Source organism: Sorangium sp. So ce131, from assembly GCF_051519095.1.
Taxonomy (GTDB): Bacteria; Myxococcota_A; Polyangia; order Polyangiales; family Polyangiaceae; genus Sorangium.
Map to the genome: position 1 here is coordinate 115,343 of NZ_CP150455.1, position 57,671 is coordinate 173,013.

At 71.5% G+C, this 57,671-nt stretch carries 38 protein-coding genes and 1 pseudogene (1 of these 39 cut by a window edge); 15 read left to right on the plus strand and 24 right to left on the minus strand.

From position 1 onward, the window contains the following. Positions 1-3, minus strand: the start of a protein-coding gene (locus WMF43_RS00440) for an OmpA family protein (protein ID WP_437676565.1). Its footprint begins 1,818 nt before the window's first position; the window shows 3 of its 1,821 coding nt (coding positions 1-3); its start codon is at positions 1-3; the stop codon falls past the left edge of the window. 355 nt (positions 4-358) lie between these two features. Between WMF43_RS00440 and WMF43_RS00445 the strand changes: the two genes are divergently transcribed. Then, positions 359-967, plus strand: coding sequence for a superoxide dismutase (locus WMF43_RS00445; RefSeq protein ID WP_437676567.1), 609 nt, complete (start codon positions 359-361; stop codon positions 965-967). A 112-nt stretch (positions 968-1,079) separates the two neighbouring features. Beyond that, positions 1,080-1,835 carry a GNAT family N-acetyltransferase gene (locus WMF43_RS00450; protein WP_437676569.1) on the plus strand — a complete coding sequence of 252 codons (756 nt, stop codon included), beginning with the start codon at positions 1,080-1,082 and terminating at the stop codon, positions 1,833-1,835. A 33-nt stretch (positions 1,836-1,868) separates the two neighbouring features. Here WMF43_RS00450 and WMF43_RS00455 read toward each other — a convergent pair whose 3' ends face one another. Both WMF43_RS00455 and WMF43_RS00460 read right to left on the minus strand, forming a co-directional pair. Further along, the gene (locus WMF43_RS00455) at positions 1,869-3,209 is read right to left on the minus strand and encodes an acetylglutamate kinase (RefSeq protein ID WP_437676571.1); all 1,341 of its coding nucleotides are present in this window, start codon (positions 3,207-3,209) and stop codon (positions 1,869-1,871) included. A 5-nt stretch (positions 3,210-3,214) separates the two neighbouring features. Continuing rightward, positions 3,215-4,216: an N-acetylornithine carbamoyltransferase gene (locus tag WMF43_RS00460; RefSeq protein WP_437676573.1), complete on the minus strand. Its 1,002-nt coding sequence runs from the start codon at positions 4,214-4,216 to the stop codon at positions 3,215-3,217. 705 nt (positions 4,217-4,921) lie between these two features. Here WMF43_RS00460 and WMF43_RS00465 point away from each other — a divergent pair. Then, positions 4,922-5,233, plus strand: coding sequence for a hypothetical protein (locus WMF43_RS00465; protein ID WP_437676575.1), 312 nt, complete (start codon positions 4,922-4,924; stop codon positions 5,231-5,233). 46 nt (positions 5,234-5,279) lie between these two features. Here the strand turns inward: WMF43_RS00465 and WMF43_RS00470 are convergent, their stop codons facing one another. Together WMF43_RS00470 and WMF43_RS00475 are read right to left on the minus strand one after the other, a co-directional pair. After that, positions 5,280-6,104 carry a GNAT family N-acetyltransferase gene (locus WMF43_RS00470; RefSeq protein ID WP_437676576.1) on the minus strand — a complete coding sequence of 275 codons (825 nt, stop codon included), beginning with the start codon at positions 6,102-6,104 and terminating at the stop codon, positions 5,280-5,282. A 90-nt stretch (positions 6,105-6,194) separates the two neighbouring features. Further along, on the minus strand, positions 6,195-7,028 hold the full coding sequence (locus WMF43_RS00475; protein ID WP_437676578.1) for a hypothetical protein: 834 nt from the start codon (positions 7,026-7,028) through the stop codon (positions 6,195-6,197). Positions 7,029-7,306: 278 nt separating this feature from the next. Between WMF43_RS00475 and WMF43_RS00480 the strand changes: the two genes are divergently transcribed. Next, a complete protein-coding gene (locus WMF43_RS00480) occupies positions 7,307-8,479 on the plus strand; it encodes a PAS domain S-box protein (protein WP_437676580.1) in 1,173 nt (390 codons plus the stop codon). Between the two features lie 69 nt (positions 8,480-8,548). On the opposite strand, the gene WMF43_RS00485 is transcribed toward WMF43_RS00480, so the two are convergent. Together WMF43_RS00485 and WMF43_RS00490 are read right to left on the minus strand one after the other, a co-directional pair. Further along, positions 8,549-9,184, minus strand: coding sequence for a Uma2 family endonuclease (locus tag WMF43_RS00485; protein ID WP_437676582.1), 636 nt, complete (start codon positions 9,182-9,184; stop codon positions 8,549-8,551). Positions 9,185-9,235: 51 nt separating this feature from the next. Continuing rightward, complete coding sequence (locus WMF43_RS00490) at positions 9,236-13,105, minus strand: UvrD-helicase domain-containing protein (protein WP_437676583.1); 3,870 nt, start codon at positions 13,103-13,105, stop codon at positions 9,236-9,238. Between the two features lie 366 nt (positions 13,106-13,471). Here WMF43_RS00490 and WMF43_RS00495 point away from each other — a divergent pair, with 366 nt between their 5' ends. From WMF43_RS00495 to WMF43_RS00510, 4 genes are read left to right on the plus strand one after another with little or no spacing between them, the layout of a single operon-like run. Beyond that, positions 13,472-14,431, plus strand: a complete 960-nt coding sequence (locus tag WMF43_RS00495; protein WP_437676585.1) for a UbiA family prenyltransferase — start codon at positions 13,472-13,474, stop codon at positions 14,429-14,431. Then, complete coding sequence (locus tag WMF43_RS00500) at positions 14,428-15,189, plus strand: ferrochelatase (RefSeq protein WP_437676587.1); 762 nt, start codon at positions 14,428-14,430, stop codon at positions 15,187-15,189. The genes WMF43_RS00495 and WMF43_RS00500 overlap by 4 nt, the downstream gene beginning before the upstream one ends. A 19-nt stretch (positions 15,190-15,208) precedes the next feature. Further along, a complete protein-coding gene (locus tag WMF43_RS00505) occupies positions 15,209-16,123 on the plus strand; it encodes a prenyltransferase (protein WP_437676589.1) in 915 nt (304 codons plus the stop codon). Positions 16,124-16,136: 13 nt separating this feature from the next. Further along, positions 16,137-16,850, plus strand: a complete 714-nt coding sequence (locus WMF43_RS00510; RefSeq protein WP_437676590.1) for a lycopene cyclase domain-containing protein — start codon at positions 16,137-16,139, stop codon at positions 16,848-16,850. 128 nt (positions 16,851-16,978) lie between these two features. On the opposite strand, the gene WMF43_RS00515 is transcribed toward WMF43_RS00510, so the two are convergent. The 4 genes from WMF43_RS00515 to WMF43_RS00530 form a co-directional block, all read right to left on the minus strand. Next, the gene (locus tag WMF43_RS00515) at positions 16,979-17,959 is read right to left on the minus strand and encodes a fibro-slime domain-containing protein (protein WP_437676592.1); all 981 of its coding nucleotides are present in this window, start codon (positions 17,957-17,959) and stop codon (positions 16,979-16,981) included. A 471-nt stretch (positions 17,960-18,430) separates the two neighbouring features. Next, positions 18,431-19,801 (minus strand): phenylacetate--CoA ligase family protein, encoded by a 1,371-nt coding sequence (locus WMF43_RS00520; RefSeq protein WP_437676594.1) that lies wholly within the window; start codon positions 19,799-19,801, stop codon positions 18,431-18,433. A gap of 554 nt (positions 19,802-20,355) precedes the next feature. Further along, a complete protein-coding gene (locus tag WMF43_RS00525) occupies positions 20,356-22,095 on the minus strand; it encodes a hypothetical protein (protein WP_437676596.1) in 1,740 nt (579 codons plus the stop codon). Between the two features lie 472 nt (positions 22,096-22,567). Further along, the gene (locus WMF43_RS00530; protein ID WP_437676598.1) at positions 22,568-25,351 is read right to left on the minus strand and encodes a glycoside hydrolase family 3 protein; all 2,784 of its coding nucleotides are present in this window, start codon (positions 25,349-25,351) and stop codon (positions 22,568-22,570) included. Between the two features lie 192 nt (positions 25,352-25,543). On the opposite strand from WMF43_RS00530, the gene WMF43_RS00535 reads away from it, so the two are divergent. Beyond that, positions 25,544-26,707: a hypothetical protein gene (locus WMF43_RS00535; RefSeq protein ID WP_437676600.1), complete on the plus strand. Its 1,164-nt coding sequence runs from the start codon at positions 25,544-25,546 to the stop codon at positions 26,705-26,707. Positions 26,708-26,802: 95 nt separating this feature from the next. On the opposite strand, the pseudogene WMF43_RS00540 reads toward WMF43_RS00535, so the two are convergent. Further along, positions 26,803-27,030, minus strand: a pseudogene (locus WMF43_RS00540) (putative immunity protein); the annotation flags it as partial. Positions 27,031-27,212: 182 nt separating this feature from the next. Between WMF43_RS00540 and WMF43_RS00545 the strand changes: the two are divergent. Both WMF43_RS00545 and WMF43_RS00550 read left to right on the plus strand, forming a co-directional pair. Beyond that, the gene (locus tag WMF43_RS00545; RefSeq protein WP_437676602.1) at positions 27,213-29,954 is read left to right on the plus strand and encodes a YncE family protein; all 2,742 of its coding nucleotides are present in this window, start codon (positions 27,213-27,215) and stop codon (positions 29,952-29,954) included. A 234-nt stretch (positions 29,955-30,188) separates the two neighbouring features. Next, the gene (locus WMF43_RS00550; RefSeq protein ID WP_437676604.1) at positions 30,189-31,097 is read left to right on the plus strand and encodes an SCE4755 family polysaccharide monooxygenase-like protein; all 909 of its coding nucleotides are present in this window, start codon (positions 30,189-30,191) and stop codon (positions 31,095-31,097) included. A gap of 72 nt (positions 31,098-31,169) precedes the next feature. Here WMF43_RS00550 and WMF43_RS00555 read toward each other — a convergent pair whose 3' ends face one another. Beyond that, a complete protein-coding gene (locus tag WMF43_RS00555) occupies positions 31,170-32,120 on the minus strand; it encodes a LysR family transcriptional regulator (protein ID WP_437684251.1) in 951 nt (316 codons plus the stop codon). 127 nt (positions 32,121-32,247) lie between these two features. On the opposite strand from WMF43_RS00555, the gene WMF43_RS00560 reads away from it, so the two are divergent. After that, positions 32,248-33,096 (plus strand): oxidoreductase, encoded by an 849-nt coding sequence (locus WMF43_RS00560; protein ID WP_437676606.1) that lies wholly within the window; start codon positions 32,248-32,250, stop codon positions 33,094-33,096. A 116-nt stretch (positions 33,097-33,212) separates the two neighbouring features. Here the strand turns inward: WMF43_RS00560 and WMF43_RS00565 are convergent, their stop codons facing one another. From WMF43_RS00565 to WMF43_RS00585, 5 genes are all read right to left on the minus strand, one after another. After that, positions 33,213-34,373: a hypothetical protein gene (locus WMF43_RS00565; RefSeq protein WP_437676608.1), complete on the minus strand. Its 1,161-nt coding sequence runs from the start codon at positions 34,371-34,373 to the stop codon at positions 33,213-33,215. Between the two features lie 437 nt (positions 34,374-34,810). Beyond that, on the minus strand, positions 34,811-36,448 hold the full coding sequence (locus WMF43_RS00570; protein WP_437676610.1) for a CocE/NonD family hydrolase: 1,638 nt from the start codon (positions 36,446-36,448) through the stop codon (positions 34,811-34,813). Positions 36,449-36,801: 353 nt separating this feature from the next. Beyond that, entirely contained in the window at positions 36,802-39,876 is a 3,075-nt protein-coding gene (locus tag WMF43_RS00575) for a PAS domain-containing hybrid sensor histidine kinase/response regulator (protein ID WP_437676612.1), read from the minus strand. Between the two features lie 526 nt (positions 39,877-40,402). Beyond that, positions 40,403-42,193: a S8 family serine peptidase gene (locus WMF43_RS00580; RefSeq protein WP_437676614.1), complete on the minus strand. Its 1,791-nt coding sequence runs from the start codon at positions 42,191-42,193 to the stop codon at positions 40,403-40,405. A gap of 688 nt (positions 42,194-42,881) precedes the next feature. Continuing rightward, the gene (locus tag WMF43_RS00585) at positions 42,882-44,135 is read right to left on the minus strand and encodes a hypothetical protein (RefSeq protein WP_437676616.1); all 1,254 of its coding nucleotides are present in this window, start codon (positions 44,133-44,135) and stop codon (positions 42,882-42,884) included. A 344-nt stretch (positions 44,136-44,479) separates the two neighbouring features. Here WMF43_RS00585 and WMF43_RS00590 point away from each other — a divergent pair, with 344 nt between their 5' ends. Both WMF43_RS00590 and WMF43_RS00595 read left to right on the plus strand, forming a co-directional pair. After that, a complete protein-coding gene (locus tag WMF43_RS00590; protein ID WP_437676617.1) occupies positions 44,480-45,229 on the plus strand; it encodes an RNA polymerase sigma factor in 750 nt (249 codons plus the stop codon). Beyond that, entirely contained in the window at positions 45,226-47,658 is a 2,433-nt protein-coding gene (locus WMF43_RS00595; protein ID WP_437676619.1) for a serine/threonine-protein kinase, read from the plus strand. The genes WMF43_RS00590 and WMF43_RS00595 overlap by 4 nt, the downstream gene beginning before the upstream one ends. 71 nt (positions 47,659-47,729) lie before the next feature. Here the strand turns inward: WMF43_RS00595 and WMF43_RS00600 are convergent, their stop codons facing one another. From WMF43_RS00600 to leuC, 6 genes are all read right to left on the minus strand, one after another. Continuing rightward, the gene (locus WMF43_RS00600; RefSeq protein ID WP_437676621.1) at positions 47,730-48,269 is read right to left on the minus strand and encodes a cupin domain-containing protein; all 540 of its coding nucleotides are present in this window, start codon (positions 48,267-48,269) and stop codon (positions 47,730-47,732) included. A 245-nt stretch (positions 48,270-48,514) separates the two neighbouring features. After that, complete coding sequence (locus tag WMF43_RS00605; protein WP_437676623.1) at positions 48,515-51,331, minus strand: FG-GAP-like repeat-containing protein; 2,817 nt, start codon at positions 51,329-51,331, stop codon at positions 48,515-48,517. Between the two features lie 284 nt (positions 51,332-51,615). Then, positions 51,616-53,523 carry a PAS domain-containing sensor histidine kinase gene (locus WMF43_RS00610; protein WP_437676624.1) on the minus strand — a complete coding sequence of 636 codons (1,908 nt, stop codon included), beginning with the start codon at positions 53,521-53,523 and terminating at the stop codon, positions 51,616-51,618. Positions 53,524-53,536: 13 nt separating this feature from the next. Next, positions 53,537-54,331, minus strand: a complete 795-nt coding sequence (locus WMF43_RS00615) for an alpha/beta fold hydrolase (RefSeq protein WP_437676626.1) — start codon at positions 54,329-54,331, stop codon at positions 53,537-53,539. Positions 54,332-54,529: 198 nt separating this feature from the next. After that, the gene (gene leuD / locus WMF43_RS00620; protein ID WP_437676628.1) at positions 54,530-55,144 is read right to left on the minus strand and encodes a 3-isopropylmalate dehydratase small subunit; all 615 of its coding nucleotides are present in this window, start codon (positions 55,142-55,144) and stop codon (positions 54,530-54,532) included. 28 nt (positions 55,145-55,172) lie between these two features. Beyond that, positions 55,173-56,582, minus strand: a complete 1,410-nt coding sequence (leuC, locus tag WMF43_RS00625; RefSeq protein WP_437676629.1) for a 3-isopropylmalate dehydratase large subunit — start codon at positions 56,580-56,582, stop codon at positions 55,173-55,175. Positions 56,583-56,747: 165 nt separating this feature from the next. Here leuC and WMF43_RS00630 point away from each other — a divergent pair, with 165 nt between their 5' ends. Further along, positions 56,748-57,659, plus strand: a complete 912-nt coding sequence (locus tag WMF43_RS00630) for a LysR family transcriptional regulator (RefSeq protein WP_437676631.1) — start codon at positions 56,748-56,750, stop codon at positions 57,657-57,659. Positions 57,660-57,671: the final 12 nt, after the last annotated feature.

Consider the following 57,671-nt stretch of genomic DNA (forward strand, 5'->3'; position numbering starts at 1 on the left):
CATGAACGAGGTCGCCTCCTTGCGCGAAGGAACAGCAAGCGCGGGAAGTATCGACCGAAACCGTCGCGGCGTTCAACGTTTCACGATGTTTCGGCGGTTCGCCGGGGCGGCGCGCTCGGGCGAGAGGGGCGCCGCGTCGGCCCGACCCCGGCGGCGGCCCGGCGTTTCCGTCCCTTCGGCCTCTCGGTGGACCGGGGCGGGTGTACGGAGTTTCCCGTAACCGGGTCAGGCGCGGTGGCGTCGCGTGGCTCGGGCGTGACGTCCCGCACGCCAGGGTTGCGACCGGACAGCGGCAGCGGTAGAGCGGCCATCTCACCCCGCGGCACGCGCTGCTCGCGGAACTCGTTTAGGAGGGACCATGGCCCGCGAACCCAAGAACTTCGACAACCTGCTCGGCGGCAACGCCAAGGGCTTGAGTGATCTGCAGCTCAAGGCGCATTTCACGCTGTACCAAGGGTATGTGAAGAAGCTCAACGAGATCTGGGAGCAGCTCGGCAAGGCGGATCGCAGCGCGCCGAACTACTCCTACAACGCGTACAGCGAGCTCAAGCGTCGCGAGCCTGTCGCGTTCAACGGGACGGTGCTGCACGAGCTCTACTTCGAGAACCTGGGCAACGGCTCCACGCAGCCGAGCGCGGAGTCGAAGCGGATCATCGAGGCGTCGTTCGGCAGCTTCGACAGCTGGCTGGCCGACACGAAGGCGGCGCTCCTCAGCGCGCACGGCTGGACGGTGCTCGTGTACGACTACCAGGAGAAGAAGCTCTTCAACAACCTCATCCGGACCGAGCACGACGTGGGTCTGTTCGCCAACACGCATATCATGATCGCCATCGACGCCTGGGAGCACGCGTACTTCGCGGACTACCAGACGAAGAAGGCGGATTACGTGGCCAACACGCTCTCCGGCCTGAACTGGGACGTCATCAACGCGCGCCTCCAGCAGATCGGCCCGCAGTCCGCTACCTGATCCTTCAGTAACACGGCGGGGGCACGCGTTTTGTCCCACGGCGGGGGCACGCGCCCCCGCCGCCCCACCGCACTGGCCTCTCCGCCGCGGTCCTGTAGACTGCGCGCGACCGATGACCAAGCCCGCGAGCTCACCTGCAGCTGAGGACGAGAGGCTGATCCATGTGCGCCGGATCCACCGGCGCGATCTCAACCGCGTTTGGGAGTTCCTCAAGAAGGTGTTCCGCGACGTCAACCGGGAGACGGTCGAGTACCAGCGCCCCCGCTCGAAGAAGCGGTTCCTGGAGGTCTACGAGGAAGAGGGGGTCGAGCAGCTCCTCTTCGAGGTCCGCGAGGGGAGCGGGCAAGAGATCGCCGGCTACGCGGAGTGCGCGTTCGAGATCACCGGGACGGACAACTGGATGAACGAGCGGTACTTCGCGAAGCACGACATGCGCCCGCTCTTCGTCGAGGAGCTCGCGGTGCACCCGGACTACCAGGGCCGCGGCGTCGGGGCCTTCATGCTGGAGCAGCTCGAGCACCTCGCGCGGATCCGCGGCTGCACCCACCTCGTCCTGGAGGTGGCCGAGAACAACATCGGCGCCCTGAAGTTCTATCGAAAGCGCAGCTTCTACCGGCTCGACGCGGCCATCTTCATGGCGAAGAAGGTCGCCGTGGACTCGGAGCTCCTGCCGCCCCGGGCGCTCAAGCGGCCGCGCCCCCAGGACGCGCCCGGCGCGCCCGCGAAGCCGAAACGCGCGGCGCGGCGCTCGTCCAAGGCGCGGGGCGCAGAGCGGAGGGCGACCTCCGCGCCTCCGCCGCCGGCCGCCGCGCTCGACGCGGAGCCCGGCACCCCCGCGGAGCCGGGAGAAGAGGGCGAGCAGGGCTGAGCCCGGGCGCGGTGGCGCCCGGCGCGGCGCAGGTCAGAGGTCGGCGGTGCCGTGCTGGCGCAGGGTCGCCGGCAGCGAGAGCGCGTGGTCGATGCAGGCCCGGATGTCGTCGAAGCTCGGCATGCCGTACCAGAACACCGTCCATTGCTCGTTGCGGTAGCTGCCCTCGGCCTGCTGGAAGTACCAGGGGTTGATCTCGTTGCCGTTCCGGGCGCGCCAGAAGAGCCGGGGGTTCTCGTTCTTCATGCGCGTCCAGAGCGAGCCGCCGATCCCCACGCCCTGCGCCTCCGTGGTCACCGCGAACTTGTCGAGGTACGGGATCGAGGGCGGCTTGCCGTTCTTTCCGAGCGTGAGGATCGCGGTCGCGCGGTACGAGGCGGACAGGTAGATGCGGTAGAACTCCTTCTTCTCGAAGTAGCTCTCGTCGAGCTTGCGCTGGAAGCACGCCTCGAGCAGGTCGCGCAGCCGGGGCCTGTCGATGCCGTCCAGCGTGTCGTGCCGGAGGATGCGCTCGCCGCGCCGGACGAGCGTGCCTGACCCGGTGTGCGTGAAGAGCTCCTTGGCCAGGTGATCCGGCGAGGTGATCGAGACCGAGGAGGTCGCCGGCAGGCCGTCGAGCAGGAGCTTGATCTCCTGGAGCTTGAGCCGCATGCCGCCCTCGAGCCACGGCTGGGTCACGAGCCCCGCGTAGTCCTCCTCGAGGTTGATGGCCGAGATGATGCGCCCGTGCTCGTCGAGCAGGCCGCCCGTGCTCGTGAGGAAGATCATCTTGAACGGCTGCGTCGCCAGCGCGAGCTCGCGCGCGGCCACGTCGGCGTTGATGTTGACGATCTGCCCGCCCGAGGTCTCGCCGAGGCAGGCGAGGATCGGCAGGTGGCCGGCGCGGATGCTCGACCTCACCGCGTCGAGGTGCACGCGCTCCACCTTGCCGACGAGCCCGAGGCGCCCCTCGTCGACGAGCGACGCCTCGAACACGCCCGCCGTGATCGGCCGCGTGCGCGTGCCCATCTCCTCGAGCGCCTCGACGAGCCGCAGGTTCTCGCGGAGGAAGACGCGGCGCGCGATCTCCAGGATGCGCGGCGTCGTGACGCGCAGGCCGTTGACGCGCTCGGTCGGGATCCCCGCCTCGGCGAGGGCCCGATCGAGCTGCGGGCCGGCGCCGTGGATGACGATGGGGTAGAGGCCGACCTGGTTCAGGAAGACGAGCGAGGTCGCGAGCGCCTCGAGGTCCTCGTCGAGGATGGCGCCGCCGACCTTGATGACGGCGAACTTCTGCTGATCGACGCCCGCGTACTGCTTGAGGTACTGCTCGACCTCCTTGCGGCTGCCGAGGTTCCTGAGCAGGCGGACGATGACGTCGTGTGTCGGGCCCATTGCGGTCATCCCCCGTTGATCAGCGCGTCCATCACGGCCTTCTGGACGTGGAGCCGGTTCTCGGCCTCGTCGATGACCAGGGAGCGAGGGGAGTCGAGCACGGCGTCGGTGACCTTGACGTTGCGGCGCACCGGGAGGCAATGGGAGAAGAGCGCGCCCGGGGTGAGCGCCATCTTCTGCTCGTCGACGATGAAGTGCTTGTGCCGGTCGCGGATGGGCTTCTCCTGCTCCCAGCGCCCGAAGTAGGGAATCGCCCCCCAGCTCTTCGCGTACACGATGTCGGCGCCGCGGTAGGCGGACTCGATGTCGTACGTGATCGAGAGCTTGCGCCCGTTCTCGGCGGCGCTCTTGCGGGCGGCGTCGAGGTAGCGATCGTCGAGGTGGTACTCCTCATTGGGGCAGAGCACGGTGACGTCCATGCCGAGCTTGGAGGCGATGAGGACGGCCGAGTTGGCGACCGCGGTGTTGAGCGGGCGCGGGTGGTACGTCCACGTGAGCAGGAGCTTCTTGCCGTCGAGGCGGCCGAGGCGCTCCTTCATCGTGAGCGCGAGCGCGAGCTCCTGGCACGGGTGGGTGATGGTCTCGAGGTTGATGACGGGCACGGTGGCGTGGCGCGCGAAGCCCTGCAGCACCTTGTCCTTGCGGTCGTCCTCCCAGCGCTGGAACTTGGGGAACGCGCGCACGCCGATGAGGTCGGCGTAACGCGAGAGCACGCGGGCGACCTCCTGGATGTGCTCCTCGGGCTCGCCGTCCATCACGGCGCCCTCCTCGAACTCGATCGGCCAGGCGCCCTTGCCGGGCTCCAGGACGACGGCGTGGCCGCCGAGCTCCTGGATGCCGACCTCGAACGACGTGCGCGTCCGCAGCGACGGATTGAAGAACACGAGCGCGAGGGTGCGGTCCTTGAGGCGCGGCTCGACAGGATGCCGCTTGAAGCGCTGCGCGCGCTCGAGGAGGCCCTCGATCTCGGCGCGGGTGTAGTCCATGGTGGTCAAGAAGTGCCGCATCGGATGCCTCCTCGCTGTTGAACGAGCATGGAGCGGGCGCGCACGCATTGGAGCAATCCTGGAGGGGATGTCAACGATGGGGGCGCGGGATCCGAGGGGCACGCGCCGGCGGGGGGCGCTGCGCGGCAGGGCGCGGGCGGGCGCTGGCCATCCGCCGAGGCGGGGACTCGGGAGCTTGCGCTGAAGACACCGCCCGGCATGTCTCCCTTCGGGCCTCGGCAGCTGAGACGTTATGGTGCGCGCCACACAAGGCGCGCCTGAGGCGCGGAGCCGTGAGAGACCTTATGGCACCTCGGTCGGTGCTCGCGCGCCCGCCCGCGCCCTGCCGCGCAGCGCCCCCCGCCGGCGCTTCGGTCGGCGCACGCAAGGGAGAGCGCGTCGGAGGGGAGAGCGCGTCGGAGCGGAGAGCGCGTCGGAGGCGCGTTGCGGGGGTGTGGCAGAGGGGATGAGGCGGAAGGAGAGCAGCCCGGGACGGACGAGCGGACTCTGGGGAATGTCAGGTTTGCAAGGGAGGGGATTGCAAGATCGGAAGGGGTACAGGGGGTGCTCTAGGGAGAAGCCGCGAAATTGAGACGGGAGGGGCTTGGCCTGCATCCTGCTAAAGGGGTAGGTCAGAGCGCCCGTGACGGTACCCCCCCCACCGTCGAATGGGCGCTCTTTTTTTTTGTCTCCTGCTTCGAGGCGGGGCGTGCGAGCGATCGTCGAATGACGCTGGTCGTGATCCTCACGGTGCGCTGCGAGGCAATCGAGGCGTTCCGCGCATTCGAACGGAAGGCGGCCGCGGTGATGGCCCGGTACGGCGGGGCCATCGAGCGGACCGTGGTGACAGCACCCGATGACGCCGGGAACCATCTGAAAGAGGTTCACCTCGTCACCTTTCCGGACGAACAGGCCTTCTCGGCATATCGCCGAGACGCCGAGCTCGAGGCGGTGGCGCACCTGCGACGAGCGTCGGTCGTCCAGACGGAGATTTTGATCGGGGAAGAGGGGCCGGACTACCACGCCGCGGCGGGATGAAAGGCGCCGCGGGGACATGGTCGGACGGCAGGCAGGGGCGTCCGCGTCAGGCTTGCTCGGGGGGCTCCGCGATGCACGCGGTGGCGACGCGGCGGAAGCCGACCCGCTCGTAAACGCGCGCGACGTCGTCGTTCTGCGCGGACAGGAACACCGTGCGATTGCCCGCGTCGAGGGCGTGCCGCGCCAGCACCGCGGTGACCGCGGCGGCGAGGCCTCGCCGACGGGCGGCGGGCAGCGTTCCGACGCCGACGATCTCGGCGATCTCCTGCGCATGCTGATAACTGCCCACGCAGAGCGGACCGGGGAGCGCGGCGGCGCGGCCCCGCGCCGCCGCGTGCACCATCGTCCCGTCGACCAACGACGTATGCCACGAGGTCGTATGGCCGGCCGGGAGCGCGGCCGCGGTGGCGTCCCGCTCGGCCGGGCCCGCGGGGCCCGCCGCGGTGTCGAGCGCGCCGAAGGCGACGTACGCCACCGCCTGCACCGCGAGGAGATCAGGATCGTCAGGGGTGACGAGCGCTAGGGAGACGTCCGCCGGCACCGCCACGTGGACAGGCTCGCCGAAGAGCACGAGCAGCGGGCAACGCCGGACATGCAGGCCGGCCGCCTCGGCGGCGGCGTCGAGCCCGGGCGTGGTCTCCAGCACCCACTCGAACGACTCCGGGAAAGAGAGCTCCCGCTGCCGCGCGCGCATCGCCGCCACGTCCTCGACCGAGACGGGGTCGGCATGACCGAGGGTGGGGCGGGCATAGTACGGCCAGCCGTCGCAGCGGCGCACGAAGAGCGTCAGCGGTCCATGCGCCTCGGCGTCGGCGCGCCGGCGGGGAACGGCATCGTAGAACCGCTCGATGGCGGCGAGGAGGGCGCTCACAGGGGCGCGATTGTGTCATCGGCCGGGCCTGAACGTCGAGGGCACGCGCAGCGCGCGAGCGACCCGGGCGCCGCGAGCCAGAGGAACGGATCAGTACGTGAGCGAGACGGCCTTGCAGCCGAGGCCGAAGGCGTGGATGAAGGAGGCCTCGGCGATGACACGGACGAGGTTCCCGACCTGGCGCTCACCGCAGCGGGTGTCGTCGAACGCCGTGCCGCCTTGGCCGCCGACCGTCTCGAGGAGCGTGACGAGGCCGACCTCGACCGCATAAGCGCCAGGCGCTCCGGTCACGAGGAGCGGCGCGCAGCGCAAGGTGAGCTGGTCCAGGTAGCTGCCAGCGCGGCCGCTGAAGCCCACCACCACCTCATTTTCCGGGCAAATGCTCTCCCACGGGACCTCGCCGGCGTCGCCCCGCACGGGGGTGAGGTCGCCGGGCATCGTGGTGATCGTGGGCGGGTCGGTCCCGGCGACGGCCAGGTGGCCACAGAGCGCCTGGATCTGGCCAAGGATGAACGAGTCTGGATTGCCGACCAGACCTTGAAAGCCGAGGATGACCTGCCCGTCCGGACACACGTCCATGAGCGGGGCGCCCGCCGCCGTGTCGCCGTGGAGCTCGGTGAGCGTCTGATCCGCGAGGGCGACGCCGCTCGGCGCCTCACAGGAATCGACCCCGCACGCCGCGTCGCCGCCGCCGCCGCCACTGCCGCCTCCGCCGGCGGCCTCCGGCGCGGCGCCGCCTCGCCCCCCCGCGCCTCCGCTGTCGAACGTGAGGCTTCCAACGCCCGAGATCGCATTACATCCGGCGAGGAAGAGCGCGGCGAGGAGCGCGGAGGAAGCCAGGGAGCAGCGCGTCACGGTGGCGACGAGAAGGTACTCGATCGCGGGCCGGATCGACAGGGACTGAACCCCGGCGCATCCGACCATGGATGCCGGTGAGGGGCGCGCGCGTACCCGGGCCGACCGGACCTCGCCAGCGCCGCCGCAGATCCGCCCCGGTGCTATTGACTTCACACCCCGATTTCGGAGAGAAGCAAACGGAAGACGCGTCGGTGAAGTCGACCTCGCTTTAAAGCAGCGATCGCTCGCTCCGGCCAGGCGGCCCGCGAGAGCGACTCATCGGTATGCGGACGGAGACGGGCGCCAAGGGGCGGGCGGCCGCGGCGAGGAGCGCGCGCTGCGCCTGCACAAGGGAGGACACGGTGGTGAGCAATGAGAAGCTGTTCCAGGTCTCGGCAGGGCTCCTGGCCACCGCGGATGCGAGCGGCCGCTTCCATGAGCTGAGCCCGGCCTGGGAGCGGACGCTCGGCTGGTCCCTCGACGAGCTGAGGGCCAAGCCGTTCATCGAGTTCGTCCACCCGGGCGACCGCGAGGCCACGCTCGCGGAGGCGGCGGAGCTCTTCCAGGGGCACACGACGACCCGGTTCGACAACCGCTATCAGTGCAAGGACGGCTCGTACCGGTGGCTCGGCTGGGCCGCCAGCGTCGACATGAGCGACGCCCCCTCGGAGCGCCGCATCTACGCCACGGCGCTCGACGTGACGAGCGATCGAGAGCGGCTGTCGCAGCTCTCGGACACGGCGCAGCTGGTCGCGGTGTACGAGAGGCTGTTCCATGTCTCGGTGGGCCTCCTCGTCACCCTGGACGCAAACGGGTATTTCCGCCACGCCAACCCGGCCTGGGAGCGGACGCTCGGCTGGTCGCCCGAGGAGATGACCGCGAGGCCGTTCATCGACTTCGTCCACCCCGACGACCGCGAGGCGACGCTCGCCGAGGCCACCGCCCTGTTCCAGGGCCGCATGACCATCCGCTTCGACAACCGCTATCGGTGCAAGGACGGCTCTTACAAATGGCTCGCGTGGACCGCGTACATGGACCCGACCGAGGATCCATCGAGCCGCCTCGTCTACGGCACCGCCCACGACGTCACGTCCTACAGGGATCTGCTCGATCAGCATGAGCGGACGCTCGCGCGGCTGCGCGACACCATGCAGGCGATGTCGACGCCGCTCATGCCGATCACCGATCGCATCGTGGTCATGCCGCTCGTGGGGCAGATGGACTCGGAGCGGATAAGTCAGGTGATGTCGGTCGCGCTCGAGGGGGTTCAGTCCACCCAGGTTCAGATCGTCATCCTCGACGTGACGGGGCTCAGGGACATCGACACGAAGGTCGCCTCCGCGCTCGTCGACACGGCGAAGGCGCTGCAGCTGCTCGGCGCGAAGACCGTCCTGACCGGCATCCGGCCGGCGGTGGCGCAGACGCTCGTCGGGCTCGGGCTCGATCTGGCGGGCATCATCACGAAGGGCACCCTCCAGAGCGCCATCGCCTTCGCGCTGCACAGCGACCAGCGCTCGGCCGCGCTCCTCTCCAAGTAAACGCCGCCGGGGCCACGGCGGCGGAGCCTCCCGCGGCGGCGCCGGCGCCGGCGCCGACGCGCGCCTGGCTCACGCTTCGTCGCGCTCGGCCTCCGCCGCCTGGTCGTCGTCCTCGTCGTCCAGCAGCGGCGCCACATCGAGCCACAACGCGTCCAGGTCGAGCTCCAGCCCCTCCAGACCCGCGATGCGCAGCATCCCCTCCGAGGCGGGGAGCACCTGCACGTAATGCCCGTCGGGCCCGAGCTGGCAGATCTCGACGAGCTGCGCGTCGGGATCCACCAGCCAGTACCAGCGCACCCCGAACCGCGCGTACTCGATCGCCTTCTCCATCCGATCGCGCCGCACGTCGCGCGGCCGCCGCGACAGCACCTCCACCACCACGGTCGGCGGGATCCGGGAGAGCGCGTCTCGCCCGCGCAGGCGTGTGCCCGGGGCGTACATGCACACGTCGGGTTTGCGCCCGCGCCGCGCTGACACGCCGAGCTTGTGCTCCGAGCCGAACACCCAGCCCCCGCGCGGCCGAGCCCACCTGCGGAGCACCTCGATGAGCCAGCTCACCACCGCCTCGTGCAGCGTCGTCGGCACCTCTTCCTCCACGAGCCGGCCGTCCAGGAGCTCGCCCGGCTCGTCCTCATCCATGTCGGCCCACTGCTCGAGTGTCATCGGCTCAGGGTGGAGGATCTCCGCGGTCGCTCTCGAACCCATGCCAGCCATCGTACCACCGGCGGGCGGCCCCGCGACGCTCCCTGGCGCCCCTCACACCCGGAGCACCACGCCCCGCGCCCGCTCGCCGGTCGCCTCCGCGATCGCCTCCACGTAGAGCCGCACCTGCGCCTCCTGCGCCGCGTGCGCGGTCCCCGCGTCCGAGCCGGTCTTGAAGTCGACCACGGTCCAGATGCCCACGTCGCCCACGCTCTCGCGGAACGAGAGGTCCACGACGCCCTCGACGAGGGTCCCGTCCGGGAGCCGCAGGAGCAGCGGCGTCTCCCGCTCGCACGCGCCGCGGGCCGCGCTCTCCGCCGCGCGCCGGAGCAGCGGGTGATCGAGCGCCGCGAGCGCCGCCGCGACGGCCGCGTCGACCTCCTCGGCCGGCGCCGCGAGCAGCCGCGCTTGCGCCGACGCGACCTCACGCACCTCGTCCTCGCCGGCCCGCAGGTCCACCTCGGCCAGCACCGCGTGCACGAGGGTCCCGAACCGCCTCCCGAACGGCCGGCCCTCGCGCGCGACCGCCGTCTGCTCGAACGAGATCACCGGCAGCGCGTCCGACCGCCCGCCCCGCGCCGCGGCGCCCTGGCCTCGCCCCGCGCCGCCCTCGGCGCCCTCGGCCGCCCCTGCCGCCTCGGCGGCCGCCCCCGCGGCCTCGGCGGCCGCGCCCGCGGCCTCGGCGGCCGCCGCCGCAGCGGCCGCTGCCGCCGCCTCGTGGCTCAGCTGCGTCGCCGTCTTCACGCGCACCGCCGCCACCGCGCCGTCCCGGATCGCCCGCTCCCGCGCCTCCCGCCACGCCTCGTGCCCCTGCAGCCCGTCCCGCGCGAGCCCCTGCAGCCCGCGCTCACCCGCAGCGGCAGCCGTCACCGCGCCGCCCGCGCCGCCCGCGCCGCCCGCGTCCGCCTGCAGGATCCGCTGCTGCCTCAGCCCCGCCTCCGGCTCGCGATCGAGGTCGAGCGCGGCCGGATCCCACCAGACGACGCGGTGCGCCCCCACCATGGGCGCGTGCACCCCGGGCGCGACCGCGTCCCGCTCGTCCGCCTCGCACCGCGCCGGGCGATCCAGCACGGTGTCGGTGCCGAACGGCGGGCAGCCGAGATCGTCCCCGGGCCGCGCGTTCCGCCGCTCGCGCGGCGCCGGATAGAGCACCGGGTGCAGCACGTCGAGCCAGCCGTCGCTCGAGCCGTCGCCCGGGCGCGCGTCGCCCACCGCGGGCACCACGAGCAGATCGCGCGCCCGCGTCGCGGCCACGTACGCGAGCCGCACCGCCTCCTCGCGGTCGCGGCGCAGCACCTCGTCGCGCCGCTCCCAGAGCTCCGCGGGCACGCAGCCGGCGATCGGCTCGGCCCACAGGTTGAGCTCGGGATCCACGTGCCGCGACGGCTGCTGGTGCACCGCCGGCGACGCCGGATCCGCCAGGATCACCACCGGGAACTCGAGCCCCTTCGCCCGGTGCACCGTCATGATCCGGACCCCCTCCGTCCCCTCCTCGACGACCGGCGCCTCGGCGACCTCGCCCCGCTCGGCGTCCGCCTCGAGCCGCTCGACGAAGGCCCGGAACGACGTCGCGCCGCCCGCCTCGAAGCGCCGCCCGAGGTCCATCACCCGCAGCACGTTCGCGAGCGCCTGCTCCCCCGTCGGCCAGATCGCGATGCCCGCGTGCGCGCGCGTCTCGTCGAGCAGCCCGCCGATGGTGTCCGCGAGCGGCCGCCGGTTGCGCTCGCGGTGCAGGCGCCCCAGCACCGCGAGCGCCTCGGCCACCTCCCGGAGCGGCCGCGCCCCGCCCGCCATCGCGGCGTCGAGCGCCCCGTCGTCCGGCTGAAAGAGCGGGTGCAGCCGCTGGAACCGGTCGCGGTAGAGCAGGAGCGCGTCGTCCGTCAGCGCGAAGAGCGGCCCGCGCAGCGCCGCGTACACGCTGAGCTCGTCGTCGGGCCACTCGATGGCCGAGAGGGCGCTCCGCACCGCCATCACCTCCTCGCGATCGTGGAACGACCGCCCGCCCACGAGCACGTGCGGGATCCGCCGCGCCTCGAGCGCCCGCACGTACGCGCGCGTCGCGTCCTCGCCGAACGTCTGGAAGCGCTTGAACAGGAGGCAGATGTGCCGCGCCTCGAGCGGCACCCGCTCCCTCGGGCGCTCGCGCTCCGTCACCGTCCAGCGCCGCTCGCCCGACGCCGAGCCCCGGCCCGCGTGGATGAGGTGGTGCACGAAGGCGCCCACCGCGTCCGGGATCGACTGCCGCACCCGGAAATCGGAGATCTTCCCGAAGTCGCCGTAGGGCCGCGGCACCGGCAGCGCGATCACCGTCGGCTGACCCACCGGGTCGTCCCGGAACCGCTCGAGCGCGACGTACCGCGCCTGGCTCGCCGCGCGCGCGCGCGGGCGCTCGTCGGCGCGCTCGTCGCCGCCGCCCTGCGCCGGCGCGCCGGGGCGCTCGTCGACGCCGCCCTGCGCCGGCGCGCCGGGGCGCTCGTCGCCGCCCTGCATGAGCGGCGCGAACGCGCCGTTGACGGCCTCCTGGATGGACGGGGCGCTGCGGAAGCTCGTCGACAGGTACAGCACGCTCGCGCCGCACGCGACGAGGCGGGCCTTCGTCGCCTCGTAGAGCGCCACCTCGGCGCGGCGGAAGCGGTAGATCGACTGCTTCGGATCGCCGACCACGAAGAGCTTGCCGGGCAGCGGGCGCGCCTTCATCCAGTCGGTCTCGGCCGGGTCGTCGGCCGCCAGCAGGAGCAGGATCTCCGCCTGGAGCGGGTCGGTGTCCTGGAACTCGTCGACGAAGAGGTGCGAGAAGCGGAGGTTGAGCTCCTCGCGCACGCCGCGGATCGAGCGGAGGAGGTTCCGCGCGCAGAGCAGCAGGTCGAGGAAGTCGAGCTTTCCGGCGCGCGCCTTGAGCGCGTCGTACGCCTCGATCGGCGGCCGGAGCTCGCGCGAGAGGCAGGCCGCGAGGTCGGCGCTCGCGGCGGTGAGGACCGCGTCGAGCTCGGCCTTCACCCGGTCGCGGAGCGCGAGCACCTCGGCGCGCGAGAGCTCCGCGCCGAAGCTCTTGCCGGCGCCCTTCCAGCGCCACTCCTTCCAGCGCGCGAGCTCGGCGAGCTCGGCCTCGAGCCCGTCGTGATCGCGCCCGCCGGTCACCTCCTCGCGCCGGCGGAGCTCGGCGAGGTACCGGTCCAGGTTCCGCAGGCTCTGCGCGAGGTAGTCGTCCTCGCGGTCGGCCTCGGCGGCGAGGTCGGCGAGGGACGCGAGGCGGTCGAGGATCTCGTCGAGGGCGCTCTCGCGGTCGAACGGGTCGCGGCGCCAGGGCCGGGTGAAGTCGCGGTGCTCGGCGAGCTTGTACGCCGCGCTCCGCAGCAGGTCGCGCGGGCCCTGCGCGCCGTCGCGCGGGCGCCGGCGGAGGATGCGGCGCACGCCCTCGGGCGGGTCGTTCAGCGTGCGCTGGAACCACGCGTCGAAGGCCTGGTCGAAGAGCGCCTCGGCGTGGTCCGCGGCCGCGACCTGGAAGAGCGGGTCGACGCGCGCCTCCACGGGCCACTCGCGCAGGAGGTCGGCGCAGAAGGAGTGGATCGTCCCGATCCGGGCCGCCTCCAGGTGCGCGAGCGCGTCGTCGAGCCGCGCGCGCTCGGCCGGCCCGGCGCCCGGATCGCTGCGCGCCCGCTCGATCTCGGCCCGCAGGCGCAGCTTCATCTCGCCCGCGGCCTTCTCGGTGAAGGTCACCGCGACGATGCGGTCGAGCGTCCCGCCGCCCTCCTCGGGCCCCTTCCGCAGCACGGCGACGATCCGCGACACGAGCGCGGTCGTCTTGCCCGTGCCCGCGGCCGCCTCGACGACGAGCGTCGTCCGGAGATCCTCGCGGATGCGGCGCCGGGCCGGCTCGTCCGCGAGCTCCCGCGCGCCGCGCGCCCGGCCCGGATCGGCGGTCACCGGCGCCCCCGCGTGGGGCCGCCGCGCCGCGCGACGCCGCGCGGCGCGATCGCGCCGGCGGGGCCCGGGGAGGTGAGGAGGACGTACGGCACGAGGTGGCGGGTCGAGGCTGCGGAGGGGGTAAGGTGGCCCAGATCGGCGGCGAAGGAAACGTCGCACCGCGCGCGCGAGCCGGCAGAGGCCCGGCGCGCCGCGGCGGACCCTTTCCGCCGGAGCGCCCTGCTCTGCCGGCTCCCGCGCGCGGTGCGACGTTTCCTGTGCGCCATTCCCCTGGGTTGCGCAGGGCGGCGCCGCCGTTCCGTTCCGGAGCGACGTCATCGGGTCCGAAGGCGAGGCTTCTTGTGCTAGCAGCAGGGGACCTGAGCCATGCGCGTCGAGTCGATGAGCCCTGGAGCGCGGTGGTGGTACGCGCTCAAGCCCGCGAGCTGGCCGAAGGTGCTCGTCCCCGCCCTGTGCGGCCAGGCCGTGGGCGCGGCCGCCGCCGGTCGGCTGTCCGCGGGCGCGCTCGCCTTCGGCGCGGCGTGGATGCTGGCCGACGTCGCCTTCGTCGTGCTCCTCAACGACTGGGGCGACCGCGACGTCGACGCCCTCAAGCGCCGGATGTTCCCGCACGGCTGCTCGCCCAAGACCATCCCCGACGGCATCCTTCCGGCCGGGGCCCTCCTCCTCGCCGGCCTCGGCGCCGGCGCCGCCGCGCTGCTCGCGGCGTGGGGCGCGGGCCGCGCGCTCGACCGACCGCTCCTGCTCCCGCTCGCCGTGCTCGCCCTGGCCGTCTTCGCCGCCTACACCCTGCCGCCGCTCCGGCTCAACTACCGGGGCGGCGGCGAGCTGCTCGAGATGCTCGGCGTCGGCGGCGTGCTCCCCGTGCTGCACGCCTACGCCCAGTGCGGCGCGGTCGTGCCCGCGTGGCTCTGCGCGCTCTTGCCGGGGCTGCTCCTGCTCTCGCTCTCGAGCGCCCTGGCGAGCGGCCTGTCCGACGAGGAGAGCGACCGCGCCGGCGGCAAGCGCACGCTGACCACCACGCTCGGCAACGCGGCCACGCGCCGGGCCGCGGAGGCCCTGCTCGGCCTCGGCGCGGCCCTCTGGCCCGCGGCGTCGGCGCTCGCCGATCGCGCCCCGCCGGCCTGGTCGGTCGCGCCGGCGGCCGCGATCGCGCTCGGGTTCCGGGCGCGGCTCGTCAGGAAGAGCCCCGCCGCGGTCACGAACGCCTTCGCCGCCCAGGCCGTCTACAAGGCCGACCTCCACCGCGCGATCTGGTGGGGGATGGCCGCCCTGTCCGCGGCGGTGCTCGCCGCCGGGCTCACCGGCAAGGGGGCGCCGCGATGACCCAGGTCCCGTCCACCCCCGCGCTCCCCGCGGAGGAGCGCGACGCGCTCGCGCGCCTCACGCCGCTGCTCGGCGCGCGGGCCTCGGTCGCACCGGACCGGCCGTGCGCGCCCACCCCGCTCGCGCTCGTCGAGCAGGTGATGGACGGCAGCGGCGGCAGCGGGGACGAGGGCCGCGCCCGCGCCCGCGCCCTCGCCCGCGGCCTCGGCGAGGTGATCCGCGCCGTCGCCGACAACTTCCCCGACAACATCTTCTGGGACCTCGACTACCTGACGTTGTGCCTCTGGCAGGCCGGCAGCGCGCCCGCGACCCTGGACTTCGCGCGCCGGGTGGTGTCGCTCTGCCTGGGCTTCGGCAACAAGTCGAAGCTCCGCTTCCGTTACGCGCACGACTTCCTGTACGGCTACGACTGGGCCCGCTGGGTGATGCGCAAGCCGGAGGAGCGCGCGGGCGTCGGCCCGTTCGACCTCGCGTTCTTCGACTACCTCGACGGCCGGCAGCAGGCGCTCTGCGAGCTCGTGGCGAGCAACGACCGCAAGTACTCGCAGCTGAACGGCCGGGAGTTCCGCAACCCCTTCTCGTTCATCCGCGAGCCGCCCGAGGAGAGGCAGCTGCACTGCCTGCTCGCCCAGGTCGATCTCATCCCGCTCAAGGCCTGGCGCCTCGACGGCGAGCGCCGCTGGGACCTGCCGTTCACCGACCTGCGCGCCAGGCTGGCGGAGCGCCTCGGCCTCGCCCAGGCAGGCGACGGCCGATGACGGCCCGAGGCGACGGCCGATGACGGCCGGCCCGGGGTCGCTGCGCGCCTGGCTCAAGGCGTCGCGGCTGGCCTCGCAGCCCTCCATCGCGCTCCCGCTGCTGTTCGGCCAGCTCGTCGCGGCGCGGCCCTCCGGCCGCCGGGCCGCGCTCGACCTCGGGGCGCTCGCCGCGGTCCACCTCTTCGGCCTGCTCGACCAGCTCTTCATCGTCTACGCGAACGACGTCGCCGACCAGGAGACCGACCGCCGCAACCGCACGGCCACCCCGTTCTCGGGCGGCTCGCGCGTGCTGGTCGAGGGCCGCCTGTCCCCGCGCGCCCTCGCCGCCGCGGCCGTCGCCTGCGCGGCGGGGCTCGTGGCCGTCTCGGCCGGGCTCGCGGCCGCGCGCGGCGCGCCGCTGCTCGTGCCGCTCGCGCTGCTCGCGCTCCTGCTCCTCTGGGCCTACAGCTACCCGCCGCTCCGGCTCTCCTACCGCGGCGGCGGGGAGCTGCTCCAGATGGTCGGCGTCGGCGCGGTGCTGCCGCTCTACGGCTACCTCGCGCAGGGCGGCGCCCCGGCCCATTTCCCCTGGGCGCTGCTCGTGTTCCTGCTGCCGAGCCACCTCGGCTGCGCGATCGCCACCGCGCTCCCCGACGAGCCCTCCGACCGCGAGAGCGGCAAGCGGACGTTCCCGGTGCGGGTGGGCGGCGAGCGCGCGGCCGTCGTCATCGCCCTGCTGAACGGCCTCTCGCTCCTGCTCGCGCCGATCGGCCTCGGCGCGCTCGGCCTCCGCCCGGGCGCGGCCCTGTTCGTGCCGGCGGCGGCGACGCTCGTCGTGCTGCTGGCCCGCCCCGCGCCGCCCGGCTCCCGCCTCGTCCTCGTCCGGGTCGCGGCCGCGGCGACCTCGACGCTGTCGCTGGTCGGCGCGGCGATCCTCGGCCTCGCGGCGCGCTGAGCGGGCCGGCGCCATGACCCACGATTTCCTGGTCCTCGCGCTCCTCTTCCTCCTGCCCGGCGCGGTCGTCTGGCGCGTGCGCCCGGATCTGCGTCCGCTGATGAAGCGCACGGCGCTCGCCTCGCTGCCGTTCGCGCTCACCGAGCGGCTGTTCTATCCGGCGTACTGGACCCCGAAGTTCCTCTTCGACCTCGCCGAGCACCTCGGGTTCGGCGTCGAGGACGTGCTGTTCCTCGTCGGGCTCAGCTCCTTCTCGTGCACCGCCTATGCCGTGGTGTTCCGCCGGACGCCGGTGCCGTGCGGCGGCGCCCCGCGCGGCGCCCCGTGGCGGCGCGCGGCGGCGGCCATCACGTCCGCGCTCGCGGCGGCGGTCGCGCTGCTCGCGGCCGGCGTGCCGGTCCTCTACGCCGCGGTGGCGGCGATGCTGGCGGTCTCCGGCGTGCTCCTCGCGGCGCGGCCGGATCTCATCGCGCCGAGCCTGCTCGGCGCGCTCCTGTCCGCGGCGATGTACCTCGTCCTGTGCCTCGCCTTCGCGGCGCTCGTGCCCGGCGTGTTCGAGCGCACGTGGCGGCCCAGCGTGCTGCTCCCGGGCAGGGCGCTGCTCGGCGTGCCGGCCGACGAGATCCTCTACGGGCTCGGCGCGGGCCTCTCCGCCACGGTGTTCCCGGCGTGGGCCTTCGGGCTCCGGTACACGAAGGGACCCCCCGCCGGGCCGCCGGCGCGCTGAGGCGGGGCCGCGCGCTCGCGGCCCGCGGCCCGCCTCGGCGCCCCGCATCGCCCGCGCGCGGAGGCGTCGGCCGCCGCCGGCGCGCGCTATTAGTAAATACTATTTACATTGCGGATAAACGAGGAGGTTCACCGCGGGACCACGTCGCAGAAGAAGTCGACGGCGGTCCTCAGCTCGAAGGCCGACTCGCTGCCGCCGCGCTTCGCGACGAAGACGTCGAGCGGGTACATCTTGCCCGGCTCCAGCTTGACGTTGCGTCCGGCGGCCCAGTCTTCGATGTCGATTCCCGGCTCGATCCCTGGCGTGCGCGCGTCGCGACCGTCGCTGGCGAGCACCTGGATCCTGTTGATGAACACCCAGACGTTGTCGTTCGCCTGGACCAGCAGGGTGTCCCCGCGGCGGTACCTGAAGCTCGAGTGGAGCTCGTACGTGAAGCCGCGCGTGTCGCTGAGGTCCTGGACGTTCTCGTCCGCGGGGTCGCTGGGGGAGAAGTGTTTGCTGCCGAGCGTGCCGAGTCTGCCCTGCTCCGTCTCGACGAGGTGGAAATCGGGAACGTACTGGAAGGCGTCGTTGGCTCCTTGCACGTCACGGAACCACAACGTGAAGTCCTCGAGGCTGACCCCGTGGCCCGCCGCCGGGTCCGCGTTGTAGACCGGCCTACCGGAGTGATCCAGCTCGGGCTTGAGGAGATACTTCAGGCCATTGGCGCCGGGGCTCTCCGGGGCCGGGGGCATGCCCGGGGTCGTGTGGGACCTGAAGCGGCGCACCCTCCCCGACAGGTTCTTCGCGCACTGCGCTTCCCAGTCTTCCTCCGACGCCACGCCGCCGGTGTTGCCGGTCCCACCGGCGACACCGGCGGCGGGTTTGGTCTCGGGGGGACCTTCGCCGCCGCCGCCGGCGCCTTCGCTGTCGCCGCCGCCGCCAGCCCCGTTGTCCTCGGGCGTCGCGTCGCTCTCCACGGGGGGGTCGGTCGCGTCCTCCCCGCTGACGATGACGGCGTTCTCGAGCGGGCACCCGGCGAGGACGAGCGCCGACCACGCGAGGAGCAGGGCACCTGCGGGTCGCGTGTACGCCGGGCAGGGGGATGTCGTCGGCCGGGGCAAGGTCATCGAGAGCGCCTCCTCCCCCGTGGATGCCGCCAGGCGTGCTGGTCCTTCGCGGAATCGTCCTCGACGGCGTGGTTCTTCGCGGCGCCGTGTGGTCAGGTGTCGCTCCTGCGCCCGCGCGGAGGTCCGGCGACAGCCGCCGCGCACCCGCTGAAACCTGCGCGAAACTTGGCTCCGCCCACCAGGCGTCCGGCGAACGTTGGCCGGGCTCCTGCGTTGCCTCGCGGCGGCGCCGCGCGGGCGGACTAGCTCCGTGCCTCACGAGGCTGTCGAGGGAGCCCGAGAGATTTCAACGCAAAGGCGCAAACCAGAATTTTCTCTGTATTTTTGCGTCTTTGCGCCTTTGCGCCTTTGCGTTGAATCTCTCTTCTCTCGCGTCGATCCCTGCCAAGACGTCTGACAGACCGAACTAGCCTGGTTACCTCGGGGCTCCGCGCTGCCGGCGCGAGCGGCGCGAGCGGCCTCGCGATCGGCTCACGCCGCCTCGCCGCCGAACGCGATGGGCACCTCGGAGACGGTGACGCGGAACTTGCCGCCCCGGGTGACCGGGATCTCATCGACGACCTGGATCTGGAGGTTCGCCCGGTCGCCGAGCAATCGGCGGATCTCGCGCTCGATGATCTGCGACGTCTCCGGCCGGTAGTTCTCGCCCGGCATGATCTTGATCGTGAGCGCCCGCGTCTTGTCCTGGTGGATCTGGTAGCGCGCCACCGTCGGGTGGTCCTTGAAGAGGTGCGGAAAGAACTCGCCCGCGAGGACCTGCCCGTCCGGCCCGACGATCATGTCGAGCACCCGCCCCTCGACCGCGGCGAGCAGCGGCAGCCCGCGGCCGCACGAGCAGGGCGCCTCGGCGGCGACCGCGATGTCCTCGTTCTTGTAGCGGAGCAGCGGCATCGACCGGCACACGAGGTCGCTCACGATCACCTCGCCGGGCTCGCCGGGCCTCGCGGGCCGCCCGCCCGCGTCGAGCTCGACGAACACGTTCTCCAGGTTGAGGTGCTTGCCCTGGTGGCGCTCGCACTCCGCGCCGATGAGCATCACCTCCCGGCAGCCGTAGCGGTCGAAGACCGGCGCCTCGAACGCCCGCTCGATGGTCTCCCGCTGGTGGCTGAAGAGCCGCTCGGCGGTGGCCACGATGCCCCGCGGCGAGGGCAGCTTGCGCCCCGTCTCGAGCGCGTAACGCGCCGTGAAATAGAGCGGGCTCGTGTACCCGATGACGAGGTTCGGCCGGTAGCGGACGATCTCCTTCACCACCGACGCGAGCCGCGCCTCCGCGAGGTCCCACGCGCTCACCATCTTCTTTCGCAGCACGGCCTCGTGCAGCGCGCGCTTCGCTTGCTTCCAGCGGGGCTCCGCCGCCGTCGGGGTGCCCCAGATGTGGAGCTCCTTCTCCCCGATCCGCCCGCCCGCCCAGCCGTCGGCGCGCATGGCCGCCGCGAACCGGCGCTCGTACGTTTCGTGGTCGTAGTAAAATTGCACCGGCGCGCCGGTCGACCCGCCGGTGCCGCTCTTGTAGAGCTTGCCCTTCCACCCCGTGGCGATCATCTCGCTGCCGTGCGCGCGGATTTCCGCCTTGGTCAGGACGGGGAAACGCACGAGATCCTCGGGCGCGTGGACGTCCTTCGCGCGCACCCCGTGCTCGGCGAAGCGGCGCCCGTAGTAGGGCACGTGCTGCTCGGCGAACTGGAGGGCCTCGAGCATCTTTCGCCAGTTGAGCTCCCGGAGCTCCTGCTCAGGCCGCCACTGCGAACGCTCCAGCTCCTTGAGGTAGGTCAACGTCGACCGCCCTCGGAGACGGTTTTCGTAGAACGGGAACAGGACCTCGCGAAAGAGCATTCCGTACATGATTACGGGCATCCTCTCGAATCTGCGGGGGGAGTCAAGTTGCGCTTTCACGTAATCGCTCCGGATCGCCTGGTCCTCCAGCGATCCAGGGAGTTGTGATCCGCCCTGGATGATCGCGGAGACGGCCTTGATCGCGCTCGACGGAGGACGTCGCGCCCGGACGGCGCCCTCTGCCGTGGACCTCGGTTTCCGCGGGAGCGTGGGGCCGAGGTCAAGCGCAGGTGATGAGGGGTGATGATTTCACCGCCGCGCGGGGAGCGCTCGCGAGCGACTCGCTGTCTCGTGCGCCTCCCATTCACGGACAGGGGGACACGGAGAGGCCTTCGGCGCGGAGCGTGGAGCTCGATCCGCGGCTCGGGCAGCGCCCGCGCGGCGCGCGCCGCGCGGACGTCATCGCCTTGTGATTGCGGGGTTGAAGACGAGCGCGCCCCGCGCCGCTCGCCGCCTGGAGGGCGGCGGCGGCGCGGGGCAGGGCGATCAGGCGTCCGGCTCGCAGGCGCGCCCGGAAGGCCTGGGCGCGCCGTGAGGCCGAGCCGTCAGGGCGGGCTCCCGGCTCACGGGAGCATCAGGACGCACTCGATCCGGCAGGTCGGGGCGGAGCCGCCGCCGCTCGTGGTGCTCACTTCCTCGCAGATGGTGCGCTCGATGGAGCCGGGCGGGCACGGCTCCTCGACGGGCACGCACTCGCGCCAGCAGCCGCCGACGGCCGGATCCGCGTCGTAGTAGCCGCCGCCGGAGGAGCTGCTGCTGACCGCGCCGCTGCACACGGTCTGCTCGACGGTGCCCGGCGGGCAGTAGGGCTCGACGGGCACGCACTCGGTCCAGCAGGAATCGGTGGTGTGCGGGTAGTCGTCGCCGCCGTAGCCGCCGCCGGAAGAGCTGCTGCTCTCGCCGCACACGGTCTGCTCGACGGTGCCCGGCGGGCAGTAGGGCTCGACGGGCACGCACTCGGTGAAGCAACCGCCGCCCGGGGTGGTGCTGCCGCCGTAACCGGTGCCGGTGGTGCCGCTGTCATAGCAGGTCGTCTGCTCGACGGTGCCCGGCGGGCAGTAGGGCTGCACGGGGATGCACTCGGTCCAGCAGCCGCCGCCGGGGTAGGGCATGCCGTCGTAGCCGCCGCCGGTGCTGACGCTGGAGCTGCTGCTCCAGCCGCCGCTGCCGCCCTCGCCCCAGCCGCCGCTGCCGCCGCTGCCGCCCGAGCCGACGGTGACGCTGGAGCCGCCCTCGCAGACGGTCTGCGGGATCGTGTCCGGCGGGCAGTAGGGCTGGATGGGCACGCACTCGGTCCAGCAGCTGCCCCAGCCGCCCGCGCTGCCGCCGTAACCGGTGCCGCTGCTGCCGCCCATGCCGCCGGCGCCGCCCGAACCGACGGCGACGCTGGAGCCGCCGTCGCAGAAGGTCTGCGGGATCGTGTCCGGTGGGCAGGTGGGCTCGACGGGGAGGCACTCGGTCCAGCAGCTGCCCGAGCCGCCCGTGCCGCCGGTGCCCCAGCCGGTGCCGCTGCTGCCGCCCGCGCCGCCCCAGCCGGTGCCGCTGCTGGGCACGTCCGCGGGGGTGGCGCCCCGATCGAAGCCGCTGCTGCCCGCGCCCGTGCCGCCGGTGCCCCAGCCGGTGCCGCTGCTGTCGCCCGCGCCCGCGCCGCCGGCGCCCCAGCCGGTGCCGCTGCTGCCCTCCCAGCCGCCGCTGCCGCCCGCGCCGCCCGAGCCGGCGACGCCGACGCTGACCGTCGTGCTCTCATCGCAGACGGTGTGCGGGATCGTGTTCGGCGGGCAGTAGGGCCCCACCGGCACGCACTCGGTCCAGCACTCCTCGTAGTGCTCCGAGGTCCCGGGCATGCCCGTGCCGACGCTGACGGCGCTGCCGCCGCTGCAGACCCGCTGCTCGATCGTGCCCGGCGGGCAGAACGGCGGCGGCGTGCACTCGGTCCAGCACTTCGGATCGACCGGCAGCGGCATCCCGGGGCCGGCCGCGCCCGCGCCGACGGAGGAGGTGGCGACGGTCGTGCTGCCGTCCTCGCAGAGGACGTGCTGCCCCCACCCGGGCGGACACACGCTGTCAGGCACACACTGCTGCTCGCACATCTCGCCGACCTCGCACGGCGAGCAGACCGTCTCCCAGTGGAAGCCAGGCCCGCAGTCGGGCTCGGGCGGCGGCGACGGCTCCTCCACGCCGCCACAGCCCTGGCCCTTGGCGCCGGTGAGCACCACGAGCGCGGAGAGCGCGACGAGCCCCTGAAGCGATGAACGAGCGACCGAAGAGCGAGAGACGAGCGAGGAGAAGAGCGTGAAACGCATGGGAAGACTCCGTCCTGCGTGCCTGGGCCGACACGCGATCAAGAAACGATGCTCTGCGCCGCACCTGCGGAGCGCTGCTGCTCCGCGGCTGCTCAGCGCCACTCGGAGAGCTCGTCCGGAGATAAAGCACCGGATATGCCACGCCCGTCCGCCCGCCCGGATGGCGCCCCCGGGGGCTCCCAGGCGGCCTCCCGGCGCGCCCGGGCCGCACGTCTCCGCGCGTTTTCCGGCGCGATCCCCGCGGCGCCCGACCGCCGCGGTACGGCGCCGCGGCACGCGGCAGGGCCACACTGTGACCGTGAGCGATGAATCCGTGCCACACTGAGCCAGGTGCGCCACGTTGCCCAGGTGGCGCACAACTTGTTGGAATGGCAGCGGAAATTTTCGAGGGTGCCGGTCTACGGCGTCGCGTCTGGCCTGCCGTAGGGGGGCGTCGTGGGAGGTGAGGCGACGGCCGACGCTGCCCTGAGGCTCAGAAGGTGCAGGTCGGCGTGGGGCCGGCGGTGAAGGGCTCCCAGCGGACGTCCTCGATCGCCACGTCCATCGGCGATTCCGAGTAGATGAGGAAGGGCGTGTTGACGTTGGTGATGTCGAGCCCGCTGTCCGTCAGGCACTTCAGCGGGATGGAGACCTCGTGCCACTCCCCGTCCGCGATGGAGGTCAGCGTGCTCGCGATGTTGATGTCGCCGAGGCAGGGATACACGCAGTGGGCCGACAGCGTGACCAGCGTGCCCTCGGGCGGAGCATCGACGCGCGCCCGGAAGACGATCGAGGTCTCCGAGTTGTAGTAGGGCGACAGATCGACCCCGGGCATGCCCGCCGAGACCTGCGCGTAGATCTGGCCCGTCGCGCTCCAGGTCACCTGCTTGGCGCTGCCCTGGATCTCGCCGTCGACCGTGCTCACGCTGACCTCGCCGTCGGGCAGGGTGGCGCCCATGCCCACGTCGATGCCGCCCCAGTTCGAGGGGCCGCCGATGCGCAGCACGTAATCGCCCTTCTCGTCGCCATCCATGAAGATCTCGAGCGGCTCGCTCGTGGTGCCGGCCGTCCCCGGGTCCGGGGCCGCGCAGCCGTGGCCCGTGGAGACCTCGGGCAGATCGTCGCCGAGCACGTCGGCGTCGGTGGTCAGGAGGCCATAACCGTACGGGAAGAGCGGCTGCTCGTCGTCTCCCTTGTTGATGGGCGCCTGGCAGTCGGCCGAGGGCCACGAGAACGACAGCTTGCCCTGGAACTCGTAATCGCCGAAGAGCACGTCGGCGACGCCGCCGCCCTCGCTGCCCGGCAGCCAGGCCGCGACGAACGCGTCCGACCGGTTGATCTCCTTGTTGGTGTGGAGCGGGCGGCCCGACACGAACACCGTGACGATGGGCAGGCTCGGCGCCTGGGCGCGGATGACGTCGATGACGGCGAGGTCCTCGGGGTGGAGGTTTGCGTGCTCGAGCGTCTCGAACTTGCCGATGTCGCCCTGGCCCTCGGCGTAGGGCGTCTCGCCGATGACCACGATCGCGGCGTCGAAGGTGTCGGCCGCGGCGGTGCCGTCGGGGCTCAGGGTCGCGGAGCCGTCCATCCCGGCGCCCGTGATCGCCTCGTCGATGCCGGCGTAGATGGACTGCGCGTTCGGGAAATCGGCGTTGGTGTTGCCGGTGCCCTGCCAGGTGAGCGTCCAGCCGCCGGACTGGTTCTGGATGTTGTCCGCGGTCTTGCCGGCCACGAGGACGTTCATCGACTTGCTGAGCGGCAGGACGCCGCCCTTGTTCTTGAGCAGGACGAGCGACTTGCGCACGGCCTCGCGCGCCACGGCCCGGTGCTCCGGCGCGGCGAGGAGCGCGGCGTCGCCGGCGGCCGACCGGGTCGAGGGGGCGCCCTTGTTCGCCCTGGGGCCGAGGAGGCCGGCCCGCATCTTCACGCGCAGGATCCGGGTCACCGCGTCGTCGATGCGGGCCATCGGGATCTCGCCGCCCTGCACCTCTGCGATGGTGTTCTCGATGAACGCCATCCAGTCATTGGGCACCATGATCATGTCCACCCCGGCGTTGATCGCCGCGGCGCACTGCGTGTTGTTGCAACCCGGGAGCTGGCCGTGCCCGTTCCAGTCGCCGATGACGAAGCCGGTGAAGCCGAGCTGGCCCTTGAGGATGTCGGTGAGCAGGTACCGATTGCCGTGCATCTTGTCGCCGTTCCAGCTGCTGAACGACGCCATCACGGTCTGCGCGCCCGCCTCGAGCGCGGAGAGGTAGCCCTGGGCGTGGATGTCGCGCAGATCCTCCTCGGAGCAGACGGTGTTGCCCTGGTCCTTGCCCTGCTCGGTCCCGCCGTCGCCCATGAAGTGCTTGGCGGTCGCGACCACGTGCGTGTCGCTGAACAGGTCCGCGCCGTCCGCCGGGCGGCCCTGCAGGCCCCGGACCATCCGGCCCGCGTAGCGCCTCACGATCTCCGGATCCTCGGAGTAGCCCTCGTAGGAGCGGCCCCACCGGTCGTCCCGCACCACGGCGAGCGTGGGGGCGAAGGCCCAGTCGAGCCCGGTGACGGCGACCTCGGCGGCGGTGATGGCGCCGATCTCCTCGATGAGATCGGGATCGTTCATGGCGCCGAGCCCGATGTTCTGCGGGAACAGCGTCGCGCCGATCACGTTGTTGTGGCCGTGCACCGCGTCCACGCCCCAGAGGACGGGGATGCCGAGGTGCTCGCCGGGCGCGCCGCTCGTGTCGGTGGAGGCCGTGTAATAGGCGTCCGCGAGGGCGACCCAGTCGGCCGCGGTCGCGTCCTTGGAGCGGCCCGGCCAGGACCCGCCGCCGTTCAGCACCGAACCGATGTGGTACTCCCGGACCTGGTCCGGCGTGATCGCCAGGATCTCGGGCTGGACCATCTGGCCGACCTTCTGCGCCGGGCTCATCCGCGCGAGCAGCTCGGCGATGGCGTCCTCGATCTCGGGGTCGAGCGGGATCTCGCTCGTCACCGTCGGCCATTCGACCGACGCGGGCGCGCCGCCGGTGCCGCCGCCGCCGCCGGTGCCGCCGCCGCCGCCGGTGCCGCCGCCGCCGGCACCGCCGCCGCCGCCGCCGCCGGTGCCGGTGGTCGCGCCCGCGCCGTCGCCGCCGTCGCCGCCGCCGCCGGTCCCGGTCGTGGCGCCGCCGCCCGACCCGCCCGACCCTGTCGGGTCAGTCAGGGGATTTATGGACTCGTCCCCGCAGGCGGGGACAGGGATGGTCAGGGCTGCGAGCAGCAGCCATTTTGCGTTTCGATTCCAATGCTTCATGCCAGCGCCGGAGCATCGTCCCGGCGCAGTGGGGCGTCAATCTCAACCTCTCGCAGGCTGTGGCGTGAAGGCGGCCCCTTCGCACGAGCGGCTTGACACGGGCGACCATCCCCGGCTGTTCTACGCTCTGTGCGACGAGGGAAGGCGGCGCGAGATCGGCCCGTAGAAGGGCTGAACCAGGAGAGCGCACCTGTGTCGAACGCGTCCTCGGTATACAAGCGGCGGGCGGCGAGCGCCGCGGTTCCTGTGTGGAAGTCTCGGACATCGCCGGCGATCTTCACGCTGGTGCTGATCGCTGTCTGCTCGGCCGCGCGGCCGAGCGCCGCGACCCCTCCATGCGAGCATCATCCGGAGGCGAAGTTCAGTCGATTTTCAGAGATCCCCGCCGTTCTGCAGGTGCCGCCCTCACCAGCCCGCCTGTGCGACGTCGAGCCGAGGCTCCACGCGACAGCCGTCGTCGAGCACGGGAGCGCCTCGTTCAACTGTGAGCAGTCACGCTGCAAGCTCGATGTTCCTGCCGATCTCGACGCCGCGGCGGTGTATCTGTTCCGCGACGAGGCCGGGCAGGTGCTGTTCGCCAGGCGGGGCGACCAGATGAAGTGGGGCAATTACCCGAAGCCGGCGCCGGAGACACGGCACGTCACCGTTCAGCGGCTGCGGCTGGGGCCGTCGACTGCGCTCATCGAGCGCCCCGAGCTGTTCATCCATGGTCGTCGCTGCTTTTCGCTTCCGCCCGATCAGCGCCTGGAGCCCGATGGCGTCTACCTGGTAACACACGTCGCTGAGCTGCCCATCGTCGTCATCGCCTCGCTTCCCGAGCCGGCAAACAGGCCCGTCGCGCCGGCCTTCATGATCCAGCGCGACCAGATTTCCAATCCCTGCGACGATCACGGGCTGCTCTGGTTCGTCCCGAGGGAGCGCGGACCGAACGCGTGGGTCGTCTGGAATGTCTACGCACAGGACGGCGAGACGCGCATCGTCGGTCCGATCCTCGGGCCCGTGCCCTGGGTGTATGGCAGCGAGCGTCCACGCGGGACGCCCGAATGGGCGCTCGAGCTCGGGCGTGAGTACGTCCTCTCGGCTCGAGCGCTCGATCTATCAGGCAACCTCTCGGACGAGCAGCGGCTCTCGTTCACGATGGAACGGACCGGTCGGAGCATGTACACTCGGCTCCGTGCCATCAGCGGCGGGGCGAGGGCGCTCGCCGCGGTCATCATGGCCTGGACGGTGCTGGCAGCGATCTGGCTCGTCGTGAAAGCCGCGCGTGCCGAGCGCGCCCCGACCCGGGTTGACCCATCGCGTTCCAACCCGGCTCACGACCCGCCCTCCGGACCCCGGCCACCCGACCCAGGCTGATCCACCACGACCGCGGCCCGCAGCCGGTTGAGCCCGGAGACGGCGCGCCGTCCCTCGCGCGATGGCGCGCCCCGGTCCGTGGCAGCGCCGTCGGCTCAGTCGACGAACACGTCCCAACAGAGTGCGTTTCGCAGTTTTTGGTCGTCAAGAACGAGGTCTCGTATCTCGTCGGGCAGTTGTTCCCACTGCCACTGGCGTTCGGCTCGCGCGGCCGCGTCCCCTTGGCCCGATGGCGCGGCTTCCCTGGCAGCCCTGATGGCGTACGCCGCAGCCCCTAACTCATGGGCGGCTACATGCGCCACGGCCACCGCCTGACCCGCGGAACACCGTCGCAGTCACCACCGTGAGCTGCCGGCGCCGACGTGAGGCCGACACGCGCTCGCGCGCCTCGTCGCGGCGAGCTCGACGCCTCATCGACGCGCTTGACACCGGCGGTCCAGTTTTGCGATCCTACCGTTGGTGCGCTGTGTCCTCCCTGGCGCTCCAGATCCTTGGTAGGTGTATCATGATATCCGTCTCGCGGCGCCTGGCGGCGCCGATGATCATCGCTTCGCTCTCCTTGTCCTCCGTCGTCACGACCACCCGAGCGCAGGCCGCCTCGTACGCGCTCTTCGAGAGCGGTCAAGCTCGTCCTCTCGCGCTCTCCGACGACGGGAAGCACCTCTACGCGGTCAACACCCCCGACAATCGCCTCGAGGTGTTCCGCGTCGGGCCATCCGGGCTCGTGCATCAGAGCTCCGTCACGGTAGGGCTCGAGCCCGTCGCCGTCTCCGTCTCGGGGAGCGGCGATGTCTGGGTCGTCAATCACCTCTCGGACAGCGTCAGCGTCGTCGACGTCTCCTCTGCCTCCTCTCCGCGCGTCACGCGCACCCTGCTCGTCGGGGATGAGCCGCGGGACATCGTGTTTGGCGGTCCGGCGCGCAGCCGCGCCTTCATCACGACGGCGCACCGGGGGCAGAACGCCCCGTACGATCCCCAGCTCGCGACGCCCGGCGTCGGCCGCGCCGACGTCTGGGTCTACGACGCGGCGAACCTCGGGGCGAGCTCGCTCGGCGGCGTCCCCCTCACGATCCTCTCGCTGTTCTCCGACACGCCGCGGGCGCTCGCGGTGAACCCGGACGGGACGCGCGTCTATGCGGCCGGCTTCCACAGCGGCAACCGGACCACCGCCCTGCACCGGGACATCGTCGCGCTCGGCGGCGGGCCGCCGCCGCCGTTCACCGACCACCTCGGGACGACGCAGCCGGCGACCGCCCTGATCGTGAAGTTCGATGGAACGAGCTGGGTCGACAGCGTCGGACAGACCTGGGACCCGTACGTGAACTACTCTCTCCCCGACAAGGACGTGTTCGTCATCGACGCGACGAGCAACCCGCCGGCGCAGCTGCCCGGCGCGGCCGGTTACTACACCGGCGTCGGGACGATCCTCTACAACATGATCGTCAACCCCGCGAACGGCCGCGTCTACGTGACGAACACCGAGGCGATGAACCTCGATCGCTTCGAAGGGCCGGGGATCTTCACCGGGTCGAGCGCGCGCGGCCACCTCCACGAGAGCCGGATCACGGTGCTGGATCAGGGCAGCGCCGCGCCGCGGCACCTGAACAAGCACATCGACTACAGCGCCTGCTGCGCGCCGATCCCCAACGCGGAGAACGACAGGAGCCTCGCGCTGCCCCTCGGCATGGCGATCACGAGCGACGGGGCCACGCTGTACGTCGCCGCGCTCGGGTCCAGCAAGATCGGCGTGTTCAGCACCGCCCAGCTGGAGAACGACACCTTCTCTCCGAGCGCGGCGAGCCACATCGTCCTCGACGACGGCGGCGAGCCGGTCGGCCCGACGGGCCTCGCGCTCGACGAGGGGCGAGGGCGGCTCTACGCGCTCACGCGGTTCGACAACTCCATCGCGGTGGTCGACACGGCGACGCGGGCCGTGACCGCGCGTGTCCCGATGCACAACCCCGAGCCGCCGAGCGTCGTCGCCGGCCGCCCCTTCCTGTACGACGCGCGGTTCAGCTCGAGCAACGGCGAGGCGTCGTGCGCGAGCTGCCACGTCTTCGGGGATTTCGACAGCCTGGCCTGGGATCTCGGCAACCCCGACACCACCACCGTCCCGAACCCCGGGCCCGTGGCCGAGGATCTCATGCTGTTCTCGCCGCCGATGAACGACTTCATGGCCCTCAAAGGGCCGATGACCACCCAGAGCCTCCGCGGCATGGCGAACCACGGGCCGATGCACTGGCGCGGCGATCGCACCGGCGGCTACAACGAGCCCAGCGCGCAGCCGGACGAGGGCACCTTCGACGAGCGGGAGGCGTTCAGGCAGTTCCAGGCCGGGTTCGTCGGTCTGCTCGGCCGGAGCGGGCCCATCCCGGCCCCGGACATGGAGGCGTTCGCGGATTTCGCGCTGAAGATCATGTACCCGCCGAATCCAATCCGGAACCTCGACAACTCGCTCACGCCGGACCAGCAAGCCGGCCGAGACCACTTCCTCGCGGACGGCACGGATCTCAGCGGATCGTGCGTGGGGTGCCACGTGATCGACCCCGACGCCAACGCAGGGTTCGGCGAGCCGCTGCCCGGCTTCTTCGGGACCGACGGCCGGTACGTCCGCAACGAGGTGCCCCAGGTCATGAAGACCCCGCACCTCCGCAACCTGTACCAGAAGGTCGGCATGTTCGGCATGGTCCCGACTCCCTTCATCTATCCGGGAGACAACGACTTCATGGGCGACCAGGTGCGCGGCTTCGGGTTCCTCAACGACGGGGCCATGGACACCATCTTCCGCTTCATGAGCGTGATGGGCTTCGACAACGTCTTCAGCCCGGGCGGCTTCGACGACAGCCCCGGCGGGAACGGCGAAGCGCGGCGCCGGCAGGTCGAGCAGTACATCATGGCGTTCGAGAGCAACCTGGCGCCCATCGTCGGGCAGCAGGTCACGGTGACGCAGCACAACGTCGCGGCGGCGACCCCGCGCCTCGACCTCTTCCTCGATCGGGCGGACGAAGGCGAGTGCGACGTCATCGCGAAGGCGCGTGTCGGAAGCCACGAGATCGGCTTTCTCTACGTCGGATCGAGCCAGTTCATCGCGGACCGACAGGCGCTCGGCGGCACCACGAAGTCGACCCTGCTGTTCTTCGCGCAGCTCCCTCACCACGAGATGACGTTCACCAGCGTCCCGCCTGGCAGCGGCGCGCGCATCGGGATCGACCGCGACGAGGACGGCATCCTCGACGGCGACGAGTGAGCGGCACGCTGCCAGCGGCATGGGCTACGTGGTCCTGCACGTCCTCGGCGCCAGGCCGCGACAGCCCGGGCGGACGCCGGCGGCGCCGGTGAACGCCGCGGCGCCGCCGGAGGCAGGCCTGCCTCGCTGCCCCCGCGCCGGCCTGCGAGAGGGACCAGCGAGCCGACTTGGGCGCTGACCGCAAGACCACCTCCTGATAAAGAGAGGCCAATGCAAACCTCTCGAACCAGACGTATGACACCGTGGCGCGTGCCCGCGGCGATGCTGGCCGCGGCGGCCGCCGGCGCGCTCCATCCGGCTGTGGCGCATGCCCACTTCTCCCTGCTCGAGCCCGCCTGCTACTCGGAGCAGAACAACCTCGGCGACCCGCAGAAGAGCGCGCCCTGCGGTCAGGCCGACCCCGGGAATCCGGCCCAGCCGACCGGCGAGGTGACCACGTTCGTCCAGGGTCAGACGATCACGCTGACCATTGACGAGACAATATTCCACCCGGGCCACTACCGCGTGTCGATCGCGCCCAATCCGGACGCGCTCCCCCCCGATCCGGTGGTGACCCCGGGCTCCACCCCGTGCGGCTCCACGGTAATCGAGACCGCGCCCGCGCTGCCCCTCGTGGCGGATGGCCTGCTCGTCCACACGACGGCGTTCTCCGAACCACAATCCGTGCAGATCGCGCTCCCCCCCGACTTCACCTGCACGAACTGCACGCTGCAGGTCAGCGAGTTCATGTCGAACCACGCGATCAACAACCCTGGTGGCTGTTTCTATCATCACTGCGCGACCATCACGATCGTCCCGCGCGACGGTGAGGGCGCGGGCGGCGCGGGCGGCGCCGGCGGCGGCCCGGACGACGGCGCCGCTGTATCCACCAGCAGCAGCAGCGGCGCCGGCGCGGGCGCGGGCGGCACCGACGACGGCGGCGCCACGACGGCGGGCAGCGGCGGCGGCGAGGCGGACGAAGGCGATTCCTCCTTGTCGTCCGGATGCGGATGCCGTGCCGGCGCCGCGGGCCCGGCCACCGCCGCGTACATGGCGATCCTGCTCTCGCTCGGGCTCCTGCGCTGGCGCCGCCGTGCGAAGCTCGCTGCACGTCGCGACGCTCGTGCTCCAGAGCATACATCGCGCAGATCGACCACGAAGTGACCAGCTCCGGCGCCGGGAGCGGCGGCGTGGAGTCGCCGTTGCGGCCTCACCGAGCAGCGGGTGGGTTCGAGCTCACGCGGAGACCCCACCACCGGAGGCGCCGGTCCGACCTGAACGACGTTTGGCCTTCTGCCCGCGAGCGCTCGTGACGCTCTCGATCAGCGCGCGAAGCTTCGGCTGCTCCTGCGTGCGCGCCGGAAAGTACAGGTAGATGCCGGGGCCCTTCGTGATGAACGCCTCGAGCACGCGCTCCAGCCGTCCCTCGGAGAGGTCGCGCTCGATGGCCTGGTCGGGGACGTACGCGAGGCCCGACCCCGCGCACGCGAGCGCGACCATGAGCGCGATGTCGTCGACGACGATGCCGCCGGGAACATCGACCGTGATCGTCTTGCCTCGACGCTCGAGCTCCCAGCGATAGACGGTGCCGCTCGCGATGAGGCGCTGGCGGATGGCGCGATGGTGGACGAGGTCCTCCGGCGCGCGCGGTCGCCCCGCCTTCTCGAGGTAGGCCGGCGAGCCGACGATCGACCACGACGAGTGGCTCGTGATCGGAACCCGCACCATGTCCTTCTCGACCGCGTCGCCGAGCCGGATGCCCGCGTCGAAGCCGGCTGCCACGAGGTCGACGAAGGCATCGTCGAGCGAAACCTCGATGGACAGCTCCGGGTACACCTCCCGCATCTGCGCCACGAGCGGGGCGAGGAGCCACGCGCCGCTCATGCGCGGCGCGGTGATGCGGAGGTTCCCCGAGGGACGCCCGCGGTAGTCCCCGAGCGCGGCGAGCGCGCCTTCGACGTCGGCGATCGCGGGCTGCAGGCGCTGAAAGAGGCTCGCGCCCGGCTCCGTGAGCGCGACGCGCCTCGTGGTCCGCTGAAACAGCACGACGCCGTACCGTCGCTCGAGGAGCTTGATCTTCTGGCTCACGGCGGTGGGGGTGACGCCGAGCGCGGCGGCGGCGGCGGTGAAGCTCTTGCAGCGGCCCACGGCGAGGAACGTCGTGAGCCCGTCGAGCGCGTCGATCATGCCCGCGATTATGAACCGCAGGTTCATAAAGCATCAAGCGTTCTGCGCATTTTCTTCATGACCGGGATGCTGCATCTTCCTTCGTGTGAGGGGGGCCTAGCCCCCGGACCACGAAGAGGAGATCCCCATGAAAACGAGCGAGAACAAGCGTGTGTGGTTCATCACGGGCGCGTCGCGCGGAATCGGCGCGGAGATCGCGAGCGCGGCGCTCGCCGCCGGCGATCGGGTGGTCGCCACCGCGCGCGATCCGAGGAGCATCACGGACCGCTTCGGGCAGCCTGAGGCGCTCCTCCCCCTCGCGCTGGACGTGACGGACGAGGCGTCCGTCGCCGCCGCGGTCGAGGCTGCCGTCGCGCGGTTCGGCCGGATCGATGTGCTGGTGAACAACGCCGGCTACGGCGTCGTCGGCGCGATCGAGGAGACCCAGGGCGACGAGGTGCGGCGCGTCTTCGAGACGAACGTGTTCGGCCTCCTCGCGGTAACGCGCGCCGTGCTTCCGCAGCTCCGGAATCAGCGCGCGGGTCTGATCTTGAACCTCTCGTCGGTGGGCGGCTACCAGTCGGGGCCCGGGTTCGGCATTTACTGCTCGACGAAGTTCGCCGTCGAGGCGATCTCGGAGGCGCTGCACGCGGAGCTCGCGCCGCTCGGCATCGCGGTGACGGTCCTCGAGCCGGGCTACTTCCGAACGGAGTTCCTTGAGGCGAAGTCCGTCGTGGCGACGGGGAAGGTCATCGCCGATTACGCGGAGACCGCGGGCAAGGTCCGGAGCTACGCGAAGGAGGTCAGCCTTCAGCAGCCTGGCGACCCGGCGCGGCTCGCCCGCGTGGTCGTCGAGCTCGCCCGCGCGAAGAACCCGCCGCTCCGTCTTCCGCTCGGCACCGACGCCATCGCCGCGATCGAGGCGAAGAACACGTTCGTGGCGCAGGAGCTCGCCGCGTGGCGCGCCGTCTCGGCGTCGACGGACTTTCCGAGGTGAAGCCCGCGCCGTGGGCGTCCACGGAAGCGGGGGAGGACCGGAGGCCTCCTCGGGACAGCAGGACAGGTGATCTGGCACCCTGCTCGGCGTTGTGAGGGCACGCCTCAGCGCAGCGTCTACGGAAATTCGCGCACCTTGACCGCGCGTGTCGTGCCCGGGTAGGCGTCGTTGTAGTGCTCCACCCCATACAGCAGGATCTCGCCGTCGGGATCCACATAGATCCCGGCCCCTGCATCGAAGGCACAGTAGCGCTTGTTGCCCGTGGCCGAGCTGCTGCAGGACATGTGTCGGCTGGCCACCTCGGTGAAGCTGGGCACGAAGCTCGCGCTGAGGTCCACACGCCACAGGTCGACCCAGTCCTCGTCAAACCATTTGTTCCTGTGCGTGCCAGCGACAAAGAGCTGCCCGTCGCACTGGGTCACGAGCTGCAGGCCCTGGTACTCCGCGCCGCCGAAGGGCGTCGAGGCGCTCGCCTGAGATACCCAGGTGGAGCTCGAGCTGCCGAAGTAGGGCATCGCCGCCTCCGAGGACACGAACACCTCGACGTCGTCCGAGTTATGGCCAAAGACGAGCGCGAGGTAGCGGCCAGAGGAGAGCAGCGTGAGGCTCACCGCTCCCGCGTTGACCGTCTGACCTCGCGTTCGCAAGACCAGCGGGCTCCACTGGGGGTTCAAGGGATCCGACAACCTGGCGATGCGAAAGCCCGCCGTCGCCCCGTCGTCGTTCTTCTCGAAAGGCACGATGGCGTACTCGCCGTTCACCTGGAGGCCGCCCGAGTGATCGTACGGCATCCCCGAGTCGTCGGGCTGGTAGCGCACGATCGCGTCGCTGCAGGACGGGAGCCGGGATGGATAAGCATTCCGACCCAGCAGCCACGGGTTGTTGCTCAGCGATCCGAGGCGCACGACCTCGAAGCCCGGGCGCGCGCCCCCCTGAACCGAGGTCGTCACCAGGAGATAGTTGTAGTCACGCGCGAGCCGCTGGATGCCCTGGTGATGAATGAGCCCGGTGCCCGTCGTGGGCGCAGACGTGCTGCAGGCGTCGCTGCCGCTGCGGTAGGCCATGACATAGCTCGGGTCGTAGAGCGCGTTGATGCTGCTGGCGGCGTCGTTCACGCAGCGGTTCGTATAGGGGTTCGCGTGGTCCGTGTGGGCCCAGCCCCAATGGGAGCTCAGCCCCTGGTAGGCCACGCCCACCTCGTCGAGCGCTGGCTCGGCTGTGACCTCATCATCGACTCCACCACAGGCGACGAGAGACAGCGCGCCGACTGCTGCCATAGCGAGCGGCCAGATCCGGGATTGGAGATTGCGACCATCGTTCTTCATGGAGTCCTCGGAAAGAGAGGTGCGCTGGGCTTGCGAGCGGAAGGTCGGGCCACGTGCAGCCGCTGAAGCGGCTCACCGACAAGCGCCGTCTCGAAGGCCAGAGGGATCCCACCGTGACCACGCAGGAGGTCTGGGGCATCCCTTCACTGCGGTCTTCGCCGCCTCGCCTCCGCTCCTTTCAGCGCATCAGGGGAATCCAGTGGGAACATAAATTTGTCCTTCCGCTGGAAACCCGCGGCGCCTAGGTCGGCCTGTCAGAAGTCTTGGCAGGGATGGCGGCGAGAGAAGAGAGATTTCAACGCAAGGGCGCAAAAATCCAGAGAAAATTCTGGTTTGCGCCTTTGCGTTGAAATCTCTCGGGATCCCTGGCCAGACTTATGAGGCAGGAACTAGCGCTCGACCGGGAGCAGGATCGCCGAGGGGTGCGCGGGGTCGTGGTAGACCGATTGCTCGGCGGCGACGAGGCGCGTGGCGGTGGCGAGCGGCTCGCCGCTCCCCGTGTTGCGCGAGAAGCGCGGGTGGGCGCCGCTCGACACCTGCACGCGGATGCGGTGGCCGGGCTGGAAGCGGTGGGCGGTCGGCCAGAGATCGATCTCGATCCGGCGCGTGCCGTCGGCTTCGGCGGGCGGATTGCCGGGCGAGAGGCGGAGGATGCCGTCGGTGAGGTTCGTCGACTTCCCTGAGGGCGCCACGTCGCAGAGGCGCGCGAAGAAATCGGTGTGCTCCAGGCTGGAGGCGACGTGGAGGACGACCTTCACCGGGCCGATCACCTCCACGGCGCGATCGAGCCGCGCGCTCGTGTAGACGAGCACGTCGCCGCGCGCCTCCAGCGCCCGGTTGTCCTTCGGGCCGGCGTTCTGGCTGAGGCTGACGCCGCCCACCGAGGGCGTGGGGTCGGCGGGGTCGTAGCGATACCGATCCGGCTCGGAGGCGATCGGCGCGCGCGTGGAGAGGCCGCCCGCCGACTGCAGATACCAGCGCTCCTCCGCGTAGCCCGGCGGCGGCCACTCGGCGAAATCCCGCCACGTGTTCGCGCCCATCACGAAGAGCCGCACCGGCAGATCGCGGAGCCCGCTGCGATCGCCGAAGAGGTGCGCGCGGAGCCAGGCGATCGACTCGCGCATGCCCACGGTCAGCCAGCGCTGATCGTTGTGCGTCCAGGGTCCGATCGTCAGGTGCGGCGATCGCCCCGCGCCGCGGAGTCGCTGGTAATCGGCGAGCGTCTGCGGCAGGAAGACGTCGTACCAGCCGCCGAGCATGTACACCGGCGCGGTCACCTCGCGGACGCGCTCGCTGAAATCCACGGGCTTCCACCAGGGATCGCCGGGCGGATCGTGCTCCAGCCACTCGCGGAGGAACTTCGCCGGCTTGCCGATCACCTTGGCGTCCGCCTCGCGGAGCGGCAGGTGCGCGGCGCCGGCGCGCACGAGCTTCTCGGCCTTCATCAGCGCGAGGGCCGCACGGAGTACCGACACCGAGGGATTGTGGACGAGGTGCGTCCACGTCAACGCCGTGTCCAGCCAGAAGGATCCGCCCATGTACATGGGGCTGCGGAACTCGGAGCTGGTCACGTGCGTCACCATCGCCTTCAGCTCCGGGCCCGCGTCGGCGGCGATCGCCCACTGCACGAACCCCATGTAGCTCGCCCCGAAGGTGGCCAGCTCGCCCGAGAACCACGGCTGCGCCTTGATCCACGCGAGCGTGGCGGCGCCGTCGGCCGGCTCGTTGCGGAACGGATCGAACTCCCCACCTGCGCCGTAGGTGCCCCGGCAGCTCTGCAGGAGCACCTGGAACCCTCGCTCCGCGAGCGGCCGCCCGAGCAAGAGGCCGAAGGCGCCGGCGCGGCCGTAGGGCGAGCGCACCAGGATCGTGGGTCGCTTCGGGCCGCTGCGCGGGCGGTAATGGTCGGCGAGCAGCGTGACGCCGTCGGGCATGGGCACCGGGAGATCGCGCTCGACCACGATGTCGCGCGTCTCCGCCGGCGGGAGATCGAGGAGCCGTTCGATGATGCGACTTGCGACGGTCATGCCCGGAATTCAAGCCACCTCCGGGCGGCGCGTCAACGCAGCGCGAGCGTGCACCGCCGCCGGCCCGGCCGTTACTGGCCCGTGCACTTCGCCCTGCACTCGAGATCGGCGCGATTGCAATCGGATGGACTCCTCCCGCCAGGCGCGCGGGGGCGCTCGATGTGTGCTCGATGCATAACTTACAAGGGCGCAAAAACACAGAGAAAATTCTGGTTTGCGCCTTTGCGCCTTTGCGCCTTTGCGTTGAAATCTCTCGGGATCCCTGGCCAGACGAGTGACGCTCGGAACCAGCACCGTCGAGCGGCGGGGAGCGCTCGGGCCACGCCGCGCGGCCGGCCACGCCCGCCGCCGCCTCACCCCCGGGCCGCGATGGATGCGAGGAGGCTCTCCAGGGAGCTCGGCTCGATCGGCTTGGTGAAGTGCATGTCGAAGCCGGCTTCCTCGGCCCGGCGGCGATCTTCCTCCCGGCCGTAGCCGGTCAGCGCGATGAGGAGCGAGGGGGAGGCGCCCGCGGTCCCCTTCAAGGCTCGCGCCACGCCGTAGCCATCCATCCCGCCGGGGAGGCCGATGTCGCACAGGATCACCTCCGGCGAGAACGAGCGGGCGACGTCGACGCCGGCGGGCCCGGACAGGGCCACCTCGACCCGATAGCCCTCCATGCTGAGCAGCGCCTGCAACATCGCAGCGGCGTCCTCGTTGTCCTCGATGACCAGGATGCGCAGCGATCGCGCAGCGACGTCCGACGTCGGCGCGGCGCGCGGGGAAGGCGGCGCGACGCTGCGCGCCAGCGGGAGGCGGACGACCACCGCCGTCCCGTGGCCGACGCCCGCGCTCTCGGCCGAGACCTCGCCGCCGTGCAGCTCGACGAGGCCCCGCACCAGCGCGAGGCCCAGCCCGAGCCCGCCCCGGCTGCGGTCGAGGCTGCGATCGGCCTGGGTGAACGGATCGAAGGCGCGGGCCAGCATCGCCGCATCCATGCCGATGCCCGTATCGCGGATGTGGATCTCGGCGGAGCCCTCCGGCGTCGCCGACAGGGAGACCGTCACCCGGCCGCCGGCGTCGGTGAACTTGCTCGCGTTGTGCAGCACGTTGCTGATGGCCTGCGACAGGCGGGTCGGGTCGCCGTGGATCCACCGCGGCTCGGCCGCGATCTCCAGCGCGAGCTCCAGGCCGTTCGCCTCCAGCGTGCTGCGGTAGTCCTCGGCGGTCTGCCGGAGCACCTGCGCCAGGTCGCAGCGCTCCTTGCGCAGCGTGATCCTGCCGCGGGCGACGCGCGAGACGTCGAGCAGGTCGTCCACCAGCCGCGCCATGTGCGCGACCTGCCGCTCGAGCACGCCGCACGCCTGCGCCGCCCACGGCTGCTGCAGCCCGGAGCGTCGGAGGATCTCGGCGGCGTTGCGGAGGGGCCCGAGCGGGTTGCGCAGCTCGTGGGCGAGCATCGCCAGGAACTCGTCCTTGCGCCGATCCGCCTCCTTCAGCGCGGCCTCGGCGCACTTCTGGTCGTGGATGTCCGTGGCGGTGCCGTACCACTGCACGATCTCGCCCGACGGCCCGCGGACCGGCAGCGCGCGGCCCAGGAACCATCGGTGCTCGCGGGTGGTGACGCTGAAGAAGCGGTACTCGATCTCCAGGGGCTCGCCGGTCACGACGGCGCGGCGCCACGCGTCCAGGCACCGCCCGCGATCGTCCTCGTGCAGGAAGGAGATCCAGCTCTCGGGGGTCGCCTCGCCCTCCCGCACCGCGGTGAACTCGTACCACTTGCGGTTGTAATAATCGGTGCTGCCGTCGGGGCGGGCCGTCCACATGATCTGCGGCATGGCGTCGGCGAGCGTCCGGAACTTCGCCTCGCTCTCCCGGAGCGCGTCGTCGACCCGCTTCCTCTCGGTGATGTCGTGGGCGATGCTGATGACGAGCCGCCTGCCCGCCGCGTCCTTCCCGAGCGGCGCCCCGCGGAACACCCACGTGCGCCGCTCGCCCGTCGCCGTGGCGATGGTGGCCTCGAGCTCGACGTCGGAAGGCGCCCCCTGCGCGTACAGGGCCCGTATCTTGGGGCGGACAGCGTCCTTCTGCGCCCCGTGCGCCCTGTCGAGCCACGCCTCGACGGTGGGGAGATCCTCGGAAGCGTAGCCGGCGACGTCGGTCCAGGCGCGGTTGACGCAGACGACCTGGCCGTCGTCGGCGTGAATCATGACGGGGAACGGCGTCGCCATCACGGCGCGCCGGAACCGCTCCTCGCTCTCCCGCAACAGGAGCTCCGCCTGCTTGCGCTCGGTGATGTCGATGACCGAGCCGACGTAGCCGAGGAACTCTCCGTTCGGTCCGAGCCGCGGGGAGCCCGACGCGATGCACCAGCGGTACGCGCCGTCGTGCCGGCGCAGGCGGTAATCCAGCCGGAAGGACTCGCGCCGCGCCTCGGCCCGCTGGAACGTCTGCAGGGTCGCCAGCCGATCCTCGGGGTGCAGCGCGTCGAGCCAGCCGAGGCCGACGGCGCTCGCCTCGGCCTGGCCCGAGAACTCGGACCACATCCGGTTCCCGTACGTGGCGCGCCCGTCGGCGCCCGTGATCCAGATCATCACGGGCGCGTGATCGGCCATGTTGCGGAAGCGCGCCTCGCTCTCCCGGAGGGACAGCTCGGCGAGCTTGCGGGCGGTGATGTCCCCGACCACGCCCACCATCCGGAGCGGCCGCCCGTCGCGATCCCGCTGCACCAGCGCGCGGCTGTGGACCCAGCGCACCTGCCCGTCGGGGTGGACGACGCGGAACTCCATGCAGTAGTCCGTCTCGCTGCGCAGCGCGCTGTCGGCGTGCGCCCAGACCGCCTCCCTGTCGTCGGGGTGCACGAGGCGCGCCAAATCGTCCAAGGTGCCGCCGAACTGCGCCGCGCTGAGGCCCGCGCACTCGAGCGCCTCGCTCGACCAGAAGAGGCCACCGCTCGGCAGGTCCAACTCCCAGACGCCGAGCTGGCCGCCCGTGAGGGCCAGCCGCAGCCGCGCCTCGCTCTCGCGCAGGCTCTCCTCGGCGCATCGCCTCCGCTCATCGATGTCGGTGGCCGTGCCGAGCCAGCGGCCCCCGCTGCGCCCGGCGTCCTTGACGGGCTCGGCGCGGCCGAGGAACCAGCGGTAGACGCCGTCATGCCGCCGCAGGCGGACCTCCAGCTCGAGCGCCGCGCCCCGCTCGACGGCCGCCCGCCACGCCGCCGACCAGCGCCGCGCGTCCTCCGGATGGAGGACGGCGGCCAGCCCGAGGCGCTTCGCCTGCTCCGCAGAGAGCCCGGTGAACTCGCGGAGCCGGCGGTTGACATACACGAACGAGCCGTCGCGGCAGGCGGCCCACACCAGCTGCGGAATGCTCTCGGCGAGCAACCGGAACTGTGGATCGATCCCGCGCCGCGCCGCGCCGCGATCGTACTTCGGAGAGGTCACGTCCATTCGATGTGATCGATTCCGCCCGGCGTGACCGGCGGAGCGTTTTGGACGCTTTGTCCATGTCGATGGGTTGTGCAAGGGTGGGACATGAATTGCCGCCATGGAGTCTTCGGCGGGACAGGCGACCTGAAACACCCTGGCGAAAAGTCGCCAGCATGGTGACCAGCTCCGCGTTGCCCAGGTTCGTCGATGTCCTCGCTTGGTGGAGATGCCGGGTGCTCCCCCCCCGCGGCCATGACCCGATGTCCTCTCTTGGTAAAGACACAAAACCGGGATGCCCCCGGCGAGGGTGCTCATCGCGCGGGCGTGGGGTGGGGGTGGGCCGATGTCCGTCGAGCCACGCCGCCTGCTCGGCCGCCCGCTCGCCGGCGGCCGCGTCGAGCTCGGCCGTGCCCTCGTCCCGCATCAGGATGGAGAAGATCGGGACGGACCTGAGCCGGTCGAGGGGAGACTGGGTCGCACGGAGCGCGGCGAGGCAGGAGCCCTGCCTCGCCGATCCTCCGCGGGAGGAACGCCGGCCCCGCCCGTCTTACGGTGCGACCACCGACACGTAGTCGGACCGGGGCGATGTGCCCAGATCGTTGGTGCACGAGACCTTGTAGTAATACGTGAGACCCGAGGTGATGCTCGTGTCATCGTATCTCCACTGGTCATCCGGAATCGTCGCGATCTGCGCATACGTGCCGGCGGGGGACGTCGCCCGGAAGATGTTCGTGTCGATCGAGCCCGGCGTGCAGCTCACCCCGATCGAGATCGTGCCAGGCAGGACGTCCCAGCTGATGTAGTAGGGATCAGCGGGCTGATCCGGAATGCCCGTCAGGTACTCGATCTTGTCGATCTTGAAGCCGTAGGTCGAGGCCGATACGTCTTCGTTCACATAGAAGTAGAACTCGCCGGGCTTCCAGTCCGTCCAGAAGCCGGTGGGATAACTTCCGCTCAAGTACGTGTCGCCACCGTCGTTGACAGCGTACTGGAGCTCGACCCCTGAGGCGAGCTCCAGCGCGCTGAAATGGACGCGCAGCAGCTTCGCGTTGCGCTTGGTGACGTACCCGGAGAACTCCTCCTCGCTGTAGTACGGGTGGCTGCTCTCGAGCACGTATGCCTCTTGCGTCGGATCTTGAACGGCCTTCTTGAGGACGCGGTAGCTCCACTCGGTGTTCGAGCCGCTCACCGTGGCTCGAACGCGATAGACGTGCGTCGAGCCGGTCGCCAGGCTGCTGTGCACGTAGCTCAGGACGTTGCCGACGTTGGTCACGGAGCCGTTCACCTCGACGTCGTACTTGGTGGCGCCGGGCACCGCAGGCCATTGCAGCGTCACCGTGCCCGGGACCGAGCTGGCGGTCGGCTTCACGGGACCGACGTCCTTCAGGGCCGCGTAGGCGTCGAGCATGGCGCCCGTCTGCACGAAGCCGGAGAGACCCGTCAGCTTCATGCCCGTGCGCAGGATGCGATCGCGAACCTGGGCGATCGTGAGGCTCGGGTACTTGCTGCGGAGCAGGGCCGCCACCCCGGCCACCTGGGGCGCCGCCATCGACGTGCCGTCAGAGTAACCGTACTGGTTGCCCGGGAGGGTGCTGTAGATCCCCTTGCCGGGCGCGCCGATGTGCACGTACGCCTCGCCGTAGTTGCTCATCGCGGCGAGCTCGCCGGTCGGGTCGACGTTGGCCACGGAGATCACGTTCGGGAGGTCGTACGCCGAGGGGTAGTTGTACCTCGCCGTCGCGTCGTTGCCTGCCGAGAAGACGAACAGGATGCCGGAGTTGGCGATGGCCGTCTTCACATCCTCGTTGTAGTCGTCTTCCCCGCCCTGGCTCACGTTGATGATCCTCACGCCGGCGCTCACGGCGTAGTTGATGGCGTCGATCATCGACGTATCATCGGCGCTGGCCCTCATCGGCAGGATCTTCACCTTCGGCGCCACACCCGTGATGCCCTGCGAATTCGAGATCCGGGCAGCGATGATGCCGGCGATGTGCGTGCCGTGAGCGGCCGGCATATTCATGCCGTCGCCGTCGATGAAATCGCACCCGGTCGGATCCGCGCAGGGTTGAATGTTGTTGATGAAGTCCGGGTGCGTCAGGTCCGTATCCCCCGGATCGATGATGCCGACGATGACCGAGGTGGACCCCTGCGAGATGTCCCACGCCGCACGAGCGTTGATATCGACGCGCGGGGTGGCGACCACGTTGATCGTGCCGCCGCCGATATCTTCGGTTGGGACCGTCTGGCCCTGGTTGTAGAGCGACCATTGCTTGGAAAAATGCGGATCCGTCGGCGTGAGCGCGCTGCTCGCAGCCGCGATCTCAACCTCCGGGGACAAGCCTGGATCGTCGTCCGCCCCCATGTCGCCGCCGCAACCGGCGACCATGCCGAGCGTTGATGACGCGGCAAAGGAAATGATGGCTGAACCAATACGACTAGTTCGCATGGATATCCTCTTCCCACTGACCGCCGTTCGTGGGCACCGCCCGTCATGGGGTGAGCGGGCTCGGCGAGCCCAACCGGCGTCAGCTTCCGACCACATGTAGCACAGCCGAGATGGACGGAAATGGTTCCATGTCGAAATCTTCAATCATCGATATGAGCTCGCCACGTCATCGTTGCCTTCGTCGCGGCGAACTCCTGTGTTCAGCAATGATCGACACGCCCGGCGAGATGCGCGCCCTGTATCGACGGCAAATCATGGGCGAAAGCGCGCTGGACCATCGATGGCGCGTTATGGCGTGGTGCATTCACATTGCTTGCGAGGCGCCGCGGCGTGTTCTTCGTCCTGGTAGCCGGCGTCGCTGTCCGGCATAGCAATCTCCGTTCCTCGAACGAACGGCGTGAAGACGTCGAGGACGGGCTCGGCACAAGGAGGCGGCGAGCCGCCGGTGCCAACCGCCGCTGTCAACCGGTGCAACCCAGGGTTGACAACGCCCTGGGGTGCGCATTCGTGACGGGGCGAGAGCGCCCGGCCGCGCTGCATGAGCGCGGCGCCGCCGGGCTCCGGGTAGCAGCGCAGGACGTCAGTCCCAGCGGTACGCCACGCCGAGCGGCAGAGACGCCCCCACGCCCCTCCAGCCGACGAGGAGCAGCGGCGTGGTCTGCAAGAAGAGCGCGCCCGTCGGGCCGTCCATGAGCTTCATGCCGAGCACGGCGCTCAGCCCGACGGAGAACTCCAGCGGCACGCTGGTCCCGAGCTCGATGGAATCGCTATAACTGCTGGGATCGTCGCCGGTCACCCATGCATCCCCGGTCTGCGTCGCCGTGCCGAAGAGCAGTGTCGCTCCCACCCCGAAGCGCTCCCCGGCGCGGTACGACGCCGAGGGGCCGAGCGCGATGAGCGCGCCGTGGGAGTGGAGGCCGGCGAGCAAGCGAACGCCGAGGTCGAGGCGCTCGAGCGCCGTATACCCGACGAACCCCGTCGCCCCTGCGACGAGGTTGCCGGTCGCGAGATCGTAGTCGCAGATGGCGATGCCGTTGCTGCAGCCCTCCTGCTTGTTCGCCTCCAGCCAGAGATAGCCGGTGAGCACGCCTGCCTCGTAGACGATGCCGCCCGTCGCGCGCGGCTCGGCGGAGCGCGCGCTCGCCTCCTCGTGCCGCGCTGCGGGCCGCTGCGCCGGCTCCGGGGCGGTCGCCGGGGCCGGGCCCGCCGGCGCGGGCGCCTCCGCCGGCGCGGCCGCCGGGACGGCGACGTCCACGCGCTCCGACTCCCTCAGCGCCACGGTCGTCTGCCAGAAGACCTCGCCGCGATGGGCCGCGGCCACGACGTGCTCGCCCGGGTCCACCGGCAGCTCCTTGTCCCAGGCGACCGGATCGAGCGCCGCCCCGTCGATCAGGATCGTCAGCTGGTCCGCGCCGGCGTCGCCCGCGGCTGCGCGCACCCGGAGCCAGGGCACGCGCGGCTCGAGCGCCTCGAGCCGCCTCCTGGCGAACGCCTCCCGCGCCGCGTCTCCCTCCGTTCGGGCCGTGGTCAACGACTCCTGGAAGCCGACCCAGGCCGTGGCGACGTTGCCGAGCCGCTCGTGGCAGAAGGCGAGGTTGAGCTTCGTCCCCAGGCTCGGCTCCAGCAGCAGGCTCTCCTCGAGCTTGGGGCAGGCCTCGGCGAAGCGCTGCTCGACCAGGAGCGCGCGGCCCTCCCGGAACAGCCGCTCGGCGGCGCTCTCCTCGGCGGCGACCTGCCGGACCGAGAGCAGCGCCGACGCGCCGAGGAGCACGCCTGAGAGCGGACCGAAGAGCGGACCGCAGAGCGGACGGCGAGACGGACGGAGCGGGTTCACGTTGTCCTCGGGAGGCTAGAGGTTGGGGGTCGCGCCCCTGAATGTCATCTTTTCCTCATCACACGCGGCGAGCAGCGGGGCGAGGGCGGGAGAGGTGTTTTTTCATGTTCTGCTCTTCTCTTCCACGGAACGTTTCTTCCACGGAACGTTGGATGGAGCGCCGAGCGCAGCCGAGGCCGCGGCCCGCAGCGCGGGGCGCAGGGCAGCGCTGCAGCTCGGGCCGCCGGCGGGCCGTGATGTGTCCTCTGCCGGCGCGCCCGCCGGAGCTCCCGCCCGGGGTCGGCCTGTGGTAGCTTTGCCTCGTCGATGAGCCTATTCCGCGCGCCCCCCGCGTTCCTTTAGACATGGCCGACGATTTCTCGCGCGGGGCCCCGCGAGGCAGGTTTCCGACGACCCAGAGGTCGGCCGTCGTCGCGGTGGGCAGCGACGACCCGGCGGAGCGGGCGCGCTCGTTCGAGATCCTCGTGCGCGCCTACTGGAAGCCGGTCTACAAGCACCTCCGCGTCCGCTGGCGCCTCCCCGACGAGCGCGCCGCCGATCTGACGCAGGGCTTCTTCGCCCGGGCGTTCGAGCAGCGCACGTTCTCCGCCTACGACCCGTCGCGGGCCCTGTTCCGCACCTATCTGAAGATGTGCCTCGACCGCTACGTCATGAAGGAGGCCGAGAGCAGCGGGCGAGAGAAGCGCGGCGGACATGCCGTGACGCTCAGCCTTGACTTCACCTCTGCCGAGCGGGAGATTGGCGCGCTCGCCGTGCCCGCGCCCGACTCGCTCGACACGTACTTCGATCGGGAGTGGACTCGGCACCTCGTCGGGATGGCCGTCGACGCCCTGCGCGAGCGCTGCGAGCGGGGCGGCAAGCAGCTCACCTTCCGCGTCTTCGAGCGCTACGTGCTCGACGACGGCCCGGAAGCCCGCCCCACCTACGCCGAGCTCGCCGCGGAGCTCGGGATCAAGGTCACCGACGTGACCAACTACCTCGCCTCCGCGCGGCGCGAGTTCCGCGGCCTGCTCCTCGAGAAGCTCCGGGAGATCACCGGCTCCGAGGCCGAGTTCGAGGCCGAGTCGCGCGCCTTGCTCGGGGGCGCCCGATGACGTTCCTCGACGACGCGGGGGTCGGGCGCCTCGTCTCGCTCGCGGCGGAGCCCGAGGTCGTCGCGGGCAGGTTCGAGATCGACACGCTGATCGGCGAGGGCGGCATGGGCGTCGTCTTCGAGGCGTGGGACCGCGAGGCGCGCCGGGGCGTCGCGCTCAAGCTCCTGCGCGACGTCGACGAGGCGGCGAGCGCGCGCTTCGACCGGGAGGCCGAGGCGCTCGCGGCCCTCTCCCACCCGGGGATCGTCCGCTACGTCGCCCACGGCAGCACCGCGCTGGGCGAGCGGTACCTCGCGATGGAGCGGCTCGTGGGCGTGACGCTCGCGGCGCGGCTCGCCGAGGGCCCGCTCGGCGTGCGCGACGCGGCGCGCGTCGGGCACGGCGTCGCCGCGGCCCTCGCCGCCGCGCACGAGCGGGGCCTCGTGCACCGGGACATCAAGCCGAGCAACATCTTCCTGGAGGGCGGCGCCGCCGAGCGCGTCAAGCTGCTCGATTTCGGGCTCGCGCGCGGCAAGGACGCGCCCGCCGTGACGCAGGCCGGATCGCTCGTCGGCACGCCGAGCTACATGGCCCCCGAGCAGGTGCGCGGCGCGGCGCCCCCCGACGGGCGCGCCGACCTGTTCGCGCTCGGCGCGGTGCTCTTCGAGTGCCTGACCGGCCGGGCCGCGTTCCTGGGCGCGGACACCGAGGCGGTGCTGGTCAAGGTCCTCGTCGAGCGGCCGCCCGCGGTCCGGGAGCTCTGCCCGCTCGCCCCGCCGGCGCTCGAGGCGCTCGTCGCGCGCCTGCTCTCCAAGGACCCCGGGGCCCGCCCGGCGAGCGCCGCCGAGGTCGCGCGCGAGCTCGCCGCCCTGCTCGCCGACAGGGACCTCGGCGCCGCCCCGGCCTCGGCCGCCGGCGATCCCGCGCCGGCCGCGGGGACCCTGATCGCCGGCAAGTACCGGGTGGTCCGCGCGCTCGGCCGCGGCGGGATGGGCGTCGTGGTGCTCGCGCGGCACGAGGCGCTCGAGCGGAGCGTGGCCATTAAGCTCCTGCGCGGGAGGAAGGGCGGCGGGGACGTGGAGCGCTTCCTGCGCGAGGCGCGGGCGGCGTCGCGCCTCGAGAGCGAGCACGTCGCGCGGGTGATGGACGTCGGCACGCTCGACGACGGCGCGCCGTTCATCGTGATGGAGTTCCTGAGCGGCAAGGACCTCGGGCAGGTCCTGCACGACAGGAAGCGGCTGCCGGTCGGGGTGGCCGTGGACTACGTGCTCCAGGCGGGCGAGGCGATCGCCGAGGCGCACGCGCTCGGCATCGTCCACCGGGATCTGAAGCCCTCGAACCTGTTCCTCACCACCCGGCGGGACGGCTCGCCGCTCGTGAAGGTGCTCGATTTCGGCATCTCGAAGATCTCGCGCGCGAGCGACGCCGCGGGAGCGGAGCCTCCCCCGGCCCACGCCAGCATCACCGCGCCCGACGCGGTCATGGGCTCTCCGCTGTACATGTCGCCGGAGCAGCTCGAGAGCACGAAGCGCGTCGACGCCCGCGCGGACATCTGGTCGCTCGGCGTCGTCCTGCACGAGCTCCTCACCGGCCGTCCGCCGTTCGAGGCGGACAGCATCATGGCCATGGGCGCGAAGATCGCCGCCGGCGCTCCCGCGCGGCTCCGCGACGGCTGCCCCGAGGCGCCGGAGGGCCTCGCCGCGGTCGTGCTCCGCTGCCTGGAGAAGGACGCGGCGCGGCGGTTCCGCAGCGTCGCCGAGCTCGCGCAGGCGCTCGGGCCGTACGCGCCGGAGGGGTCCCGGCCCTCGATCGATCGCATCCGCCGCATCGCCGGGTCCGGCGCCGCGGCCGCGGCCGCGGACGAACCGGCCGCTCGCCCGGAGGCCGTCGCCCCGGACCGGGCGACCACCACGCCGACCTGGGACGCGCCGGTCGCTCCCGGGAGGCGGCGCGGCGTGCTCGTCCTGGGCGTGGCCGCGGCGGCGCTCGCGCTGGGCGCCGCGCTGCTGGCCGCGCGGCGCGCTGCGGTGGTCGCGGACGGCACGCCGGCGGCGTCCGCGTCCGTCGCGGCGACGGCGCCGTCGATCGAGGTGACGCCGGGCCAGGCCCTGCCGAGCGGCAGCGCGGCCGTGCCGCTGCCCCTGCCGTCGTCGACGGCGACCAGCGCGGCGCCCGCTCCGGAGGCCGAGGCCTCGGCGGGCGCGCCGCCGTCGCAGGACGCCGCGTCCTCGAGCGGCGCGCCGCCTTCGCAGGGCGCGGGGGCCACGCCCGGGGCGCGATCGCCGGCCTTGGTTGCGCGTCCGCCGTCCAGCGCGCGCGCCCAGCAACCCGCGCCGCCGGGCAAGGGCAGACCTCCAGCAGCGCCCGCGGTCGCGCCGTCGCGCCCTGCCGCCGCGCCGCCTCCCGGCGGCGCCGTGGACCCGATGGATCCGGCGCTGATCAGCCGATAGCTCACCTCGGAGCTCGACGCGCTCCCTCTGGCTGCGCGCTCCAGCTCGTCGACCGTGGACGGTGACGAGGGTTATGACGAGGAGGACGAAGAAGAGGGCACTTGATCGCCGCCCGTCTCTTCACCGTCCCAGTAATCCCTGACCTGCGACTTGTCATAGACCTCGTGGACCGAGCGTACGAGGATCTTGTTCGAGTCGGTGTAGACGCAGATCTCGTCGGGTTTCCGCTCGCCGATCACGAGGAAGCGGCACGGCGCGTCGCTGGTGTTGACGAGGCAGTGGCCGGCCTTCTGGCGCGCTGGAAAGCAGACGTAGTCCCCGGCCGACATTTCGATCGTCTCTTCCCCGAGCCGCAGCGTGGCGCGCCCCTCCAGGATGAGGATGTGCTCTTCCTCGAGCATGTGATAGTGCGCGGGCGAGGACTGCTTCCCCGGCAGGAGCTCCTCGATCTGCACGCCGACGTGATAGCCGTCGCCCGTGGCCGCCTTGGTCAAATGACGGTAGCGGCTGCCGAAGCGCGATCCTTCAGACCACTCTTCCCAGGGGACGCTCTCGGCGGCGATCGGCTTGCGGATGACCGGGGGATCGGCCTTTTGCTCGTTGCTCGACAAGGCGGGGCTCCTTTCGATGGGGGCGCCCACGGCGCGGGGCTCCGTGGGTCGATTGTAGCTCCGCGTGAGCCCGCGCCAACGCTGGTTCTCGGGAGCGCCGGGCACGCGACCGGCCTGCGGGCGGCCAGGAGTCCCTCCTTCTTGCCAACCCTCGGGGGCGTCGCGCACGCGAACGCTGCGCTTTTAAGGCGGCTCCTACGGCAGCAGCCGCCGGTCGGTCTGGGAAACAGGCCGCGCTGGCGAAGCTACAGGCAAGCGTTGAGCAGCACGCTCACGTTGCCGCTGAGCTGGTTTGCGACGGCGAGGTCGGGATTGCCGTCGCCGTTCAGGTCCGCCGCCGCGATCGAGATGGGGTTCCAGTCCGCCGCGTAGTGGACGGCGGCGGCGAAGGTGCCGTTGCCCTGGTTGAGCAGCACGCCCGCGCCCTGGCCGTCTGCGAGGGCGAGGTCGGGACTGCCGTCGCCATCGAGATCCGCCGCCGCGACCGCGGAGATGTACGCGCCCACGTCATGGTGGACGGCGGCGGCGAAGGTGCCGTCGCCCTGGTTGAGCAGCACGCTCACATCGTTGCTCCAGGAGTTCGCGACGGCGAGATCGAGATCGCCGTCGCCGTCCAGGTCCGCCGCCGCGACCGACCGGGCCCAGCGCCCGGCAGCGTGGTGGACGGCGGCGGCGAAGGTGCCGTTGCCCTGGTTGAGCAGCACGCTCACGTCGTCGCTCGCGGCGTTCGTGACGGCGAGATCGAGCAGGCCGTCGCCGTCGAGGTCCGCCGCCGCGACCGACGACGGGGATGAGCCTGCGGCGTAATGGACCGCGGCGGCGAAGGTGCCGTTGCCCTGGTTGAGCAGCACGCTCACGTCGCCGCCGTCGCTGTTCGCGACGGCGAGATCGGGATCGCCGTCGCCGTCCAGGTCCGCCGCCGCGACCGAGACGGGGGACGAGCCCGCGGCGTAATGGATTGCGGCGGCGAGGGTGCCGTCGCCCTGGCTGAGCAGCACGGCCACCTCGGTGTAGCTCCCGACGGCGAGGTCGGGATGGCCGTCACCGTTGAGATCCGCCGCCGCGACCGAGAGGGGGTACACGCCGACAGCATGGCTGACCGGCGCTCCGAAGGTGCCGTCACCGCGGTTGTGCAGCACCTTGACGTCAGAGCTGTCGCCGTTCGCGACGGCGAGGTCGAGGTGACCGTCGCCGCTCAGGTCCGCCGCCACGACCGACTCGGGGCCGAAGACCCAACCCTGGCCAGCGGCGTAGCTCGCCGAGGAGGCGAAGGTGCCGCTCCCCTGGTTGAGCAGCACGCGCACGTCGCCGCCCCAGAAGGTGCCGGGTTCCGCGGTGTTGGTGACGGCGAGGTCGAGGCGGCCATCGCCGTTCAGGTCCGCCGCCTCCACCGAGCGCAGGCTCATGACCATGCCGTGGTTGACCGGTGCGGCGAAGGTCCCGTCTCCCTGGTTGAGCAGCACGCCCACCTCGGTGTAGCTCCCGACGGCGAGGTCGGGATGGCCGTCGCCGTTGAGATCCGCCGCGGCGACCGAGGAGGCGTACAGACCCACAGCATAGGTCACCGGTGCGGCGAAGGTGCCGTCGCCCCGGTTGAGCAGCACGCTGAGGCGGCGTATGTAGTCCACCACGGCGAGGTCGGTGTGGCCGTCGCCGTTGAGGTCCGCCGCAGTGACCTTCAACGGCATGTCGTGCAAGGCGTAGCTCACCGGGGCGGAGAACGTGTTATTGCCCTGGTTGAGCAGCACGCTCACGTTGCCGCGCATGTCGGTGTCGCCGTTATCGGAGTTCACGGCGGCGAGGTCCAGCCTCCCGTCGCCGTTGAGGTCCGCCGCCGCCACCGCACCGGTGCTCCCGCCCGAGGCGTGCTCGACCGGAGCGGCGAAGGTGCCGTCGCCCTGGTTGAGCAGCAAGCTCACGCCCCCGGCCCAGCCGTTCGCGGCGGTGAGGTCGATGTGGCCGTCGCCGTTCAGGTCCGCCGCGGCGACGAAGGCGGGGCGCGCGCCTGCGGGATAACTGACCGCGGTGGCGAAGGTGCCGTCGCCCTCGTTGAGCAGCACACTCACGTCGGCGCTCTCGCTGTTCGCGACGGCGAGATCGGGGTGGCCGTCGCCGTTCAGGTCCGCCGCTTCGATCGAGAGGGCCACCGAGCCCACAGCGTAGCTGACCGGATCGGCGAAGGTGCCGTTGCCCTGGTTGAGCAGCACGCTGACGTGCCCGGCCCCGTCGAACTCGCTGGTCCCGGAGTTCACGACGGCGAGGTCGATGTCGCCGTCGCCGTCCACATCCGCGGCCGCCACGTCGACCGGGTTGTAGCCTGCTGGTTCGGCCAGCGGGCGAAAGAGCCCGGGCCCGGCGCACACGCCGTCCTGCGTCCCCGGGTCGCGGACGACGTAGCAGAGGTCGAGCTTCGGCCGGTCCTCGACGCGCGGCTTCTCGCTGCTCCGGTAATCGGTCCTCCGGGCGGGCTCTTCCTCGATGAGGACGCCGTGATTCTCGGCCTCGCCGCTCACCCATGCCTGCGCGAGCCCGGTGATGTCGGAGGACCGCGAGCCTGCGCCCCCGCCGGAGGTGAACGACCCGGCGACCGCCGGATCGAACGCGTCTCCGAAGCTCGCCCACGTCACCGTCGACTCCTCCCAGGCGCGCGTGACGCGGTGGACGCGGACCGTGCTGTCGACCGTCTTGTAGACCTGCGAGAGCGACAGGCTCGCCGACACGACCTCGGCGCCCGCGGGCAGACCGGAGAGGTCGAACCGGAGCAGGCTGCGCTGGAGGCCGCTGCTCTCGCTCGCCCCCGTGCTGATCGTCACGTTCGTGCCGTCGTTCCAGGTCGGCGCTCTCTGCCAGAGCACGGCGTCCGCGACGCTCGACGAGCCCGCGCCGCGCTGGATCGCGATGCACACCTGTCCTTCGGCCGAAAGCGCCTGCGCAGCGCGGCCGGCGCCCGCGGCGTCGTCGACGCCTGCGAAGCCGTCCGCGTCCTCGACGCCGCGATCGACCCCGCAGCCGGCGACGAGGGCGCTCGCCGCTGCGGCGCACAGGGCCTTCAAAGCCTTCATCCTGCTTCTCATGCAGAGGTTCTCCATGACCATGGTTGTCGTGGGCCGTGCCGAGCCTCGCCGGGCGCGACCCCGTGGTGCACCGCCGCGACAACGCAAACCTCGCGCCCGAGTCGACCCCTGCCGCCGACGCGCCCGTCTCACGAGCCGCCGGTTCTCTTCCGCTCTACGAAATCCAGGTCGGTCGTGATTTTTCCGGCCGAGCATACATGGCAAGGCACCCTCGCCGGGCGAACCGATCAAACGGATCGATCGACGTGATCAAGCGATCACCTCGCGGCTCCTCACGCGCGGGGGAGCACCACGAGGAACGTGGTCCCCTCGCGCTCCGTCGATCGGACGCTCACCCGGCCGCCGTGTGCGCTCGCGATCTCGCGCACGATGTAGAGGCCGAGCCCGACGCTGCGCGAGCCTTGCTTCGCCTGCGCCTCGCCCCGCTGCATCGGCTCGAAGATCCGCGCCTGGAGCTCCTGCGGAATGGGCCGCCCCGCGTTGTGCACCCGGATCTCGAGCGCGCCCTCGGCCACGACGGTCGTCACCGTGACCGGCTGGTCCGGGGGGCCGTACGTCAGCGCGTTGTTCACCAGGTTCGTGAGGATCTGCGCGATCCGATCCGGATCGGCGAGCCCCGGACCGTCCCCCACGCGCCGGTGCTCCACCTGGCGACCGAGCCACGCGAGCCTCACCTCGTCGAGGCAATCGGCCGCGACCAGGTGCAGGTGGATCTCGCGACGCGCGACGCGCAAGCCGCCGCCGAGCCTCGCCTGCGTGAAATCGAGCAGGTCCGTGATCAGCCGGTTGGCGCGGTGGGCGGCGGCCGCGATCCGGCCGGCGAGCACGCCCTGGAGGTCGGCGTCGGCGTCCCCGAGCAGCTGCGTCGCCAGGAGGACCGCGTTCAGCGGATTGCGGAGATCGTGGCTGACGATCCCGATGAGCTGCTCTGCCAGGATCGCGCGCTGCTGGGCCTCGCGCTCCTGCTGGCGCAGGGCGGTCACGTCGCGCGTGAGCCCGAGGACCGTGACGATCTCCCCGCGCGCGTTGCGCTCGGGGACGACATGGGCCTGGAGCTCGCGCCGCCGGCCGTCCCGCGCCTCGTACGTGAACGAGAGCGTGCCACGGCGGCCCGCGAACGCCTCGTCGATGGCGGCCACCCAGGCGGCCACGTCGTCGCTCCCCGTCCCGCCCTGCTCGATCGGCTTTCCGAGGAAGTCCGCCACGGGCCTCCCGGTGAGTCCCTCGGCGGCGGGGCTGAGGTACACGAAGCGGTGCGCCCGATCGAAGCGCACGATCACGTCGGGCGAGTTCTCGGCCAGCGTTCGGAATTCCGTCTCGCGCTGCCGGACAGCTTCCTCGCTCCTCCGGCGGTCCGTCACGTCCTCGATCACGCCGGTGAAGTGGACCGGCCTGTCGTCGTCGAAGAAGGTGCGCCCGGTGGAGCGGACGATCCGCTCCAGGCCGTCATGGCCGAGGAGCCGGTACTCGACCGAGTACGTCGCGCGGCGCTCCGGATCGATCGCGGCGGCGAACGCGGCGGCCTCGGCGGGGCGGTCGTCCTGGTGGATGCACGCGGCATACACCTCGGGCGGGACCTCATCGGCGGGGGCGAGCCCGATCAACGGGGCCACGTCGCGCTCGTAGTGCCATGTGCCGGTCGCCACGTCGACGCTCCACACGCGCAGGCGCGCCGAGTCGAGCGCGAGCCGCAGCCGAGCCTCCGCGCGCGCCCGCGCCTGCTGCGCCTGCCGCTCGCTCGCGAGGAGCTCCTCCGCGCGCCTCCTCGCGAGCAGCAGCTCCCGCTCGTATTTGCGGCGGTCCGTCGCGACGAACACGGCCACGTCGATCGGCGGCCGGTCGGCCACGGCCGCCCCGGCCGGCGCCGCGCGGCGGGCGGCGTTCACCAGGACGGGGAGCGCGCGGCCGTCGCGGTGCACGATCTCGAGCTGCACCTCGGCGACCGATCCCTGCATTTGCATGAGCGGCATCCAGTGGGTGTAGTGGAACAGCTTGCTGCCTATCGTGAGCAGATCCTGGAAGCGCTTGCCGAGGAGCTCGTCCGCGGCGAACCCCGTCCATGCGCACATCGTGCGGTTGACGCGCTGGATCGTCCCGTCTGCCGCCGTCGTGAGGAGGCCGCACGGCGCCAGCTCGTAGAGGTCGAGCGCGTCGCGCGAGCCGTCCTCGGGAGAGGTCATCGCCCGCTCCGGCTCACGCCCGTAGAAACTCTCGCATCGCGTCCGCGATCGACCCGGGCGCGCTGAGATGGGGACAATGACCGATGTTGTCGATGAGGCGGAGCGTGCTGTTCCGCAGCGTCTTGTGCAGGTAATCGCCCACCGAGCGCGGCGCGATCATGTCGTCGGAGCACTGCAGGATGAGCGCGCGCGCGGTGAGCTTGGGGACATCGGCCCGGTTGTCCGAGAGGAAGGTGACGCGCGCGAAGTGCTTGGCGATCTCCGGATCGGTGCTGCAGAAGCTGTTGGTCAGCTCCTCGCCGAGCTCGGGCCGATCCGGCGCGCCCATGATGGTAGGCGCCATCGTGCTCGCCCATCCGAGATAGTTGCTGTCGAGCGTGTCGAGGAGCGACTCGATGTCGGCGCGCGTGAACCCGCCGACGTAGTCGCCGTCGTTGATGTAGCAGGGCGACGGTCCGACCATGATGTGCTCGCGGAAGCGCTCCGGCGCCGCGATCCCGGCGAGCAGCCCGATCATCGCGCTGACGGAGTGTCCGACGAACACCGCCGGCCCGGTCGCGACCTCCTCCAGGATCTCGAGCACGTCGCGCGCGTGCCCATCGAGCGTGTCGTACCGCTTGCGATCGTAGGCGGACAGATCCGAACGGCCGCAACCGACGAGGTCGTACAGGATGATGCGGTAACGATCCTCGAACGCGCCGGTGAGCAGGCGCCACATGTTCTGATCGCACCCGAAGCCGTGCGCGAAGATCATGTCGACGTCACCGCGACCGACGATGTTGACGTTGTGCCGCTTGCGGACGCTCACGTGCGACGCTCCTTCTGTTGTGACCGGGATGGCATAACAGAGGGACCCGCGGCCCGCCACCCGAGGAGGCAGCGGGCCGCTCCGGTCGACGTCAGCCGTGGAATCTTCGGTCGGAGCGCGTGAGTCCAGTGATGAGCTCGCGGGCGCGCGCTGGTCGCGGTCAGGGCCGCCGCTTCGCGCGCCTCTCCTCTGGCGGGGTCACTGCGCGGCGGCGCGCTGCACGTAGGGCAGCCGCGCGGCCACCTTCGCGACCTCGTCGGCGCCTTCGAGCAGCTGCGCGATCGGGTCCCACGTGCCGCGGATCAGCGACTCGCGCGCGCCCGGCTTGATGGTGAAGGGCACCGAGAGGTCCCCGGCCCGGACGACCTGCTCCTTCAGGTCGACCGTGACGGGCGCCTTCGGGTCGGCGTTCACGCGCGCGACGAGCGCGGCGCGGGCGTCGCGCGCGACCGAGACGCAGGGGATGCCGAGCGTCGTCGAGTTGCCGAAGAAGATCTCGGCGAAGCTCTCGGCGATGACGGCGCGGAAGCCCGCCTTGGCGATCGACTGCGGCGCGTGCTCGCGCGACGAGCCGCAGCCGAAGTTCCGGTCGGCGATCAGGATCGTGGCGCCCTCGAAGCGAGGGTCGTTCAGCGGGTGATCCTTCTTCGAGTTGTCGGCGTTATACCGCACGTCCCGGAAGAGGTGCTCGCCGATGCCGTCGAAGGTGACGCACTTGAGGAAGCGCGCCGGGATGATCCGGTCGGTGTCGATGTCGTCGCCCGGGACGTGGACTGCGCGGCCGGTGACGGAGTGGATCTGTTCGAGTGCCATGGGGATCTACCTCGGGGTGCGAGCGTCTTCAGATTCCGAACACGTCACGGGCGTCGGCCACCTCGCCGCGCACGGCGGCGGCGGCGACCATCACGGGGCTCATGAGCACGGTGCGGCCGGTGGGGCTGCCCTGCCGCCCCTTGAAGTTGCGGTTGGACGAGGACGCGCACAGCTCGTCGCCGATGAGCTTGTCGGGGTTCATCGCCAGGCACATCGAGCAGCCCGGCTCGCGCCACTCGAAGCCCGCCTCGCGGAACACGCGGTCGAGCCCCTCGGCCTCGGCCGCGCGCGCGACCTCCATCGAGCCGGGGACGGCCAGCGCGCGCACGTGCGGCGCGACCTTGTGCCCCTTGATCCGCTGCGCCACCTCGCGGAAGTCCGAGAGCCGGCCGTTCGTGCAGCTGCCGATGAAGGCCACGTTGATCTTCGTCCCCTCGATCGGCTTGCCGCCCTCGAGGCGCATGTACTCGAGCGCCTCCTGGATGAGCGCCCGCTCCGACTCGTTCGGCGCGTCCTGGGGCGCCGGCACCTTCTCCTTCACGGAGATCGCCTGGCCCGGGGTGATGCCCCAGGTGACGGTCGGCGCGATCTGGCTCGCGTCGATCCGGACCACGTCGTCGTAGTGTGCGTCCGCGTCCGACGCGATCGAGCGCCAGTACTCGAGCGCGCGGTCCCACGCCTCGCCCTTGGGCGCGTACTGCCGGCCCTTGATGTACGCGAACGTGATCTCGTCCGGGTTGACGTACCCGACGCGGGCGCCGCCCTCGATCGACATGTTGCAGAGGGTCATCCGCTCTTCCATCGAGAACGCCTCGATGGTGGAGCCGGCGTACTCGTACGCGTAGCCGGTGCCGCCGGACACGCCGAGCCGGCGGATGATCTCGAGGATGATGTCCTTCGCGTAGACGCCCGGCCCGAGCTTGCCCTCGACCTGGATGCGCCGGACCTTGAGCCGCTGGAGGCTCAGGGTCTGGGTCGCGAGCACGTCGCGCACCTGGGTGGTCCCGATCCCGAACGCGATGGCGCCGAACGCCCCGTGCGTCGAGGTGTGCGAGTCGCCGCACGCGATGGTCATCCCGGGCTGGGTGAGGCCGAGCTCGGGCCCGATGATGTGCACGATGCCCTGCCGCCCCGACTCGAGGTCGAAGAACGTGACGCCCTGCTCGGTGCAGGCCTTCTTCAGGGCGTCGACCATGCCTTCGGCGAGCGAGTCCTTGAAGGGTCGCTTCCGGTTGTCGGTCGGGACGATGTGGTCGAGGGTCGCGAACGTCCGCTCGGGCATGCGCACCCGGAGCCCGAGGTCGCGGAGCATCCCGAACGCCTGGGGGCTCGTCACCTCGTGGATCAGGTGGAGGCCGATGAAGAGCTGGTCCTCGCCGTTCGGCAGCGTGCGTACTTTGTGGAGGTCCCACACCTTGTCGTAGAGACTCTTGCCCATGATCCCCTCTGGATGCGCTGGATGTGCCTGGAGGTGGCCGCCCCTCGTGGCGGCGGCTCCCGGAGCCGGCCCGCGCGTCGCGGTCGCGCTGGCGGAGACGACTATGCGGGCGCGGCAGCATTAAGTCGAATGAAACTTTTTTCACGATGAGTTAAGCAAGGCTACATGGACGCGTCGCTGCTCCCTGCGCTCGAGGATGTGCTCCTGGTGGCCCGGTCGGGCTCGGTCGCCGAGGCCGCGCGGCGGCTGCACAAGACGCCGTCGGCGATCAGCCAGCAGGTGCGCCGGGTGGAGGAGCACTTCGGCGTGGCGCTGTTCGAGCGCGACGGGCGCGGCGTGCGGCTGAGCCCGGCCGGGGAGGCGGCGCTCGGGGCGATCACGCGGCTGTTCGACGAGGCGGAGGGGGTGTTCGAGCTCCTGTCGGCGCTGGCGGGGGAGCCGTCGACGACGCTGCGCCTCGCGGCGAGCGACTACCTCGGCAAGGGCCTCCTGGTGCCGGTGATCCGGCAGATGCTGGCGCAGCGCGCGCCGGTGCGCTTCGCGATCACGACGGCGAACTCGCTCGACGCGGCGCGCTGGGTGGAGCGCGGCGAGGTGGATTTCGGCCTGGCGTCGGCGTCGTCGACGGGCGGCGACCTCGTGAAGCAGCCGCTGTTCGTGCAGCCGTTTCTGTGGGTGGGTCCGCGGCAGAAGGGCAAGGCGCCGCCGCTGCGCGAGCGGCTGCGGCACGAGCCGCTCCTGCGCCTCGCGCCCGGCAGCCTGGGCCGGCGGATGCTGGACGTGTACCTCGATCGCGAGCGGATCCGGCCGGTGTCGACGATCGACGTGTCGAGCGTGTCGCTGCTCGTGTCGTACGTCTCCGGCGGGCTCGGCATCGGCCTGGCGCCGGCGCTCGCGCTCACGGAGGTGGCGCGCTCGCGGCTCGCCGTGGAGATCGCCGAGGTGGAGCCGCTGCCGGTCGAGCTGATGATGCGCGAGAACTTCCGGCGCAATCCGGTGATCGAGGGCTTCATCGAGCGGCTCGCGGCCGAGGGGCGGCGCGCGGAGCAGCGGACGAAGGCGCTCGTCGGGGGGTAGGGGAGAGCGGGG

Bases quoted from the DNA above. Each gene is read 5' to 3' on its own strand.
- WMF43_RS00445 (WP_437676567.1), top strand. From the start codon at position 359: ATGGCCCGCGAACCCAAGAACTTCGACAACCTGCTCGGCGGCAACGCC.
- WMF43_RS00450 (WP_437676569.1), top strand. From the start codon at position 1,080: ATGACCAAGCCCGCGAGCTCACCTGCAGCTGAGGACGAGAGGCTGATC.
- WMF43_RS00455 (WP_437676571.1), bottom strand. From the start codon at position 3,209: ATGGGCCCGACACACGACGTCATCGTCCGCCTGCTCAGGAACCTCGGC.
- WMF43_RS00460 (WP_437676573.1), bottom strand. From the start codon at position 4,216: ATGCGGCACTTCTTGACCACCATGGACTACACCCGCGCCGAGATCGAG.
- WMF43_RS00465 (WP_437676575.1), top strand. From the start codon at position 4,922: ATGACGCTGGTCGTGATCCTCACGGTGCGCTGCGAGGCAATCGAGGCG.
- WMF43_RS00475 (WP_437676578.1), bottom strand. From the start codon at position 7,028: ATGGTCGGATGCGCCGGGGTTCAGTCCCTGTCGATCCGGCCCGCGATC.
- WMF43_RS00485 (WP_437676582.1), bottom strand. From the start codon at position 9,184: ATGGGTTCGAGAGCGACCGCGGAGATCCTCCACCCTGAGCCGATGACA.
- WMF43_RS00495 (WP_437676585.1), top strand. From the start codon at position 13,472: ATGCGCGTCGAGTCGATGAGCCCTGGAGCGCGGTGGTGGTACGCGCTC.
- WMF43_RS00500 (WP_437676587.1), top strand. From the start codon at position 14,428: ATGACCCAGGTCCCGTCCACCCCCGCGCTCCCCGCGGAGGAGCGCGAC.
- WMF43_RS00505 (WP_437676589.1), top strand. From the start codon at position 15,209: ATGACGGCCGGCCCGGGGTCGCTGCGCGCCTGGCTCAAGGCGTCGCGG.
- WMF43_RS00510 (WP_437676590.1), top strand. From the start codon at position 16,137: ATGACCCACGATTTCCTGGTCCTCGCGCTCCTCTTCCTCCTGCCCGGC.
- WMF43_RS00515 (WP_437676592.1), bottom strand. From the start codon at position 17,959: ATGACCTTGCCCCGGCCGACGACATCCCCCTGCCCGGCGTACACGCGA.
- WMF43_RS00520 (WP_437676594.1), bottom strand. From the start codon at position 19,801: ATGTACGGAATGCTCTTTCGCGAGGTCCTGTTCCCGTTCTACGAAAAC.
- WMF43_RS00525 (WP_437676596.1), bottom strand. From the start codon at position 22,095: ATGCGTTTCACGCTCTTCTCCTCGCTCGTCTCTCGCTCTTCGGTCGCT.
- WMF43_RS00530 (WP_437676598.1), bottom strand. From the start codon at position 25,351: ATGAAGCATTGGAATCGAAACGCAAAATGGCTGCTGCTCGCAGCCCTG.
- WMF43_RS00545 (WP_437676602.1), top strand. From the start codon at position 27,213: ATGATATCCGTCTCGCGGCGCCTGGCGGCGCCGATGATCATCGCTTCG.
- WMF43_RS00550 (WP_437676604.1), top strand. From the start codon at position 30,189: ATGACACCGTGGCGCGTGCCCGCGGCGATGCTGGCCGCGGCGGCCGCC.
- WMF43_RS00555 (WP_437684251.1), bottom strand. From the start codon at position 32,120: ATGATCGACGCGCTCGACGGGCTCACGACGTTCCTCGCCGTGGGCCGC.
- WMF43_RS00560 (WP_437676606.1), top strand. From the start codon at position 32,248: ATGAAAACGAGCGAGAACAAGCGTGTGTGGTTCATCACGGGCGCGTCG.
- WMF43_RS00565 (WP_437676608.1), bottom strand. From the start codon at position 34,373: ATGGCAGCAGTCGGCGCGCTGTCTCTCGTCGCCTGTGGTGGAGTCGAT.
- WMF43_RS00570 (WP_437676610.1), bottom strand. From the start codon at position 36,448: ATGACCGTCGCAAGTCGCATCATCGAACGGCTCCTCGATCTCCCGCCG.
- WMF43_RS00575 (WP_437676612.1), bottom strand. From the start codon at position 39,876: ATGGACGTGACCTCTCCGAAGTACGATCGCGGCGCGGCGCGGCGCGGG.
- WMF43_RS00590 (WP_437676617.1), top strand. From the start codon at position 44,480: ATGGCCGACGATTTCTCGCGCGGGGCCCCGCGAGGCAGGTTTCCGACG.
- WMF43_RS00595 (WP_437676619.1), top strand. From the start codon at position 45,226: ATGACGTTCCTCGACGACGCGGGGGTCGGGCGCCTCGTCTCGCTCGCG.
- WMF43_RS00605 (WP_437676623.1), bottom strand. From the start codon at position 51,331: ATGAAGGCTTTGAAGGCCCTGTGCGCCGCAGCGGCGAGCGCCCTCGTC.
- WMF43_RS00610 (WP_437676624.1), bottom strand. From the start codon at position 53,523: ATGACCTCTCCCGAGGACGGCTCGCGCGACGCGCTCGACCTCTACGAG.
- leuD (WP_437676628.1), bottom strand. From the start codon at position 55,144: ATGGCACTCGAACAGATCCACTCCGTCACCGGCCGCGCAGTCCACGTC.
- leuC (WP_437676629.1), bottom strand. From the start codon at position 56,582: ATGGGCAAGAGTCTCTACGACAAGGTGTGGGACCTCCACAAAGTACGC.
- WMF43_RS00630 (WP_437676631.1), top strand. From the start codon at position 56,748: ATGGACGCGTCGCTGCTCCCTGCGCTCGAGGATGTGCTCCTGGTGGCC.